A 47,897-nucleotide genomic window follows, 5' to 3' on the forward strand; every position below is an offset into this window, starting at 1 on the left:
GTTGGGGGTGATAAGGTCGACCAGCGCCAGCAGTTCGCTTGAGAGCGGACGGGCTGGGGCGGGGTTGAGCACCACCCGGGTACCTTGGGCGCGAGCCAGCCGTGCAGCCTCATGGACGCTCTCGAGCGGCACTTCCAACTGCAACAGCAGGGTGTGGGCGGCGGCGATCATCGCTTCATGGTTTTTCACCACGGCAGGGGTGATGGCACCGTTGGCTTCGGCGGAGATACCTATGCTGTTCTCCCCCTCATCGCTCACATAGATGATGGCAATACCGGTCGGGAGCTTGGGATCGAGCTCGACGGCGCTGACGTCAATGCCATCTTTGGCAAAGCCGCTCTTCATCTGGTGGCCGATGGCGTCATCACCGATGCGGGCGATAAAGGAGACGGGGGCGCCGAGGCGGGCGGCAGCGACTGCCTGATTGGCCCCCTTGCCACCCGGGACTACCTGATAGCTGTGACCGGTCAGGGTTTCACCCGGGCGAGGAAAGTGGGGAACGCGCAGCACATGGTCTGCATTGACACTGCCCAGAACGACGAGACGATTCATGTTGACTACTCCTGATGCATCTTGGCTTGAACACGATGACTGAGTGAGTTCAAGCCGGGAGGCACCTGAACGAGAGGGAAAAGGGGAGGCGAACCTCCCCTCGAGAACTTACTTGCTGACCACTTGCAGCGGTACCGGAATGGATTTCTCGACCGGCTGACCCTTGAGCACCTTGTCGGCAGTCTCGACGCCGATGGCACCGATCAGGGCTGGTTGCTGGGCCACGGTGGCGGCCAGTTTACCCTTGGCAACGGCGGCTTTGCCATCGTCAGTGCCGTCGAAGCCGACGATCATTACCTCTTTACCTGCAGCTTGCACCGCGCGGATGGCACCCAGCGCCATCTCGTCGTTCTGGGCAAAGACTGCTTGAACGGTCGGGTGGGCGGCCAGCAGGTTTTCCATGACGTTCAGACCCTTGGTGCGGTCAAAGTCGGCAGGCTGGGAAGCCAGTACCTGCAGCTTGTTGGCCGCCACGGCCAGGGCAAAACCTTCGCCACGGTCGCGGGCGGCGGAGGTACCGGCAATCCCTTCCAGCTGGATCACCTTGGCACCGGTACCCAGTTTCTCGGTGATAAAGTCACCGGCCAGCTTGCCGCCCGCCACGTTGTCGGAGGCGATATGGGCCTTGACCTCACCCTGCGCAGCGCCGCGATCCAGAGTCAGTACTGGAATGCTGGCGCGGTTGGCCAGACGAATGGCGTTGCCCACCGCTTCGGAGTCGGTGGGGTTGATCAGGATGGCGCCGACCTTGCGTACGGTGAGATCTTCCATGTTGGAGAGCTCTTTGGCCGGGTCATTCTGGGAATCCAGTACCACCAGCTCGTAGCCAAGCTCTTTGGCTTTGGCTTCGGCCCCCTCTTTCATGGTGACGAAGAAGGGGTTGTTGAGGGTGGAGACCACCATGGCCAGGGTTTGATCGGCGGCCTGGGCGGTGCCCAGCACGGACATGATGGCGGCAGCGAGCAGGGTATTGAGCTTTTTCATCATTTCATTCCTTGTGTGTGGCTTGTCTTATCAACGATTGCTTTTGTTATCGATCATCACGGCAAGCAAGATCACGCTGGCCTTGGCGATCATCTGGTAATAGGAGGATACGTCGAGCAGGTTGAGGGCGTTATTCAGGAAGCCAATGATCAAGGCACCGATCAGGGTACCCATGATGCGGCCCTTGCCGCCCATCAGGCTGGTACCACCCAGCACCACGGCGGCGATGGCATCCAGCTCGTAACCCATGCCCGCCGTCGGCTGGGCAGAGGAGAGGCGAGAGGTAACGATAAGCCCTGCCAGTGCCGAGAGCGCGCCGCACAGACCATACACCGCCAGCTTCACCCGATCCACATTGATACCGGAGAGGCGGGTAGCCGATTCGTTGCCACCCAGCGCGTAGATGTAGCGACCGAGACGGGTGTGGTTGAGCATGAACCAGGCGAGCAGGAAGACGATGGCCATCAGCCAGATGGGTACCGGCAGACCGAACAGGTAACCGGTACCGAGCCAGGCGAAGTGATCGGCGCCGTCACTGAAACCGGTGGAGATGGGACGACCCTCGGTATAGACCATGGTGATGCCGCGCAGGGCGGTCATGGTGACCAGGGTGGCGATAAATGCCTGTACCTTGCCCTTGGCAATGATGAGGCCGCTGACGCCGCCCAGCAGGGAACCGGCACCCAGAGTGAGGGGCACCACCAGCCAGATCGGCAGCTCCATGGCGACCATGGTGGCGGCCAGCGCGCCGCACAGGGCCAGCACAGAGCCGACCGACAGATCGATACCGGCGGTAAGGATAACCAGCGTCATACCGACCGCCATGATGGCGTTGACCGAGGTCTGGCGCAGGATGTTGAGCAGGTTGTCGGCGGTGAAGAAGTTGGGGCTCAGAAAGGAGACCACACCAATCAGGACCAGCAGCGCGACCAGGGATTTGTTCTCGATCCACCACGCCTTGCTCATGACGCCACGGCGGGAAAGGGTTTGGGTTGTCATTGGGATGCCTCTTGCTCTGCTTGCCACTGTTTACCGACTGCCGCCGCCATCAGCTTCTCCTGATTGGCATCGCGGGTGTTGAACTCTGCGCTGATGCGCCCTTCGTGCATCACCATGATGCGATCACTCATGCCGAGCACTTCCGGCATCTCGGAGGAGACCAGAATGATGCTCATCCCCTCCTTCTTGAACTGGTTGATCAGCTGATAAATTTCCTTTTTCGCCCCCACGTCAACGCCTCGGGTCGGCTCGTCGAGGATCAGTACCTTGGGCCGGGTCAGCAGTCCCTTGGCGATGGCCACCTTCTGCTGGTTGCCGCCAGAGAGCAGCTTTATCAGCTGATCCTGACTCGGGGTCTTGATGTTGAACAGACGCACATAGTCGCTCACCGCCTGCCGTTCGGCCTTGCCGTCAATCTTGCCGTTGCTGATGAACTCGTCGAGGGCGCACAGACTCATGTTTTCGCGCACCGACAGCTCCAATACCAGGCCATCGCCTTTGCGATCCTCGGAGATATAGGCAATGCCTGCGGCCAACCCGTCGGCCGGGCTTTTGGGCACCAGAGCATGACCGTCCACTGCCACTTCACCGGCGCTGATGGGGCTGGCGCCGTAGATCAGCTTCATCAGCTCGGTACGGCCGGAGCCCATCAGGCCGCTAAAGCCCAGAATTTCCCCCTGACGCAGGGAGAAACTCACCCCGCGCACGCCGGGACCGGCCAGATCTTTCACCTGCAGGCTGACGGGGCCAAGCTCGCGCTCAAGACGCGGATACTGCTCTTCCAGTCGGCGGCCCACCATCATCTCGATGATCTTGTCTTCATCCAGATCGCTCACTGCCTTCTCGCCAATCCACTTGCCATCGCGCAGCACGGTGACCCGATCGCAGATCTCGAAGATCTCCTTGAGGCGGTGGGAGATATAGACGATGCCGCAACCTTGCTCACGCAGCTCGCGGATAACCTTGAACAGCTGCTCGGTCTCGGTATCGGTCAACGCATCGGTGGGTTCGTCCATGATGATGACGCTGGCATCGAACGACAGCGCCTTGGCAATCTCCACCATCTGCTGTTCGCCGATGGAGAGATCCCCGAGTCGGGTATCCGGCCCGTGCTTGACGCCAAGTCGCGCCAGCAGGCCGCTTGCCCGTTCGCGCAGCTGTTTGTGGTCGATGCTGCCAAAACGGGTACGGGGTTCGCGACCGAGGAAGATGTTGGCGGCAATCGACAACTCCGGCAGCAGGTTCAGCTCCTGGTGGATGATGCTGATCCCCTGATCCTGAGAGTCGCGGGGGCCCTTGAAGTGGACCGGTTGGCCTCGGTAGCTAACGCTGCCCGCATCGGCCTGATAGATACCGGTCAGCACCTTCATCAGGGTGGATTTGCCGGCGCCATTTTCACCGAGCAGGGCCATCACCTGGCCCGGATAGACCCGCAGACCCGCTTCGTCGAGGGCGCGCACACCGGGGAAGGTCTTGACGATCCCGGTCAGCTCCAGAATGGGTGAGAGGGGGGAGGTTGTGCTCATTTGCAGCTTCCTTGAAGAGGCCTTCTTTGAAGAATGTCAGAACGCCACACCGGCGCAGAGGATCAGGTTGGCGTAGGGAGTCACCTCGCCGCTGCGCACGATCGCCTTGCTCTGGCGGGTGCGGGTTTTGAACTCCTCGTGCAGGCAGTATTCGATGGCGATGGACTTGCCCTGGGCGGCGGCGTGGGCCTCAAGCTGATCGACCAGTGCCTGATGGGCGGCGGGGCTGATCTGCTTGATCTCGCTTGCCATGATCGCTTTCTCCACCACCAGATCGGTGAGCAGGGCGGTCAGCACGGTTTCGAGGCTGGGGGTGCCCGCCATCAACGCCAGATCGATCCGCTCCGGCCCTGCCGCAATGGGCAAGCCTGCATCGCAGACGGTGATCTCGTCGGTGTGACCCATCTGTGCCACCAGAGCACTCAGGGGAGCATTGAGCAGTACGCCTCGTTTCATACAGCACCTCATCAGGCTTTCGCCATCGCAGTTTCTTATCAGGCAACCGGTTACGCAACCGGTTGCGTTATGGCGCAAAGATAGGCTTTTTAGGATGGAAGGGCCACGGCAAAACCACGGAAATGTGAAAACGATCTCAAAGGTGGAGGAGGAAAGAGAAAGAAGGGTGCCAGCAGAGCCTCGGCACCCTTTCTATTGATTTTTTACTTAGTTGGAGAGGGCTTTGTTGACCGCCGGACGGGTCAGCATTCGGCGATAATGATCGGCCACTTTGGGGAATTCACTGATCTCGACGCCATCGCTTTTCAGCCAGCCCGCGACCACGAACAGATAGATGTCCGCCACGCTGAATTGCTCGCCGAGCACCCAGGGGCCAGCCAGATAGTGCTGCTCAATCTGGGCAAAGCCATCGCGCATATTGCTGGCGACTTTTTGCTGCATGGCGGCGATGGCCTGCTCGTCATCGGCCCAGCGGCTGCCACGGCGACCGTGGGCGTGGGAGACATGCACGGTGGAGGCGAGGAAGCTGTTGACCTCCTGCATGCGGGCCAGCAGGAACGGGTTGTCCAGCGGCGCCAGCTTGGCATCGGGGAAGCGCTGCGCTACATAGAGCAGCAGGGCCGGGGTCTCGGTAAGGGTGCCCTGCTCGGTGACAAGGGCTGGCACTCGCCCTTTGGGGTTGATGGTGAGGTATTCGGGCGAACGCTGCTCACCGGCAGCCAGATTGAGCTGGCGGGCAGTAAACGGGGCGCCGGTTTCCAGCAGTGCGATTTGGACCGCCACGGCGCAGGAGCCGGGGGCGAAGAAGAGGGTCAGATCGGACATGAATACTCCTGATTGGCTCAGGCCACCCGCGATATCGGCGAAAGATTGCTTCGCGGAGCACTACGGGCAGTCATGAAAAAAGAGAGGGGGCAACGCTGCCCCCTCAACCAATCTACACCCCTAAGGGGTGATGAAAAAGCGCAGAATTAATCTGCTTTGGTTATCTTGCTGTTTTCCATATCATAAACCCCTTGGCCAAGTATGAACCCGAAGGGCTGAATTTAATAGCGTCGCTCACGCTAGAATGGCAGTAGGTACGAAAATATTAAGGCTAATAGCGAACTATTTTTGAGTTTCTGACTTGTATCAAAAAAATATAGAAACATGTAATTCTTACTAACTTTTTTTCTTGTCTTTTGATATCTTACCAACTTGGTGGCCAACTTAAATTCATCTGTATGTTTTTTAATTTCAGCATGCCTGATTTTAATTTGAAGTTGCTATGGTTTAACGTATTAAAGTGATTGTGATTACAAGTAACAAGGCGAGAAGTATAAATTTAAATTTTAGTGGAGTTTTTATGTCTAAAGAGGTTGATCTGCAGTTTTTAATGAAAAGTAAAGCATATGATATTGAACATTCTTTAGGAATGTATGCAATTGATTATTGCACTCTACCAGCAGAAGCAATTTATGATATAGATCGTCTTACACCGCACATGCAAGTAATAAAAAACTGTCATATCTATTTAATAGGGCTTACTCCAGTAATAAAGCTAATAGATGCAAAACAAGAAAATAAGCTGTTAACTCTAAACTTTATTATTGGTAATGAAACTGAAGATCTTAAAATTGATCTTCCAGAAGGATTTAATCTCATATTAGATGAAGATAAATTTTTCGTTGAAAATCCCAATGGGGAAAGGTCTTGGCCAACAGATATATGGCTTCAAGAAAAACTTGCATATGGAACTGATTTAGTTAAGTTTGAGGTGAAGTATATTGGTCAATCATATGGAAAAAAAGGAGAAAGAAATGCGATTGATCGTCTTATGAAACATGAGACGTTACAGAAAATCGCATTAAAGGGGATCCCTGCAGGCTATCGCTTGTCATTATTGTTATTGGCGATACAACCCAACAATCAGTTGTTTACTATGATGAATCCATTTGCTAAAAATAAAGAAGATAGTGCATCGAGATTTAATGCTGGACTGGAAAAGTTATTTGGTACTACGGAACAAGAACGTATTTCATTGTATGAGGCATCTTTAATAAGATATTTTTACCCTGAGTTCAATAAAGAATTTAAAGATAGCTTTCCATCTACTAATTTAAAGATTCTGCAAGACTGTTACAATAAGGATTTTAGTGGGGTTGTTGCTGAAATATGCATCGATGAACTTCCTTTTATATTGTTTTCACAAAATGTAGGGCCTAAACATCATCATATTGCAATGCACGATCTTCATAAAGATGATGCTAGACGAATGTTCTTCGGGTTGTAATAATGCTGGGTTTTATATTTACTTCTACGTTAAAGATGTTGAGTACAGTTCTGCTATGAAATTAGTGCTGTAAAGTGATCTTAGCGAGGCGTAATCAGATGTTGGTGATTTCGATAGCACTCAATGCTCATCCTTCATAAATATATATATTTACCGTATCTTCACAATTGTGAACAAGCGGAGTAACCAATAATTTACCACTACCATTCTTTCAAATTTTCTATGAAACAGGCGGATTGAGAGGTTCTACAGGGATTTTGGTGTTGAGAAACGGAAGAAGATAAGGGGACAAATTTTGCCCCCTTAAATTATTGAACCTATCAGGGTCAATTAACCACCGACTTAACCCGCCTTGGCCACCATGGCTTTTAGCTGCAGGAAGTACTGCTCGTAGAGGCGGGAGGCATCCCCTACATCGGACTGAAACTCGCCCTTGCGCTTGATCTCGTCGCTCGGGAAGACCATGGGGTTGTTGCGAAACGCCGGGGTGAGCAGGGGAATGGCATCCTTGACCGGGGTGGGGTAGCCAATCGCCTCGGCCACCTTGGCTGCCACATCGGGGCGCATCAGGAAGTTGATCAGAGCGTGGGCCTCTTTCACATGCTTGGCCTTGGCCGGGATGGCGAGATTGTCCATCCAGAGCACGGCGCCTTCTACGGGGTAGGTCATCTGGATGGAGGGGTATTCGCGCTGGGCGCCGTAGGCCGAGCCGTTCCACAGCATGCCGATATTGACCTCACCGGCGATAAAGGGGTCGGCCGGGTTGTCGGAGTTGAACGCCTTGACGTTGGGCATCAGCTTTTTCAGGTATTCGAACGCTTCGGCAATTTGCGCCTTGTCCCGGGTGTTGGGGCTGTAGCCCAGCTGCACCAGCGCGATATGGAACACCTCGCGGGCATCGTCCATCAGCAGCAGGCTCTCTTTCCACTCTGGCGCCCAGAGCTGCTTCCAGCTAGTAACCGGTTGCTCGATGATGTCGGTGTTGGTGCCGATCCCGGTTGCACCCCAGATATAGGGGATGGAGTAGCGGTTGTCCGGGTCGTACTCGTGGTTGAGCAGGGTGGGGTCGAGGTGCTTGAAGTTGGGTAGCTGGGCGCGATCCAGCGGCTGCAGCATCCCCTCTTTGGCCATTTTCGAGATGAAGTAGGTGCTGGGCACCACCACGTCATAGCCGTCGCCATGGGTTTTCAGCTTGGCGTAGAGGGTCTCGTTGGATTCGTAGGTGGAGTAGATCACCTTGATGCCGGTCTCTTGCTGGAACTGTTCCAGCAGGCCGTCCGGCACATATTCCGACCAGTTGTAGAAGTAGACCACCTTGTCGTCGGCCGCGTGAGCGCTCTGGCTCAGCAGCGGGGTGGTGAGGGTGAGGGCGGCTGCCAGCAGGGCGCCGGCCTTGTGTTGGATTGTCATCAACAACTCCTTGGGGTTATGGGGCCTTGCGGCCCACCGTGACAGAGTTCGCCAAAGGTGGCGGGGACGAAACGGGCAGGGTCAACCTTGCCGTTTACGCAGTAACAGTTGCGCCAGCAGCACCATCCCGAGGGAGGCGACCAGCATCAGGGTGGCCAGGGCGTTGACCTCGGGGGAGACCCCCACCTTGACCATGGAGTAGATCTTGAGCGGCAGAATCTCATAGGCCGGGCCGGTAACAAAGGAGCTCACCACCACGTCGTCCAGCGACAGGGTAAAGGAGAGCAGCCAGCCCGCCATCACCGCCGGCAGCGCCAGCGGCAGTATGATGCGGCGCAGGATGATCCACTCGCCAGCCCCCAGATCCCGCGCGGCTTCCAGCATCCGCACATCAAAACCGCACAGCCGCGAGTAGACAGTGATCACCACGAACGGCAGGCAGAAGGTAATGTGGGCGATCAGCAGCGACCAGAAGCCCAGCGCAATGCCGGTGACCACAAACAGGGTCAGGAGCGAAATAGCCATCACGATATCGGGGGACATCATTACCACGAACAGCATGCCGCTCACGTACTGCTTGCCGCGAAAGCGGTAGCGAAATAGTGCCACGGCGGTGAGGGTGCCGATCAGGGTGGCTGCGGTGGCGGTGAGGGCGGCGATGGTCAGGGAGTGTTGGGCCGCCTGCATCAGGCTGGCGCTGGCAAACAGCTTCTCATACCAGCCCAGGGTAAAGCCGCGCCAGTCGATGCCATATTTCGACAGGTTGAAGGAGTTGGCGATCAACACCCCGATGGGCACATAGAGATAGCCAAACACCAGCAGCAAGAACAGAGCCTTCAGTGCGCGCATCATGCCAGCTCCCCCTTCTTGCTCAATAGCTTGCCTGCCCGCCAGTAGCAGTAGACCAAGAGCGCCATCAGCACCGTCAGCATCACGCTGATGGCGGCGCCAAAGGGCCAGTCACGGCTGTTGAGGAACTGGGTCTTGATCAGGTTGCCGATCAGCAGGTGCTTGGCGCCCCCCAGCAAGTCGGAGACATAGAACATCCCCATGGCGGGCAGAAACACCAGCAGACAACCGGCGATGATGCCGGGCAGGGTGAGGGGCAAAATGATCCGCACCAGCCGCTGCCAGCCGTTGGCGCCAAGATCTCGCGCCGCCTCCAGCAAACGGCCATCCAGCTTCTCGATGCTGGAGTAGAGCGGTAGCACCATAAAGGGGAGCAGCACATAGACCAACCCGATGATGACGGCCACCTCGGTATACATCATCTGCAGCGGTCGCTCGATGATCCCCAGATCCAGCAGCCAGCCGTTGATCAGCCCCCGGGTGCCGAGCAGCACTTTTAGCGCATAGGTACGGATCAGGGAGTTGGTCCAAAACGGCACCACCACCAGAAACAGCAGCAGCGGGCGAATGCGCGTTGGCAGATGGGCCAGCAGCCAGGCAAAGGGGTAGCCCACCAGCAGGCAGATGGCGGTGGCGAGCAGCGCCAGCCAGAGGGAGTGGAGCAGCACCTCGAAATAGAGGGGGTCCAGCAGGCGGCCATAGTTGCTCAGGGTAAAGAGCGGCGCGATAAGCTCGGACTCGTCACGGGTCAGGAAGCTGACGCCGATGATCATCAGGTTGGGCAGGAAGACAAACAGCGTCAGCCAGCCGAGGATCAGCGCGATGGCCCCGTTGCGAAAGCCGTTGTGGGCAAAGCTGTGTGGTACCCGCAGATTAGTGAGGCTCATAGGGCAGCACCACCTCCCAGCTGTCGACCCAGTGGATCGCCACCTCCTGACCCAGGCGATAGTCAAAGTCGGGGTCATCCTCGTCGAAGAACTCGGAGATAAGCAGCTGTTTGCCACTTTCGAGCTCGATCACCGAATCCAGCGTCGCCCCCTTGTAGTTGCGCTCGCGGATATTGCCCCGCAGCGCGCCACTTTGATCGTCATCCTGATCGAGAATGCGCAGATCTTCCGGGCGCAGCAGCACCAGCACCTTGTCGTCTGGCTGGAACGGCAAGGCGGTATGGAGCAGGCATTCGCGCCCCTCTACCTCGGCCTGCCAGATACCGGGCTCGCGCTGGCTGATCAGCTTGCCGTCCATCACGTTGATCTCGCCGATAAAGCGGGCCACGAACAGATTGGCTGGCGATTCGTAGATATCGCGCGGGGTGCCGCGCTGGATGATCTTGCCGCCCTCCATCACCAGGATGCGATCAGACATGGTGAGCGCCTCTTCCTGATCATGGGTAACGAAGACAAAGGTGATGCCAAGGCGACGTTGCAGCGCCTTGAGCTCGCTCTGCATCTGCTTGCGCAGCTTGTAGTCGAGCGCCGAGAGGGATTCGTCGAGCAGCAGCAGGCGGGGCTTGTTGACCACGGCGCGGGCGATGGCGACCCGTTGCTGCTGACCGCCAGAGAGCTGATCCGGGCGGCGGTTGGCCAGCTCGGTGAGCTGCACCATGGCGAGAGTCTCCTCGACCCGCTGGCGGATCTCGCTGGCCGGTACTTTCTGCATCTCGAGGCCAAAGGCGACGTTTTCAAACACCGTCATATGGGGGAAGAGCGCATAGCTCTGGAACACGGTGTTGATGTGCCTGTGTTCGGCGGGGATATGGGTGATCTCGTCACCGGCCAGATGGATGGTGCCACCGTCGACCGATTCTAGCCCGGCCAGCAGGCGCAGCAGGGTGGTCTTGCCACAGCCGGAGGGGCCCAGCAGGGTAAGAAATTCACCGTCATAGATTTCAAGGTCAAGGTCACTCAGGATCACCTTGCCATCGTATTTTTTGCTGATCTTGTTCAGCGCGACAATTACCTGTGGATTGTTCATCATCCGCCAGTCTCACCCCAGCCAGTGGCCATCGTGTTGAAAGAGGGCCGCATTCTATGCAGCCGACACATGAAATTAAAGGCTTTTTGGCCCGAATTAGCCGCAAGTGCGCAGGAAAAACGGCTACGAATAGCAGACCAAATCGCTATAATGTGCCACCTGATTTGGTCGTTTTCGATATTGGATAGTCAATTGAGTAATAAAATGCGTATTGGCGGCTCCCTTGAGCAGTCTCTGAACCAGGGCTACCGCCTTGATCTGAAAGGGGTCATCCAGGAGGGATGGCAACAGACCCGCCGTACCGGATTTGGCCTGCTGCTGGCGATTGTCGGGGTGACGGCGATCTGGATCCTGCTCAGCAATGTGCTGCTGTTGCCCTACCTAGGGGATGACAGCCAGATGAATGTGGCCATGGTGCTGAGCCTGCTGATGACGGTGGTGATGGCCCCCATGACCAGCTCCCTCGATATGCTGGGGTTGCAGCAGTCGGTCGGGGTGCGCGCTAGAGCCAACCAGGTGTTCGACTTCTTCCGCCACTTTGTGCGTCTTGGCATGTTGAGCCTGCTTGGCAGTCTGCTCACCAGCCTGTTTGGCCCGCTATTCGATCTGCTGGGCTTGCCCGCCGTGCTCTCTTTCATCCCCTCGGCCCTGATCGGCATGGGGCTGCTCTTTACCGTCCCGCTGGTGCTGGAGCGTGGCCTGACGCCGCCCCAGGCCATTCTGGTCTCTCTCAAACTCTTTGCTCGCGGCTGGCCCAGCATTGTGCTGTTCCACGGCGTGATGACTGCGCTCTTCTTCCTGGCTCTGATCCCCATGGGGTTGGGGCTTATCTGGGTGGCACCGCTCTATTTCAACTGCAAGGGGATCCTCTATCGGGATCTCTGCGGGGTGGGGGTAGAGGTTAACGAGGTGACAGAAGGCCCCAACCATTTCAATGCATGATGCAAAAGGACGTTGAATGACCCGTCGATATGGAGTGACCAAGGTTTTGCGCCAGAGTCTGCTAGCCGCGCTCTTGCTGCCAGGGCTGGCGCTGGCTGAGCCGGTGCTGGATCTGCAATACAGCACCTTCTACAGCCAGATGAAGACCTTTGCCAAAGGGGAGTTTGGTCACGCCAGACTGGGGTTTTATCTGACCGATCCGCAAAATGGTCAGCGCTGCGGCCTCACCTTTGCCCGGGTTGCAACCGACAGCAAGGAGGTTGCGGGCGAGGTAACAATCGATAGCGAACTGCGCCTGCCTTTTGATGAGGATCTCAACCTCGACAAGGGGATCGTGACTGTTGGCCTTAAAGAAGAGCACGCCACTTGCGATATGACGGTGCAGGTGATGGCAGATGCGCCGAAAGGGCCCGAGCTGCCGGTGGCGGAGCTGGCGGCCCGTCAGCTGCAGATGCAGTCGCTGCTCGACAAGATGGCGGGCATGGTCGGCAAGCACTTCCTGCCGAAGATGGAAGGTGTACGCATTACCCTGGTGCAGCAGAGCGGAACAGCTTATCTGATTGATGGTGCCCGTCAGGAGGCGCTGCCCTGGCAGGAAGGCCACCTGCTGCTGAGCAATGAGCAACTGGCCGCGTTCGCTGCCGGGCAACTGCGCCTGCAGGGTGACGTGCTGCGACTGACCCCCTGGTTGCACAAAGGGTGAGGCCGGTGGCGGTGTCACCGCAGTGACAGGCCAATCCAGAATGCAAAAAAGGAGCGATGATCGCTCCTTTTTTATTGCGTGGCGTTTGCCCTGTGGGCGCGGCTTAGCGCACTTCAATCACATCCAGCATGTCCATCTCGTCGATATCCAGCAGCGGCGCCTTTGGCATCTCGGGCGGATCAAACGCCTTGTCGCCGCCATCGATGATGCCGGAGTCGCGGTTGATGCTCTTGAAGTCAAACAGCTTGTGGTCGAGCAGGTGGCTCGGGATCACGTCCTGAATGGCGGTGAACATGGTTTCGATACGACCGGGGAAGCGGCGGTCCCAATCTTGCATCATCTGCTTGATGGCCTGACGCTGCAGGTTCTCCTGCGAGCCGCACAGGTTGCACGGAATGATGGGGAAGGCTTTGACGTCGGCGTAGCGGATCAGATCCTTCTCTTTGCAGTAGGCCAGCGGGCGGATCACCACGTTCTTGCCATCGTCGCTCACTAGCTTGGGCGGCATGGACTTGAGCTTGCCACCGTAGAACATGTTGAGGAACAGGGTCTCGAGGATGTCGTCGCGGTGGTGGCCAAGGGCAATCTTGGTGCAACCCAGCTCCTGGGCGGTGCGGTAGAGAATACCGCGGCGCAGCCGTGAGCAGAGGGAGCAGGTGGTTTTGCCTTCCGGTACCTTCTCCTTGACGATGGAGTAGGTATCTTCCTCGACGATCTTGTACTCGATACCGAGGGAATCCAGATACTCGGGCAGCACATGCTCGGGGAAGCCGGGCTGCTTCTGATCCAGGTTGACGGCAACCAGATCGAAATGGATGGGGGCGCTGGCTTTGAGGCTCATCAGTATGTCGAGCATACCGAAGCTGTCCTTGCCGCCGGAGAGGCAGACCATGACCTTGTCGCCCTCTTCAATCATGTTGAAGTCGGCAATGGCCTGACCCACGTTGCGCCGCAGGCGCTTCTGCAGTTTGTTAAAACTGTATTTTTCTTTGGCGTTCAGCTCTTCTAGCATGCTCGTAAAACCCGGGACACAAATAAGCGCGTTATTATAGCCATGTCCCGGGGGAGGGCAAGGTGCCAGGCACCTTATGATTGATTGCGACGACTGTCGACCGGGCAGCTGTAGTCCGCCGGTTTGAGGATCAGGATGTCGCAGGAGAGGCGGTCAATCACATGTTCGGCGGTATTGCCGAGCAAAGCTGCAGAAAGCCCGGTACGGCCGACGCAGCCCATGATCATCAAGGTTGCCTTGAGCTCTTCGGCCATATCCGGCAACACCTCTTCCGGTAGCCCCTCTGCTACCCGGGTCCAGAGATGACCGATCCCGAACTTGTCGGCATGGCTGAGCAGCAGGCTTTCGTGGTGTTTGCGGATCGCTTCGTTGTAGGCGTTGGGATCAAACTCCGGCAGCTCTATGGCCACGTTGACCGGGGTGCCCGGGTAGGTGTTGACCAGATAGAGGTTGGAGCCCAGTAGTTCGGCGATGTCGCTTCCCTCCTGGGTGATCCGTTCGTTGAGCAGTTTCTGATCCGGATCGTCGCTTGAGCAGTTAATGGCGGCGATGATGTTGCCGCCCCGTTGCCAGTGCCCCTCCTTGACCAGCAGCACCGGACAGGGGCATTTGCGCAGCAGGTGCCAGTCGGTGGGGGTAAAGATGAAGGTTTGCAGGAAGCTGTGATGGTGAGTGGCTTTGACCACCAGATCGTGGCGCTGCTCCAGCACTTCCTGAATGACACACTCGAAGGGACGATTGTGCCAGACTACTTTCACTTCGCATTCGATCCCCTGTGCCCGATAGGGGGTCAGGATCTCGTCCAGCCACTCACGTCGCTGTGAAATGACGCCGTCGCGCATCTCTTGCCGCTCGTCCACCGAGAGCATGGCAGTCATTTCATACGAAAAGTCATAGATGGTGAGCAGCAGGGTCAGATGGGCGTTTTCGTCCAGCTCGGCGACTTTGACTGCCCGTTCGAGGGCGATTTGACGCTCCTCTTCTGGATTGATAACCACCAGAATATTCTGATATTTGACCATCTTCTCCTCCTTGGAAAAGTCCAATGACAGCAGAATCTTAGCCATTACAGCTTAGCGCAGGAGGAGGGTATGAGGAACGTACCGGATCACATTCCAGAGGAAAGGATCCGGCAGGGAAAGCAGGAGAAAAGCGAGAGGGTAAGCGGAAAATCAGCCGCAGGGCGGGCGAGTTGCACCGGCCATCATGCCCAGCGCGACCTGATCCAGCACGGTAATGTATTTGCCTTTGACGCTGATGAGACCGGACTTCTGGAAGCGGCCGAGCAGACGACTGATGGTCTCGACGGTCAGACCCAGATAGTTGCCAATGTCACCACGGGTCATGGAGAGACGGAACTCCTTGGCAGAGAAGCCGCGTTCGGAGAAGCGTACCGACAGATTGTGCAGGAAGGCGGCGAGGCGCTCTTCGGCATTTTTCTTGGAGAGCAGTAGGATCATCTCCTGATCGCCCATGATTTCGCTGCTCATCAGACGCATGATCTGCTGGCGCAGTTTGGGCATCTTGCCGGAGAGATCATCCAGCACTTCAAACGGGATCTCGCACACCATAGCCGTTTCCAGCGCCTGGGCGAAGGAGGGGTGGGCCTGCTTGTTGATGGCATCAAAACCGACCAGATCGCCAGCGAGGTGGAACGCAGTGATCTGCTCATCCCCTTGCTCGGTGATGGTGTAAGACTTGATGGTCCCGGAACGGATGGCATAGAGCGATTTGAACTCATCGCCAGCCTTGAACAGCTCTTCACCCTTCTGGATCGGCTTCTTGCGCTCGATGATGCTGTCAAGCTGATCAAGCTCGTTGTCGTTCAGAGTGAAGGGAATACAGAGCTGACTGATGCTGCAATCCTGGCAATGAATTGCACAGCCACCGCTCTGGATACGTCTGCCAGGTTTCTTTTCCGGGATCATAGGCTCATACGAATAATTGATTTATATCAAACAAGTTTACCATCAACTCATCCGTTTTGGATAGGGTTTCAAAAGGAAGCAATGCCAATCCAGAAGGTATGCACCCCGAACAAAATGAGCAGCAGGGCACCGCCAAGGCGCAAACTGCGCAGGGTGAGCCAGTATCTCAGGCGATCGGCAAGCCCCCCCAACGCAAACAGGGTGGGCAGGGTGCCGAGACCAAAAAAGAGCATGATGAGCGCACCGCCACTGGCCGAACCCGCCGCCGCGCTCCAGGTCAGCATGGAGTAGACCAGCCCGCAAGGCAGCCAGCCCCACACCATGCCAAAGGGCAATGCCTGCAGCGGTGAGGTGAAGGGGAGAAACTTGCCCGCCAGCGGTTTGATTCGGGGCCAAAGTCTGGCGCCGAGCCGCTCCAGCAGCAAGATCCCTTGCCACCAGCCCGCCAGATAGAGACCAAGCGCAATCATCAATAACGCTGCCACGAGACGCAAGCTGGCAATAGCGTGTTTGCCTGCGCCCAGCTCGCTGGTGGTGGCGAGCAGGCCGCCCACCAGTGCACCTGCAATCACATAGCTCAGGATCCGGCCGAGGTTGTAGTTGAGCAGATAGGCGAGTCGCCCCCAAAAATGCTGTTTGTTGGCGGGGATCGCCATGGAGAGCGCGGCAGAGACACCCCCGCACATGCCGATGCAGTGGGCGGAGCCTGCCAGTCCGACCAGCAGGGCGCCGGCCAGATCAAGGTTGTGGGTCATGGTCAGCAGGCTTTACGGGTTTGTGGGCAGGTTGCTCTTCGTCAAACAGGATGTTGGAACCCTGCCGGTCGAGATCTTCAAACTGCTCGGAGCGAATGGCCCAGAAGAAGACGACCCCGGCGATGATCACAAACAGGATAGCGATGGGGATCAGGACAAAAATTATATTCATGAGAGGTACCTTGGCGTTCATCCTTGGCAAGCGTCCCCTATGGTAACCCTGTTCTGGCAGGGGGCCAGCCGCTATCAGTGAGAAATGTGGCCTGCATCGGAGGCAGGCCACATTTTCAGCTATTTTCCGCCACCAGCCTCATCGGTTGAGGCGCATGGAGTTGGTTACCACGATGAGTGAACTGAGCGACATGCCCGCCGCCGCCAGATAGGGGGGCAGCCAGCCGCAGGCTGCCAGCGGCAGCACCAGCAGGTTGTAACCGATGGACCAGGCGAAGTTCTCGATGATGATCTTGCGGGTACGCATTGCCAGCACTCTTGCCTCGAGCAGTCGGCTCAGGTCATCGGCCAGCAGGATGGCATCGGCGCTGTTTTTCGCCAGATCGGTGCCACCAGCCATGGCAAACGAGGCGTGAGCGCCAGCCAGTACCGGCGCGTCGTTGATGCCATCGCCCACCATGATGCTGATATCCCCTTGGGCTTCCCGGGCCTTGAGGTAGGCCAGCTTGCCATCGGGTGAGACCCCCTTGACCAGCTCATCCACCCCCAGTTCCCGGGCAATCTCGTCTGCTTGCAGAGAGCTGTCGCCAGTCAGCACGGTAGTTTGCAGACCTGCCGCCTTGAATGCCGCGATCAGCGCCCTGGCATCGGGGCGCAGGGTATCTTCCAGATTGAAGCGGGCCAAGACCTGCTGCTCGTCGGCCAGATAGATAGCCAGACCGCGGCCGCGTTCTTGCGCCGGATCCAGCCCAAGCCAGCGGGCACTGCCGATGCGGTAGCGTACACCCTCCACCAGCGCCGTGATGCCGTGACCGATGACCGGGGTGATCTCGCGGGCGGATGGCAGCACACTGATATTGTCGGCTGGTAGCCGGAAGGCGCGGGCTATTGGGTGCTCGGATTGCGCTTCCATGGCCCGGGCGATGGCGAGGCAGTGCGCCTCGTCCACGTCTGCCAAGGTGGTGGTGCCGGTCAGGCTGATTTCCCCTGTGGTCAGGGTGCCAGTCTTGTCCATCACGATCCGGTTGGCCTTGGTCAGCACGTCAAGCACATGACCGCGGCGCAGCAGAATGCCGTTACGGGTCAGATTGGCGGTGGCCGAGGTCAGCGCAGTCGGAGTCGCCAGCGACAGGGCACAGGGGCAGGTGGCAACCAGCACGGCGAGGGTGACCCAGAACGCCTGATCCGGTTGATGGAAGTGCCAGAAGGTCCAGACCGCAGCGGCAATGATCAGCAGCACCAGAATAAAGTGGCGCGACAGTTGATCCGCCATCTGGGCGATGGCTGGTTTGTCATCGAGGGCGTGATCCTGCAGCCGCATGATCTGGGCGATCCGCGACTCTTCGATGCGGTGGGTCACCCGGATCTGTAGCGGCGCATCCGTGTTGATGGTGCCTGCATAGACCTGCTCACCGCGCTGTTTAAGCAGGGGCAGCTGTTCACCGGTCAGCATGGATTCGTTGAGGCTGGCTTGCCCTTCGACAATGATGCCGTCCGCTGGCAAGGTTGCTCCGGCCAGCACCCGTACCCGATCGCCGACCTGCAAGGTCTTGGCCGCTACCTCATGCTCTCCTTCATCATCGATGCGGGTCGCCATAATGGGCACCAGCCGCGCCAGATTGGAGCTCGATTCCGACGCCTTGCGCCGGGCCCGCAACTCGAGAAAGCGCCCCAGCAGCAGGAAGAAGACGAACATGGTGATGGAGTCGTAATAGACCTCACCGGTATTGAACACGGTGGCCCACATGGAGGCGATAAAAGCCCCGATCAGCGCCAGCGACACCGACACATCCATCGACAGGTGACCCTGTCTCAGGCTGCGCCAGGCACCCACGTAAAAGGGCTGGGCCGAGTAGATCATGATGGGGGTGGAGAGCAGCAGGCTTATCCACTTGAAGTAGACCATGAACTCATCTTCAACGCTGATGAAGAGATCCATGTAGAGGGCCACGGCGCACATCATCACCTGCATCGAGCCCAGCCCCGCCAGTGCCAGCCGGAACATATAGCTGCGCACCTCTTTGGCGTAGAGCGCCTCCTGTTGATGGGTCTGGAACGGGTAGGCGCGATAACCGATCTGGGCGAAGCCCTTGAGAATGTCACTCAGGGAGAGCTGGTCCGGATCCCACTTGATGCGGGCCCGGTGGGTGGTGGTGTTGACGTTGATGTAGCGCAGTCCCGTCAGTGTCATCAGGTGGCGTTCGATAAGCCAGGCACAGGCGGCGCAGGTCAAGCCCTCAACCGTCAGCTGGATTTCGCGAAGGGTACCGCTGTCGGTGACAAAATCCTGTTGCACTTCTGCCAGATCGTAGTGGGTGAGGGCGGCCAGCTCCTCGGGCACCAGATCCCCCTTGGTGCCGGGTGCGGTGCGGTGATCGTAGTAACTGGCGAGGCCGCACTCCATGATGGTTTCCGCCACCGCCTGACAACCGGGGCAGCACATGGGGCGAACAATCCCCTTTATCTCGAGGGAATAACCACTATTAGCGGGTACCGGCTCGCCACAGTGAAAACAGGGGGTCATGATTGATGTCCCCCTGAATGCAGAATGCAAGCAGCAGGGGCGCTGGCGAACACCGGCTCGCCACAGTGAGAACAGCCGGTCATGGCTTAGCGTCCTTTCGGGTCGAGTTCGACAGGGGCTAGGGTGGGCAGCTGGACGGTCTCTTGCAATCGCCACTGGTGATCGAAGGCATCGACCCGAATGTGCCACTTGCCGACCAGCGGCTTGTCGAAATGGAGGCGATAGGTGCCGCTCGCATCGGCGGTGATCATGTGTTCGCTGTCCTGACCGGCCAAGGTCGGGTGAAACAATGAAAGATAGAGAGCTTGCCCGGCAGGAATGTCACCGCTGATGGGTTTGAGAGTCAGCTCGTTGCCGTCAACCTCCAGCCCAAAGCGGATATTGAGTGCTTCGGAGCGGTCAAACTTGCTCAAGTCCTGATTGATCTCTTTCCCTTGTTTGTAATAGTCCTCGGCCACCAGATTGACCCCATCCTTGCTGGCGATGATGGCGGTGGCGATGCTGCCAACAACGGCGGCAGTGGGGAGGGCGATGATAAACCAGGGCCAGAATTGGCGATACCACGGTTTGGATAGAGGTTGGGTCATGATTGCTACTGCCATGAAACGAATGATTAACGTGGAAGATGGTTTTTACGCAACACAAGATAACAAAAAGCCTCGAGGAGTCGAGGCTTTTTGCTGTGTAATCACGTGTTTATCACATGTTACAACGTTACGGGCGAACCTTATTTGGCAGACTGTTGATGAGACAGGCTGTAAACGTAGGAGGCCAGCAGGTGAACCTTGTCCTCACCCAGAATGTCTTTCCAGGCTGGCATCACGCCGTGACGACCGTGGGTGATGGTTTGTACCACCACTTCGCGAGAGCCACCGTAGAGCCAGGTGTTGTTGGTCAGATCTGGCGCACCGACGGCAACACCGCCCTTGGCATCGGCCCCGTGGCAGGCAGCGCAGATGGCGAAGCGTGCTTCACCTTTCTTCGCTTCGACCAGGTCGACCTTGCGACCGGAGAGGCTCAGCACATAGGAGGCCACTTCCTGAACGCCATCTTTGCCGAGGATTTCACCCCAGGCAGCCATGATCCCCTGACGACCGCCCATGATGGTGGTCTTGATTTGATCAGGCTGGCCGCCCCATTGCCATTCGCTGTCGGTCAGGTTCGGGAAACCGCGACCACCGCGGGCGTCAGAGCCGTGGCACTGGGAGCAGTTCTGCAGGAACAGACGCTGACCCACTTTCAGGGCTTCCGGATCCTTGGCGATCTCGGTGATGGCACGATAGGTTTTGCCATCCGCTTCATAGGTGAGTTCACGGAACTTGGCGCCGTAGATCTCGTCAGCCTTGGCGACCTCACGGTCATACTCCACCGAGCGACCTTCAGCCTTGGCCGATTCGGTTGCAGCCTTGGACTCGGCCAGCGAGCGCACGTCCTGGTTGGAACTTTGCCAGCCCAGCAGGCCTTTGAAGTTGCCAAGCCCCGGGAAGGCGACCAGATAGACCAGACCGGTGACGATGAAGAAGAGGAACATGTAAGTCCACCACTTCGGCAGCGGGTTGTTGATCTCCTCGATGCCATCGAAGGAGTGACCCATCGATTTGCCTTCTTCAACACCCATCTTGTCCTTGCGGCACCACATCAGCAGCAAGAAGCAGCCGAGGATGGTTCCCAGACTGATGACAGTCACAAAAATGCTAAACAGAGTGCTCATTATTGTTTCGCTCCTGCGTTCTTTTTATCAGCACCGGGTTGCTCATCATCGGCAAAAACCAGATTGGCAGCCTCGTCGAAAGAGGTCTTGCGGCGTTTGCTGTAGGCCCAGACGATGATGCCAATCATGATGGCCATCAACAGCAGGGTATACAGACCGCGAAATGTGCCGTAGTCCATCTTCGCCTCCTTATTTCAGGGCATGACCCAGTGATTGCAGATAGGCCACCAGCGCATCCAGCTCGGTTTTGCCCTTCACGGCTTCGCCAGCACCCTGAATATCGGCGTCGGTATAGGGCACACCGAAGTGATCGCGGAACAGCGCCAGCTTCTTGGCCGTCATCTCGCCGGTCAGCACATTGGTATCAAGCCAGGGGTAGGCGGGCATGTTGGATTCCGGTACCACATCGCGCGGGTTGATCAGGTGAACCTTGTGCCACTCGTCGGAGTAGCGGCCACCAACACGGGCCAGATCCGGACCAGTTCGCTTGGAGCCCCACAGGAAGGGGTGCTCCCAGACGCTCTCGCCAGCGACCGAGTAGTGGCCGTAACGCTCGGTTTCGGCACGGAACGGACGGATCATCTGGCTGTGGCAGTTGGTGCAGCCTTCGCGAATGAAGATGTCGCGTCCTTCCATCTGCAGAGCGGTGTAGGGCTTGAGGCCCTCCACCGGCTCGGTGGTTTGCTTTTGGAAGAACAGCGGAGTGATTTCAACCAGGCCCCCCAGACTGATGGCGAAGATGATGCCGACCACCAGCATGGGAACGCTTTTTTCAAATATTTCGTGACGGTTATTGTTGCTCATGGGTTGACCTCTTCAATCATGCTGGCTGGGCGACAGGTTCCAGAGAACCTTTGGGCGCAGTGATGGTGCGATAGGCGTTGTAAGCCATCAGCAACATGCCGGTGACGAAGAAGCAGCCACCCAGGAAGCGCACGAAATAGAAGGGATAGGATGCCTGCAGCGCTTCAACGAAGCTGTAGGTCAGGGTGCCGTCTTCGTTGACTGCACGCCACATCAGGCCCTGCATGACGCCGGAAATCCACATGGCGACGATGTAGAGCACGGTGCCCACGGTCGCCAGCCAGAAGTGAACGTTGATCAGCTTGACGCTGTACATCCGGCCCTGGCCGAACAGGTTCGGGATCAGGTGATAGACTGCACCGATGGAGACCATGGCAACCCAGCCCAGCGCACCGGAGTGCACGTGACCAACGGTCCAGTCGGTGTAGTGGGAGAGGGCGTTAACGGTTTTGATCGCCATCATCGGGCCTTCGAAGGTCGACATGCCGTAGAAAGAGAGGGAGACGATCAGGAAGCGCAGGATGGGGTCATAACGCAGTTTGTGCCAGGCACCGGAGAGGGTCATGATGCCGTTGATCATGCCGCCCCAGGAGGGTACGAACAGGATCAGGGACATCACCATGCCCAGTGACTGGGCCCAGTCAGGCAGTGCGGTGTAGTGCAGGTGATGCGGACCTGCCCAGATATAGAGGGAGATCAACGCCCAGAAGTGCACGATGGAGAGGCGATAGGAGTAAACCGGACGACCGGCCTGCTTGGGCACGAAGTAGTACATCATCCCGAGGAAGCCAGCGGTCAGCAGGAAGCCTACCGCGTTGTGGCCATACCACCACTGCACCATGGCGTCCATGGCACCAGAGTACATGGAGTAGGACTTCATGCCGGAGAGCGGCACTTCCATGTTGTTGACGATGTGCAGCACCGCAACGGTGATGATGAAGGCGCCGAAGAACCAGTTCGCCACATAGATGTGGGAGGTGGTGCGCTTCATCAGGGTGCCGAAGAAGACGATGGCATAGGCGACCCATACCACAGTGATGGCGATATCAATCGGCCACTCCAGCTCGGCATACTCTTTGGCGGAGGTGTAACCCAGCGGCAGAGAGATGGCGGCAGAGAGGATGATTGCTTGCCAGCCCCAGAAGACGAAGGTTGCCAGCGGGCCACCAAACAGTCTGGTTTGACAGGTGCGCTGCACCACGTAGAAGGAGGTGGCCATCAGTGCACTGACGCCGAAGGCGAAGATCACTGCGTTGGTATGGAGGGGCCGCAGACGACTGTAAGTCAGCCACGGGGTCTCGAAGTTGAGGGCAGGCCAGATCAACTGGGCTGCGATCAGTACGCCAACCGACATGCCGACAATTCCCCAGACAATCGTCATGACGGTAAACTGGCGAACAACGGTGTAGTTGTACTCAGGATGGTTAGTTGTATGGCTCATCGTTATATTCCGCTTCCGATGCTGCTGTTGTTTGGTTTTGTATCCGGAGGACCGGACTGGCTTCATCAGCCACCGCCGACCAGTTGTTAACATCTGTTAACGAAAGGAAAAGCAAAAGATGGCTAAATGAAAACTGCATGGGAATGATACTGAAGTGACAGGTAAAATAACAGTATAAACAGTGATATATTTGGCTCCGTCCGGTCTCGATATGGCAGTTTTTTACCTTGTTCGAGATCACAAAAAACTATTTTAATTGCATCTTAATCGGGCTGTTTTTGATGAAAGAGAGACTTACCGCACGTAAAGTTTTGCACCTCGTACTGGTATTGGCGCTGTTATTGGCGCTGATGGCCTATCGCACCTGGTTTTCGGCCGATAACAGCGTCTCTGCTGACCAGAAAAAAGATCAAATTTGTGATCTTTCCCACACCCCTTGCAGCGCGCTGATTGGTGACAAGCCACTGACGGTCGCCATCAAGGAATTACCGCTGCGCGCTGAACATGACTTTGCCATCGCTATTACCGGCGGCGATCCGGCCATCAAACCGGTGAAAGCGACACTCGAAGGCAAAGATATGTTTATGGGCACCATTCCGGTGAGTTTTGAGCAAATAGACGGACAGTGGCAGGGGGTAACCCAGGTGGGGAGCTGTACATCACCCGTCATGATCTGGTTGTTAAATATCGAGTGGAGTAATGGTCAACGCCAGCAATTGGCGCTTTCCGTTGCCCGGGAATAACGGCGCAAGAGGTGGGGAGTGGAAAAAATATTTGAAATTTCCCGGCCAGGCGTTACCTTCCCCAAACCATCAGGGAGTGAAGTTCATTTAATCATGATTGAAAAACAACCGTTTTATCGCACCCTCAACCAGCAGGCCAAGGCGCTGCTGGAGGGGGAAACCGATCTTATTGCCAATCTTGCCAACCTCTCCGCGCTGCTGAATCAGGAGCTGGAGGAGATCAACTGGGTCGGTTTTTATCTGTTGCAGGGTGAGACTCTGGTATTGGGGCCATTTCAGGGCAAACCGGCCTGCGTGCGGATCCCGGTCGGCCGCGGAGTGTGTGGTACGGCAGTGGCAGAGGGGAAAACCCAGCTCATTGACGATGTCCACCAGTTCGATGGTCACATCGCTTGTGATGGCGCGAGCAACTCGGAAATCGTGATCCCGGTGCGCCGTGGTGGCGAGATCATCGGGGTACTCGATATCGACAGTCCGATTTTTAACCGTTTCGACCAGCAAGACCGGATTGGCCTCGAAGAAACGGTGCAAATTTTGGAAAGCATGCTCTAAGTCATTGCTAGATGGTTCGCAAAAGGCCCCAAGCTCTCTATAATGGGGCCTTTGTTGTGCTCGGGACGTGCCCGTGCGTTTATATGAAAGCCAAGGTTATACATGGAAAACACTGAGAAGCTGAAGAACAGTAAAGAGATCGTTGCCTACCTGGTCGAGAAATTCCCGGCCTGCTTCGTTGCTGAAGGAGAGGCCAAGCCGCTCAAGATTGGCATCTTCCAGGATTTGGCCGAGCGTCTTGCTGACGATGCCAGAGTCTCCAAGACCATGCTGCGTTCCGCACTGCGTCAATACACCTCCAGCTGGCGCTACCTGCACGGTCTCAAAGCTGGCCAGGCTCGCGTTGATCTGGATGGCAACCCGGGCGAGCTGCTGACCGAAGAGCACATCGAGCACGCCAAGCAAGCTCTGAAAGAGAGCAAAGAGCGCGTATTCGCCAGCCGTCGTACCAATACCAAAGAGAAGGATGAGAAGGCCAAGAAGCCCCGTCGTCCTGCTGTGCGCAAAACCGAGAAAGCTGATGTAGCTGCCAAGCCGAAAGCTGCCGCCAAGGCACCGGTCGCTGACGCTCCGCTGGTTAAAGTGGATGCCGCTACGCTAAAAGTGGGCCAGGATGTGCGCGTCGTTATGGGTAAATTCCCGGTTCCGGCAACCATCAAGGAAGTAACCAAGGACGATGTACAGGTCCAACTGCAGACCGGCATGATGGTGCGGGTCAAATCAGAGCACTTGGTTCTCTAAGGAGACAAATGTTGAAGCATGGCGTAATTCGTTTTTCCCTCGTTGCCTGTAGCCTGGCGCTTGCCGGGCTTGCACAGGCCATCGAGCCGGTGCTCAAGGAGAGTGATTTGCCTGTGTTGGCTCAAGAGAGCCAACATGCTACGGCCAGCAAGCGAATTACCAATCTGTTTACCCGCTCGCACTACAAACAGTTCAAGCTGGACGATGCCTTTTCCTCCGTGATTTTCGATAAATATCTGGAGAATCTGGACTACAGCCGCAACCTGTTTTTGGCCTCTGATATCAGCCGTTTTGAAAAGTACCGTAACGGTTTTGACACCGACCTCGAAAGAGGCCGTCTGGCTCCCGCCTACGAGATGTTCAACCTGAGTCAGCAGCGGCGTTATGAGCGGTTCGAATACGCCCTCAAACTGCTTGATACTCCTTTCGATTTTACCCAGACCGACAACTATGTGTTTGATCGGGAAGGGGCGGCTTGGCCCAAAGATGAAGCAGAGCTCAACGAGCTGTGGCGTCAGCGGGTCAAGTTCGATGCTCTGAGCCTCAAGCTCAGCGGCAAGGAGTGGCCCGAGATCAAGGAGCTGCTTGGCAAGCGTTACAACAACGCCATCAAGCGGATGTCCCAGACCGAGAGCGAGGATGTCTTCCAGCTCTTCATGAACTCCTTCGCTCGTGCCATCGAACCGCACACCAGTTACCTCTCACCGCGCAGTGCCGATCGTTTCAACACCGAGATGAACCTCTCGCTGGAGGGGATTGGTGCCGTGTTGCAGGCGGAAGATGACTTTACCGTCATCCGTTCTCTGGTGCCTGGTGGCCCGGCTGCCAAATCCAACCACCTCAAACCCGATGACAAGATCACCGGGGTGGGGCAGGAAGATGGCAAGATTGTCGATGTGATCGGCTGGCGTCTTGATGACGTGGTCGAGCTCATCAAGGGGCCCAAGGGGAGCAAGGTCAAGCTGGAGATCCAGCGCGGCAAGGGCGCAACTGCCAAGACCGAGCAGATCGAGCTGACCCGCGACAAGGTGCGCCTTGAAGACCGGGCTGCCAAGTCCAAGGTGATTAACGCCGAAGGCAAGAAGATTGGTGTCATCGAGATCCCGAGTTTTTACGTCAATCTGCACGACGACGTGATCAAGGAGCTCTCCAGCCTGAACAAGAAGAAGATCGATGGCTTGATCATCGATCTGCGCGGTAACGGCGGCGGCGCCCTGACCGAAGCTTCCGCCCTGAGCGGTCTCTTCTTTGCCAGCGGTCCCGTGGTGCAAATTCGTGATCACATGGGCCGTATCACGGTCAATGGCGATGACGATGGCAACGTCTACTACGGTGGGCCCATGTCGGTGATGATCGACCGCTACAGTGCCTCGGCCTCCGAGATCTTCGCTGCCGCCATGCAGGATTATGGCCGCGCGTTGATTCTGGGTGAAAACTCGTTCGGCAAGGGGACGGTGCAGCAGCATCGCAGTCTCGCTAAGGTCTATGACTTCTACGAGCAGCCGCTCGGTCACGTGCAGTACACCATCGCCAAGTTCTACCGGATCGACGGTGGCAGCACCCAGAACAAGGGCGTTGCGCCGGATATCAGCTTCCCGACACCGGTTGCTCCGGAAGAGACGGGCGAAAGCCGTGAGTTCAATGCGTTGCCGTGGGACAAGATTGCCTCCGCCAACTACGAGAAACTCGGCAACTTCGCCAGCGTACTGCCCAAGTTGCAGGCGGCGCACGATGCCCGGATCGCCAAGGATCCCGAGTTTGCCTATGTGATGCAGGACATCGCCGACTACAAGGAGGAGAAAGACAAGAAGTCGGTCTCCCTCAACGAGGCGGAGCGTGTTGCAGAGCAGGCGAAACAGGATGAGAAAGCGCTCAAACGTACCAACGAGCGTCTGGCACGTCTTGGCAAGCCGGCGGTGAAGAGTCTGGATGAACTGCCCGCTGATTTTGAAGCGCCCGATGAGTATCTCATCGAAGCGGCCAATATCACTGCAGATCTGGCCAAGGTCAGCAAACGCAGCTGACAAAGCGACCTCCAATGCACAAGGGCGACTGCGGTCGCCCTTTCTTTTTGTCTGGCGTATCTGACGTAATGCAAATTGTTTGACCCCGCCAGTTGGTTGTGACAGCCTCTTTCTCGCCTTTAACAAGCGTGGAAGCAGACAATAATGACCGATCACTCCCAGGCCATGACGGCCAAATATCGCCAGGATTATCAGGCGCCGCTCTACTGGATCGACACCATCGACCTCGATTTCCAACTGCAGGAGCCGCTGACCCAGGTCACCGCCATCACCCGCATTCGTCGCAACGGTGAGCACAATGCGCCGCTCGTCCTCGATGGTGAACAGCTGACTCTCAAGAGCGTTGCCATCGATGGCATTCCCTGTGACCACTACGAGCAAGGCGAGAGCAGTCTGACCCTGTTCAACCTGCCGGCCGAATGTGTGCTGACCATTGTCACCCTGCTGGATCCGGCTGCCAACACCGCGCTGGAAGGGCTTTACAAGTCTGGCGATGCCTACTGCACCCAGTGTGAAGCGGAGGGCTTTCGCCGCATCACCTATTATCTGGACCGCCCCGACATTCTGGCGCGTTATAGCACCCGCATTACCGCCGACAAAGCCCAGTTCCCCTTCCTGCTCTCCAACGGCAACAAGGTCGATAGCGGTGATCTGGATGGTGGCCGTCACTTCGTGCAGTGGCAGGATCCTTTCCCCAAACCCAGCTACCTGTTTGCGCTGGTGGCCGGTGATTTCGATGTGGAGCGCAGCCACTACACCACCAAAAGCGGCCGCAAGGTGGCCCTCGAGATCTTCGTCGACAAGGGCAACCTCGATCGCGCCGGTTTTGCCATGGAGAGTCTCATCAACTCCATGCGCTGGGACGAACAGCGTTTTGGCCTCGAGTATGATCTCGACATCTACATGATCGTTGCGGTGGACTTCTTCAATATGGGCGCCATGGAGAACAAGGGGCTCAACATCTTCAACTCCAAGTTCGTGCTGGCCAATCCGGCCACCGCCACTGACAGCGACTACCACGGTATCGAACGGGTGATCGGCCACGAATATTTCCACAACTGGACCGGCAACCGCGTCACCTGTCGTGACTGGTTCCAGCTCAGCCTGAAAGAGGGGCTGACAGTGTTCCGGGATCAGGAGTTCTCCTCCGATCTGGGTTCCCGTGGCGTCAACCGCATCAACAACGTGCGTACCATGCGCGGCCCGCAGTTTGCCGAAGATGCCGGCCCCATGGCACACCCGATCCGCCCGGATGTGGTGATCGAGATGAACAACTTCTACACACTGACCGTCTACGAGAAGGGCTCGGAAGTGATCCGCATGATGCACACCCTGCTGGGGGAAGATGCCTTCCAGGCCGGTATGCGTCTCTACTTCGAGCGTCACGACGGCTCGGCCGCTACTTGCGATGATTTCGTGCAGGCGATGGAGGATGCTTCCGGTGTGGATCTCGGTCGTTTCCGTCGCTGGTACAGCCAGTCCGGCACCCCCGAGCTGACCGTGTCCGACGAGTACGATGCCGCGAGCGGTATCTATCGCCTCCATGTGAGCCAGCACACCCCGCCGACTCAGGATCAACCGCAGAAGCTGCCGCTGCACATTCCCCTCGATATCGAGCTCTATGACGAGCAGTGTGCCGTCATTGCGCTGCAATATCAGGGCAAGGCCATCGGCAACGTGCTCGATGTGCTGGAAGCGGAGCAGACCTTCGAATTCGATCAAGTGCCCGTCAAACCGGTTCCTTCTCTGCTTCGGGACTTCTCTGCGCCGGTCAAGCTGCACTATGACTACAGCGACGAAGCGCTCGCCTTCCTGATGCGCTTTGCCCGCAACGAGTTTGCCCGCTGGGATGCGGCCCAGATGCTGATCAATAAAGCGGTCATCGATGGGGTGGCGCGGGTCCAGCACGGGCAGGGGGTTGAGCTCTCCCAAACCCTGCTGGCCGCCTTCGTCGCCATTCTGGACGACAGCGATCTCGATTTGGCCCTCAAGGCGGAGATCCTGGCGCTGCCCGGTGAGGCGACCCTGGCCGAGCTGTTCGAGGTGGCCGATATCGATGCCATCCATCAGGTACGCGACGCGATCCACACCCGTCTTGCCGAGGCCTTTGGTGCGCGCTTGGCGGCAACCTATCAGAGTCTGCGTCTGAATGGTTATCAGGTGGTGCATGCCGACATGGCCAAGCGGGCCCTCAAAGGGGTAGTGCTCGGCTATCTGGCTGCGCTGGATGCGGAGCATGCTGATGCGCTGGTGCGCGAGCAGTATGCAACTGCCGACAACATGACCGACACCCTGGCGGCGTTGCAGGTGGCCAACGGCTATCTGTTGCCATGCCGTGCCGCGCTGCTGGCCGATTTTGAAGGCAAGTGGGCCAAGGATGGACTGGTGCTGGACAACTGGCTGCGACTGATTGGCAGCAAACCGGCTGCCGATGTGCTTAGCGAAGTGAAACAGGCGATGAATCACCCCACTTTCAGCATTCGCAATCCGAACCGGCTGCGGGCGCTGATCGGCAGCTTCGCCATGAGCAATCAGGTGCAGTTCCATGCGGTGGATGGCAGCGGTTACCGCTTCCTGACCGATCTGCTGATCGAGCTCAACGAGGTCAATCCGCAGGTGGCCTCCCGCCTTATCACTCCGCTTATCCAGTTCAAGCGACTGGATGAGGCGCGCAAGGCCCTGATCCGCGCCGAGCTGACCCGTCTTGCCAACCTTGAGGGGCTGGCACGGGATCTGTTCGAGAAGGTCAGCAAGGCGCTGCAGCAGTAAGTGTCGACGGGGCAGGGGCGTTAACGCACCTGCCTCTATTGTGTGATTTGTCGTGTGATTTGTCGTGTGATTTGTCGTGTGATTTGTCGTGTGATCAGGAGCAAGCGTGAAGCAGTTTACTTTTCGGCTCTCATTGAGCAGTGACGAGGTGATGCTGATGTATCAGGGCCATGCCAGACGGCTGGTGGTGCGCAGCGAACAGGGATTGACCCTGGAACTTGGCATAGAAAAAATACGCCCCTTTGTCGCCATCAATGGTGTGCATGGCTATTTTCGGCTGAAAACCCAGGACGATTACCGCTTTATCAGTCTCGAACGCATAAATTAACAAAAATAGAACAGATTACCGACTGTTTATCTGCTTTGCGTCACTATCCATCCGGTAAACTGGCACAAAGGTAGTGGGAATTTCTGTATTTTTGGTTATTTGCAAAATTTCTCACAGTTTAAGCCGTGATCTGCACCTTGTTTTTAACATCTCGTTAGCACCTTTCCTCGCCTTCCCTTAGCCAAGCCATTACACTTCGCAACAACTCTGCACCAGCGGGTAACCAGGGTGGTTGCCTCTGCGTCGGTGGTTAATGTCGTCCGATAAGGAATATAAAAATGGCATTGAAAGACGCCCCTACCTCAGTTCTGCTCGAAAACGTTCTCAGTCTGATCCATCAGAAGTTGCCCAAAAACAGTGCCTCTCTGGTCGAGCGCTTCGTTGCCAAGTTCTACGGCAACATGGCGAGCTCCGATCTGCACGATCGCAATGACAGCGATCTCTACGGTGCGGCCCTGAGCCTGTGGAATGCCCTCAATCAGCGCAGCGGTACCGATCCCTACATCCGGGTCTACAATCCCGAGCTGACCCGTCACGGCTGGCAATCGCCCCATACCATCGTCGAGGTGATCCTGCAGGACTCCCCCTTCCTGGTGGACTCCATCCGGATGGCGCTCAAGCGACTCAATATCACCGCCCACATGATGCTGCACCAACCGCTGCACCTCATTCGTGGTGCGGATGGCAAGATTGATGCCATTCTGGAGCTCGACAACACCGACGGGCAGACCTCGGTTGAAACGGCATTCCTTATCGAGATCGATCACCTCACCAGCGAGGAGCAGATGGCCGCGCTGGCTACTGAGCTCAACTCGGTGGCCGGTGAAGTGGCGCTGGCAGTCGGCGACTGGCAGCCGATGCTGGCCAAGCTCAATGAGATCATCGACGAACTGCCCAAGCGCAAGAACCCGGTCAGCAAGGAGGAGGTGGCCTCCTGCGTTGCTTTCCTTAAATGGGTGGCTGCCCACAACTTCACCCTGATGGGGTATCGCCGTTACGACGTCAAGGCGGTGGAGGGGGATCACGAGATCCTGCCGCAGGCGAGCTCCAGCCTGGGGTTGATGAAAAACTCCATCAAGGAGGTGGGTCAGCGCCTTGGCAACATGCCAGCCAGCGCCCGTCATGCCGCCCTGAGTTCTGACCTGCTGATCCTCACCAAATCCAACAGCAAGTCCCGGGTGCACCGTCCGGCTTATGTGGATTACATCGGCATCAAGCGCTTTGACGAGCATGGCAAGGTGATCGGGGAAGATCGCTTCATCGGCCTCTACGCCTCTTCCATCTACAACACCAGCGCGACCCAGATCCCGCTCATCAGCCATCGTCTCGAACGCATCATGGCTGCCTCCGGTCACGAGAAGGGCTCCCACGCCTACAAGGCGCTGCTCAACGTATTGGAAACCTATCCTCGCGATGAGCTGATCCAGGCCCGCGAAGAGGAACTGCTGGCCACCGGTCTTGGGGTGTTGGAGATGCAGGAGCGTGACATGTTGCGGCTGTTCGTGCGCCGCGATGTCTATGGTCGCTTCTTTTCCTGCATGGTCTATGTCACCAAGGAGCGCTACAACACGGCGCTGCGGATCAAGACCCAGCAAATATTGCAGAAGTATTTTGGCAGCAACGAAGAGGTGGAGTTCAACGTCTACTTCACCGAAGGCGTGCTGGCGCGGACCCACTACATAGTGCGGGTCAACAACAACAACGTGGATGTGGATGTGAACGAAGTACAGAACAACCTGATTGAAGCGGCCCGCAGCTGGGACGATCGACTCGACTCCGTGCTGCTTTCCCATTATGGCGAGGCCCGTGGCAACGAGCTGCGCCGCCGTTTCAGCACCGCCTTCCCCCGTGCTTATAAGGAAGATGTGCTGCCTGGCTCTGCCGTGGCCGACATCATGGCGCTCGATAACCTGAGCGAAGCCGAGCCGCTGGGCATGCTGTTCTACCGCGCGCAGGAGGAGGAGAACGATCGTCGGGTACGGCTTAAGCTGTTCCACCGCACCGAGCCCATCCACCTCTCCGACGTGCTGCCGATGCTGGAGAACATGGGACTGCGGGTGATCGGCGAGACTCCGTATCAGGTTCGCACTCCGGCTGGCGATCTGTTCTGGATCCTCGACTTCTCCATGCTGCTGCACGGCGAGCAGCCCTTTGATCTGGCCCAGAGTCAGCAGCGCTTCCAGCAGGCGTTTGCCGCCATCTGGAACAAGCAGCTGGAAGATGATGGCTTCAACCGGCTGGTATTGGGGGCGGGTCTCACCGGGCGCCAGGTGTCGGTGCTGCGAGCCTATGCCAAATACATGCGCCAGACCGGCGTTTCCTTCAGCCAGTCCTATATCGAAGAGACCCTGACCCGCTACCCCGACATCGCCCAGCTGCTGTTTACCCTGTTTGAGCAACGCCTCGACCCAGCCGGCAAGCAGGACGCCCAGGTACAGGCCAAGCTGCACGAAGAGCTTGCCGCCAAGCTGGATCAGGTGGCCAACCTGGATGACGATCGCATCATTCGCCGCTATGTGGAGATGATCGACGCCACCCTGCGCACCAACTACTACCAGCTGGACAAGGCGGGCAACATCAAGCCCTATATCTCCTTCAAGCTGGCGCCGTCCAGCATCACCGACATGCCGCTGCCGCTGCCCAAGTTCGAGATCTTTGTCTACTCGCCACGAGTGGAGGGGGTACACCTGCGCTGGGGCAAGGTCGCCCGTGGCGGCCTGCGCTGGTCCGATCGCAAAGAGGACTTCCGCACCGAAGTGCTGGGTCTGGTGAAAGCCCAGCAGGTCAAGAACACCGTCATTGTGCCGGTGGGGGCAAAAGGCGGCTTCTACTGCAAACAGATGCCGGTGGGGGCGCCCCGTGCCGTCATCCAGGAGGAGGGCAAGGCCTGTTATCGCCTGTTTATCCGCGGCCTGCTCGATGTGACTGACAACATCATCGGCGGCGAGGTGATCCCGCCCAAATCCGTGGTGCGCCACGATGAGGATGATTACTACCTGGTGGTTGCTGCCGACAAGGGGACTGCCACCTTCTCGGATATTGCCAACGAGATCAGCCTCGAATACGGCCACTGGCTCGGCGATGCGTTCGCCTCCGGCGGCTCGGTCGGTTACGACCACAAGAAGATGGGCATCACCGCCCGCGGTGCCTGGGAGTCGGTCAAACGGCATTTTCGTGAAATTGGCGTCAACTGCCAGACCACCGACTTCACTTGCGTGGGGATTGGGGACATGGCCGGCGACGTGTTCGGCAATGGCATGCTGCTCTCCGAGCACACCCGGCTGGTGGGCGCCTTCAACCACATGCACATCTTCGTTGACCCCGCTCCGGATGCGGCCAAGAGCTTTGTCGAGCGCCAGCGGCTGTTCGATCTGCCGGGCTCCAGCTGGGATGACTACAACCGCGAGCTGATATCACAAGGGGGCGGTATCTTCCTGCGCTCGGCCAAGTCCATCAAGCTGAGCCCCGAGATGCAGACCCTGCTCGGCACTGACAAGGCCAGCATGGCGCCGAACGAGCTGATCAAGGCACTGCTTTGCCTGAATGTCGACCTGCTGTGGAACGGCGGTATCGGCACCTACGTGAAGAGCGCTCGCGAGAGCGATGGGGAAGTGGGCGATCGCAGCAACGACGCACTGCGGGTCAATGGGCGCGATCTGCGAGCCCGTATTGTGGGTGAGGGAGGCAACCTCGGCTTTACCCAGCTTGGCCGGGTGGAGTACGCCAGTCAGGGCGGTCGCATCAACACCGATTTTACCGACAACGTCGGCGGGGTGGACTGCTCCGACAACGAGGTGAACATCAAGATCCTGCTCAACCAATTGGTGGCGGCAGGGGATCTGACCCTCAAGCAACGCAACCAGATGCTCTACGAGATGACCGACGATGTGGCGCAGATTGTGATCACCAACGCCTATCGCCAGTCCCAGTCCATCTCGGTCACCAGCTTCCGCGGCTCTGAACAACTGAAAGAGCAGCAGCGCTTTATTCAGGGGCTGGAGCGGGAAGGCAAGCTCGACCGTGCGTTGGAGTTCCTGCCATCCGATGAGGAGCTTTCCGAGCGGATGGCGGCAGGGCAGGGACTGACCCGCCCCGAACTGGCGGTGCTGGTGGCTTACGGCAAGATGGTGCTGAAAGAGCAGCTGAACTGCCCGGAAGTGACCGACGAGCCCTTCCTCGCCAACATGCTGGTCACCAGCTTCCCGGCCAAGGTGCAGCAGCAGTTTGGTGCCCAGCTGGCCGATCACCCGCTACGCGGCGAGATCATCGCTACCCGGGTGGCCAACATGTTGGTCAATGACATGGGGCTCAACTTCGCCAGCCGGATGAAGGACGAGACCGGTGCCTCGGTCGCCGAAGTGGCCTGCTGCTTTGCCATGGCCCGCGAAGTGTTTGGCATGAACCAGCTGTGGCGCGATATCGAAGGGTGCGACAACCTGGTTGATGCCCAGACTCAGCTCGAACTGATGTTCTACAGCCGCCGCATTGTGCGCCGAGCCACCCGCTGGTTCCTGCGTGCTCGCAATCGCAGCTGGAGTATCAGCGAGAACATCGCCTTCTTCCGTCCGGCGTTCGAGACCTTAGGGAAGCACCTCTACGAGGTGATGGATGAGAGCGAAGTGGCCGAGCATCGTCAGGCTGTTGCCAAGTGGATGGAGAAACAGGTGCCGGAGGCCATTGCCCGTCAGGTCGCCCATATGAGCAGCCTCTTCTCCAGCCTGGATCTGGCGCAGATTGCCGCGGAGCACAAGACCGATATCCTGCGCGCCGCCAATGTCTACTATCGCCTTGGTGCCAAACTGGATCTGCACTGGTTCCTCGACCAGATCAACCATCAGCCGGTCGGCAACCACTGGCAGGCGATGGCGCGAGCCTCCTTCCGCGAAGATCTTGACTGGCAGCAACGCAGTCTCACTTCTGTGGTACTGGAAGGGTGCAAAGAGCAGGGAGAATGCGCTACCATACTGGCCGACTGGATTTCGGAGCATGAGCAACTCTTGTCCCGTTGGACCCATATGTTGGCCGACTTCAAGACCACCAGTACCCACGAGTTCGCCAAGTTCTCGGTGGCCTTGCGAGAGTTGAACCTGCTCCAGTTGAATTGTCGGGCACTTTAATTGCCAGATTAAGGCATGACACCGACATTACACCCAAAGCCCCGGCCAGTTGCCGGGGCTTTCTTTAAGGAGCAAAGATGTTGTACCCCATCGCCAGGCATTTCCTGTTCAAACTCAATCCGGAACAGGCTCACGATCTCTCCATGAAATATTTGCCCCGCCTTCTCGGTACGCCACTCGATTGTTTCTTCCGCCAGAATTTGCCGAAACGCCCCGTCACTGTCATGGGGCTTTCTTTTGCCAATCCAGTGGGATTGGCGGCCGGTCTGGATAAAGATGGTGAGTGCATTGACGCGCTGGGCGCCATGGGATTTGGCTTTATCGAGGTCGGTACCGTCACCCCCAGACCCCAAAGCGGCAATGACAAGCCCCGCCTGTTCCGGGTTATTCCGGCAGAGGGGATCATCAACCGGATGGGATTCAACAACAAGGGGGTGGATCATCTGGTGGCCAAGGTAAAAGAGGCCAAATATCAGGGAGTCATCGGCATTAATATCGGCAAAAACAAAGACACTCCCATCGAACAGGGCAAGGATGATTACCTGATCTGCATGGACAAGGTTTATGATCATGCCGGTTATATTGCCGTCAATATCTCTTCCCCCAACACCCCGGGGTTGCGTTCGCTGCAATATGGCGAGGCGCTGGATGAATTGCTGGCAGCCCTCAAGGTACGTCAGCAAGAGCTGGCCGCCCAATATAAAAAGTATGTGCCGCTGGCGGTTAAAATTGCCCCGGATTTAAGCCTTGAAGAAATAGATCAGGTGGCCGCGTCGCTGGTGCGTAATGGTATTGATGGGGTTATCGCCACCAATACCACCCTCGAGCGCGAGATGATTTATGACATGCCCCACGCCGTTGAAGCGGGTGGCCTGAGTGGTCGTCCGCTGCAGCACAAGAGTACCGAGGTGATCCGTCATCTGGCCAAGGCGCTCAATGGTGCTCTGCCAATTATCGGGGTGGGTGGTATTGATAGTGCCATGGCCGCCCGTGAAAAATTGGCCGCCGGTGCCAGTCTGGTACAAATTTATAGCGGCTTTATTTATAAAGGGCCGGGGTTGGTCAAAGAGATTGTGACCAATATTTAAGAAATAGATGGCGGAGCCCTTTATTTGACGTTGCTGATTTCCTGCATATGGAATAAAGTCAACTGGTAATTATCAAGTAAGGGCTCCAACATGTTTATCCAACCGACCGATAGCTGGCAATGGCACTATGATGCCCAGAGTGACCGTCTGATGTTGGACCTGTCTGATAACATGTTATTTGCGACCGAGTATAAAGGGCGGCAATTGGTGCCCAGCTCGTTTACGACCCAACCTTTTTGTGTCGATGATGCCGCCCTCTATTATCAGTTGATGGATAAAGCAGCCGAACTTGAGTGGAGTATCCCGCATCAGGTTCAGTTGGTGCTTAATGCCATCGCGGTCAGTCGTTTTTATAAACCCCTGATGCCGCAAAGCTGGTTTTTTAGTGAACAGCATCCGCAAGTGATCCCGCAAAACGGTGAGCTGGTCCTGATGAATACACCCCATGGCAACGGCGAATTTATGGTCATTGAGGCAGGGGATCAGGCTAGCGTCTGTTTGAACCTCACTGCCGATCTGGTATTGACCACCAGTAAAACCTTGCCGCGTTTCGGGGTGATCAAGGTGATGAATAACCGGATGAAACAGCGTATTACCGTGACCGAGCAATATCGTCAGGTCAGTTGATATATTTTCATCAATCTTTTTATCTCTGTGATTACACCGCTGCCTGTTTTTACTGTGGTAACCTCCATAGTGCTTCGTTTCTGATACTTCATTTATCCGCGAACATCTTGCCCATTCTCATTGATCTTCATGGTTGTGATCCAGCCTCTCTTGAGGCTTGTTACAGTCACTTGCACCTTGTGTTCTGACCCACGCAGTGTCTTGGTCTTCCGTGCTGCAAGCATGGTGCCTTCCTCTTGTTTCGTTCTGCTTGCGTAGTGCCTCCACCTCACTATCAACACATCACTCACTCAAGCGATTTTCTTCATACGACATTTTATTCTTGAAACGAGAGCTATTCTCACTTACATTTTGTTATAACATAACAAAATGGGGTTGCTATGAAGCCTCATATTCATCCGGATTATCGTTTGGTGCTGTTCCATGACACGGCAGCAGATGCCTTTTTCCTGGTCGGTTCAACCATCAAGAGCGATCGCCGCTACACGTGGCAAGACGGGAAGGAGTATCCCTATGTATCGCTCGATGTTTCCAGTCAGTCGCACTCGTTCTATACCGGCAAGCAGAAGCTGGTATCGAGTGAGGGGAGTGTGGCCCGTTTCAACAAGCGCTTTGGCGCATTTTCAAGCAAGAAGGAGTCCTGAATGCAGGTCGTCTGTTCACTCAAATCCGCACGGGCGCGCCACCCCGATTGTCAGTTGGTGCGCCGTCGGGGCAAATTGTTCGTGATTTGCAAAAGCAACCCCCGTTTCAAGGCCCGTATGAAGTGATCCGCTAAATGATGTCCGGCCCCATGATCTCGCCATCGGGTAGTCATGGGGCCTTTTACCTTTTCGCCACCTATCAATCTGTTTCCATCCTGCTGTTTGCGCCGACTTTTGCATGCTCCAGCCCGCCTGATGAGGTATAATGCGGCACTATTTTTATGGGTTCCCCGTGAGCGTGATGAAAGAATTTTTTGCAACCTGCCCCAAGGGGCTGGAAAACCTGTTGGCCGACGAGCTGACCACCTTGGGCGCAGAGCAGGTCCGTGAGACCGTGGCTGGCGTCCACTTCAAAGGCGAACTGGCGATTGGCTACAAGGCCTGCCTGTGGAGCCGTTTTGCCTCCCGTATAGTGCTGGTGCTCTCCGAATTCCAGATGAACGACGATCTGGATCTCTATCTGGGCGCCCACACCATCCCCTGGGAAGAGCACTTCTCCGGTACCGCCACCATTGCGGTGGACTTTACCGGTACCAACCCCGCCATTCGCAATACCCAATATGGCGCGCTGAAGATCAAGGATGCCATCGTCGACCGCTTCACCAAGCGCGGTCACGTGCGTCCGGACGTGGACAAGAAGTCGCCGGATATCCGCATCATGGCGCACCTGGGCAAAGGCAAGGCCAATATCACGCTGGACTTGTCAGGCCCGGCGCTGCACCAGCGTTTCTATCGTCAGGGCACCGGTGAGGCGCCCCTCAAAGAGAACTTGGCCTGCGCCATGATTGCCCGTAGCGGCTGGGCCGGTGAGCCCATGATGGACCCCATGTGCGGTTCCGGTACCTTGCTGATTGAAGCGGCCTTTATCGCCGCCGACATGGCGCCGGCGCTGCGCCGCGAGCGCTTCGGTTTCGATCGCTGGCTGCAGCACGATAGCGAGCTGTGGCAGAGTCTGATGATGGAAGCGCAAGTGCGTGCCAAACGTGGCATGCAGCGTTGTGAAGTAAAACTGTTTGGTTGCGATGCCGACCAGCGTGTGCTGCTCAAAGCCCGTGATAACGCCAAAGCGGCCGGTGTGGCCCACCTCATCACCTTCAAGCAAGCCGATGTCACCAAGCTGGAAAACCCACTGTCGATGCCTGCCCCTGTTGAAGGGGAAGAAGGTCAAGGGGAGGCCCGCCAGGTCGGTATGCTGATTTCCAACCCGCCCTATGGTGAGCGTCTTGGCGAATTTCCGGCGCTGCTGGAAGTGCACCAGGCGCTGGGCGATGCTCTGCGTCGCAGCTTCCAGGGCTGGAGAGTATCCATTCTTTCTGCCTCACCGGAGCTCTTGAGCTGTCTGCGCCTGCGCGCCGATAAGCAATATCGCCTGTTCAACGGCGCCCTCGAGTGTCAGCTGCGCAATTATCAAATCGCACTGGACTCCGTGGCTTCCCAAAAAGAGGTGGCACAGGACTTTGCCAACCGTCTGCGCAAGAATCTGAAAACCCTCGAGAAGTGGGCCAACAAAGAGGGCATCGATTGCTATCGCATCTACGATGCCGACTTGCCGGAATACAACGCTGCCATCGACCGCTATCAGGACTATCTGGTGGTGCAGGAGTATGCCGCGCCCAAGGACATCCCCGCCCAGAAGACTCGTCAGCGTCTGCTCGACATGGTGCAGGCCGCCATCAAGGTGACCGGCATGGACGGCGAGAAGGTGATCCTGAAGGTGCGTGAGCGTCAGGAGGGCAAACAGCAATATCAGAAGCTCTCCGAAGAGCAGCACCGGATGGAAGTGCAGGAGTACGGCGCCCGTCTGTGGGTCAACCTCTACGACTATCTGGATACCGGCCTGTTCCTTGACCATCGTCAGACTCGCCGCATGCTGGGTCAGATGGCCAAGGGTAAGCGCTTCCTGAACCTGTTTGCCTATACCGGTAGTGCCACCGTGCACGCAGGTCTTGGCGGTGCCAGCGAGACCACCACAGTGGACATGTCCCACACCTACCTGAACTGGGCGCAGGACAACATGCGTCTCAACTCGCTGGTGGGCCGTCAGCACAAGTTTGTCCAGGCAGATTGCCTGAAGTGGTTGTCTGAAGCCGATGAGCAGTACGACCTCATCTTCATCGATCCGCCCACCTTCTCCAACTCCAAGCGGATGGACGAGAGCTTCGACGTACAGCGTGATCACCTGCTGCTGATGCAGCATCTAAAACGTCTGCTGGCGGCGGACGGCACTCTGGTCTTCTCCAACAACAAGCGTCACTTCAAGATGGATCTGGCCGGTCTCGAGGCCACTGGTCTCAAGGCCCAGAACATCACCCAGAAGACGCGACCGAAGGATTTCGAGCGCAACCAGCACATCCACAACTGCTGGATCATCACCCATGCGCCGGAGCAAGGCGAGGCGTGATGCTGACCCTGTTTCATACCGACGGTTGCCACCTGTGCGAGCAGGCCTGGGCGCTGGTGGAGGAGGCAGGTCTTGCCGTCGCCACCTGCCAGTGCGACATCATGGATGATGAGCAGTGGCTTGCCGCCTATCGGGTGCGCATTCCGGTACTGCGTGACGAAGCAGGCCGCGAGCTCGGTTGGCCCTTCACACTGGCCGAGCTCAAAAGCTGGGCCGCCCGTCAGGGGTGAGAGTGATTTGACGATAAAACGGGGGCAGACCCAGTCTGCTGCCCGTTTTTTTCATATGAAATAAGGAACACACATGGCTCTTTTAACATTGCACGGCGCATGTCTGTCGTTCAGTGATTTCCCGCTGCTCGACAATGCCGAATTGACCATCGAGCGGGGCGAGCGCCTCTGTCTGGTTGGCCGCAACGGGGCGGGCAAGTCCACTCTGATGAAGGTCATTGCCAGCGAATTGCCGCTGGACGACGGGCGTCTGGTGCTGCAACAAGATTTGAAAGTGACCCGCCTTGAGCAGGATCCGCCTGCTTCCAGCGAGCTGACGGTGTTTGACTATGCCGCCGAAGGGCTGGCGGGGGTGGGGGAACTGCTCAAGCAGTACCACCACATCTCCATGGAGCTGGCGAGCGATCCGTCAGACGCCAACATTCGCAAGATGAGCGAGTTGCAAGAGCAGCTCGATTATCAGAACGGCTGGCAGTTCGAGACCCGTATCAGTCAGGTGTTGACCCTGTTGGGGCTGGATCCTGACGTGACCCTTGACAGCCTCTCCGGCGGCTGGCTGCGCAAAGTGGCGCTGGCCCGTGCGCTGGCCTGCGATCCCGACTTGTTGCTGCTCGATGAGCCGACCAACCACCTGGATATCGAAGCCATCAACTGGCTGGAAGATTTCCTCAAGGATTTTCGCGGCGCTATCGTCTTTATCTCTCACGATCGGGAGTTCATCCACAAGCTGGCGACCCGGATCATCGATCTCGATCGCGGCGCCATCACCTCCTGGCCGGGTAACTACGACGAGTATCTGCAGGGGAAAGAGGAGTGGCTGCGGGTCGAAGAGCTGAAAAATGCAGAGTTCGACCGCAAACTGGCCCAGGAAGAGGTGTGGGTGCGTCAGGGTATCAAGGCTCGCCGTACCCGTAACGAAGGTCGGGTGCGCGCCCTTGAGGCGATGCGGATGGAGCGTTCCCAGCGCCGCGAGCTGCAGGGCAAGGCCAAGCTGCAACTGGACGAGGTCAATCGCTCCGGCAAGCTGGTGTTCGAGACCGAAGGGCTGGGGCTGGATTTTGGCGATCGCACCTTGTTCAAGGGGCTCGATCTGCAAGTGCTGCGTGGCGACAAGATTGCGCTGGTCGGCCCCAATGGCTGCGGCAAATCGACCCTGATCAAGCTGTTGCTGGGGCAGCTTGAGCCGACCCGTGGCACCGTCAAGGGGGGCACCAATCTGGAGGTGGCCTACTTCGATCAGTACCGCGAGCAGCTCGATCCCGAGCAGACCGTGGTGGACAACGTGGGGGAGGGTAAGCAGGAGGTGATGGTGCGTGGCCGCTCCCGTCATATCCTCGGTTACCTGCAGGACTTCCTGTTCGAGCCCAAGCGGGCCCGTACGCCGGTCAAGGCGCTCTCCGGTGGCGAGAAGAACCGGCTGCTGCTGGCCAAGCTGTTCCTCAAGCCGAGCAACCTGCTGATCCTCGATGAACCGACCAACGACCTCGACGTCGAGACTCTGGAGCTGCTGGAAGAGCTGCTTTCCGACTACCCCGGCACCCTGCTGCTGGTCAGTCACGATCGTCGCTTCATCGACAACACAGTGACCGGCTGCTGGCTGTTTGAAGGGGATGGCCGCATCAGCGATTACGTGGGTGGTTACGCCGACATGATGTCGACCCGCGAACAGCAGAACGCTCAACAACAGGCTAAGAGTGCAGCGGTCAAGGCCCCGGAGCCGGTCGTTGCCGCCGCGCCAGAAGCGCCGAAGAAGAGCAAGAAGCTCTCCTACAAGCTGCAGCTTGAACTGGAAGGGTTGCCTGCTCGTCTTGAGCAGCTGGAAGCCGAGCTGGATGCGCTGCAAAGCGAGATCAACCAGCCAGGGTTCTTCTCGCTGCCGGCAGATAAAACCCAGCCGAAACTCGATGCCCTCAATGCCGCTGAAGCCGCGCTGGAGCAGGCATTTGCTCGCTGGGAAGAGCTGGAAGGACTCAAAAATCAGGAGTAAGTTCCCTGTAATTAAAACTTAATCCAGTTCAGTGCCTTGTGTCACATAGCCCGGTTAGGGTGGAAGTTTTTGTTTGACCCAGTGCGCTCGCAGGAGTAAAGATGAAAGCGACCAATGTAGAATTGGTCGCTTTTTTTGTTCCACGAAGAGGGTCGTAGATGATGAAGAGACAGAAGCGGGACCGTCTGGAAAGAGCTCGTGCTCGTGGTTATCAGGCTGGCGTGGTCGGCAAACAGAAAGAAGCGTGTCCGTATCAATGCCTGGATGCCCGAGGGCATTGGCTTGGTGGTTGGCGTGACGCCATGGAAGGGCGGGGCTCAGGCCTCTTCATGAAGTAGCAGGTACTTCATCACTCATTACAAAAGGAAAGGGGCCGTTGTGGCCCCTTTGCGTTAATGCTGTTTTACCACCAATCAGAGAGATCAGAATGCGGTGGTATCTTTGAACAGGCCCACTTTCAGGTCGGTGGCGCTGTAGATCGGACGGCCGTCAACTTCGACCACACCATCAGCAATCCCCATCACCAGCTTGCGGTTGATGACGCGCTTGAAGGTGATCTTGTAGGTCACTTTCTTGGCAGTCGGCAGGATCTGGCCGGTGAATTTCACTTCACCTACGCCCAGAGCACGACCCTTGCCGGGGCCACCTTTCCAGCCAAGGAAGAAGCCAACCAGCTGCCACATGGCGTCCAGACCGAGACAGCCAGGCATCACAGGATCACCTGGGAAGTGGCAATCGAAGAACCAGAGATCCGGAGTAATGTCGAGCTCAGCCAGGATCTCGCCCTTGCCGTGTTCGCCGCCGTTGTCATTGATCTTGACGATGCGGTCCATCATCAACATGTTGGGGGCAGGCAACTGACTGTTACCCTCACCAAACAGTTCGCCACGGCTGCAAGCCAGCAGCTCTTCACGGGTAAAAGAGTTCTTGCCCTGTTCGCACAGGGAAAGGCGGGCTTCCATGGTGGTATTGTCTACGGTCACGCGGTATTTCCTTCAAATGGGTCAAAGCCGGGCCAATTTAGCTTACAGTTGTTCGCTAAACAACTCCGATCACTTCATCAGCGGCCAAACAGGCGCCCCAGCAGGGATTGTAGCAGTCCGACTTTGGCAGTGGAGCCGTTCAACTCGTCCAACCGCTCCTGAATACGGCCAAACAGGGTATCGGGCATATCAGGCTCACCGGCGACACAGCCTGTGAGCAACTCGATGGCCTCTTCCACATGATCCACCGGGTGGATGTGGAACTGTCCTGCTTCAACCGCTGCAATCACCTCGTCAGAGAGGTTCAGCTGCTGGATGTTGGTGCCCGGCAAAATGATCCCTTGCTTGCCGGTGATGCCGTGGATTTTGCACACCCGGAAGAAGCCTTCAATCTTCTCGTTGACGCCACCAACGGCCTGCACATTGCCAAACTGATCGACCGCACCGGTCACTGCGAAGTGCTGATAGATAGGCTGGCGGGCGAGGGCAGAGAGCAGGGCACACAAGCCGGTCAGGGATGCACTGTCGCCATCAATTTCGTGGTAAGACTGCTCGAACACCAGATTCGCCGACAGGGGGGAGGGGTTCTCTGCACCAAATTTGTTGGAGAGATAGCCGTGGATAATCATCATCGCCTTGGCGTGGATATGACCGGCCAGCTCCGCTTTGCGCTCGATATCCGCCACATCGCCATCACCAAGGTGTACGGTAGCGGTGAGGCGCACCGGTTCACCGAAGTCATAGGGGTGACCGGAGACCTGAATGACCGACAGGCCGTTGATCTGGCCAATCTCTTCGCCATCGGTTTGCAGCAGGATCTGGCCGTCGATAACACCCTGATCGGACTGCTCAACCAGATAGTTGAGGCGGTAATCCTGCTCTTCCAGTGCGCCGCGAATATGCTCGTCGGTGACCACATCAGATTCCAGCTCCCGGGCCAGACTGTCAGCCATCCGCATGATGGCGGAGAGTTGCACTTCGGAGAGCGATAGCCACTCCTGATGGTCACAGAGGCGGCTGGCATGACGACAAAGGGCGGCAAGGGCGGCTGGCGTGAAGTCCAGTAGGCTCCAGCGCTGACGCAGCCAGGCCAGGTACTGCAGAAATTCCTGCAGATCCTCTTCAATATTCACCTCTGATACCAGATCAGCGCGCAGGAAGATGCGCTCGGACATATCCCGATCCAGCATCTGGAACTCGGCCACGTCCAGTCGGTCACCCACCAGGATCAGCTTGAGCTTGATGGGGGTCGCTTCAGGCGCGAAGAAGGGGGTCAGAGTTTTCCCTTCCTGATAGGCGTTCCAGTCCAGCTCACCTTTTTGCATGGCATTTTTCAGTTTGAACCAGAGATGCGGCTGATCCAGCAGCTCATCCAGTTGCAAAATGAGGTAACCGCCGTTGGCTTCGCGCAGCAAGCCAGGCTCCAGCAGGTGCTGGTTAGCATAGACAGAGCCTTGCTCGGTCTGGTAGTTGATGGAGCCAAACAGGGTATCCCAGTTGAGATCACGGCCATAAATTACCGGCGCTTCCTGCGCTTCGTGGTGGATCAGCAGGTTGATCAGAATGGGGTGCTGGAATTCCAGACCCAATGCCACGTGAGCCGCCAGATCGGAGAGGAAATCATCGATTTTCGGATCATTGTTCTGCTTACGCATGATGCGGGTCACGATGCGTTCGGCATCGAGATGGTGGCTCAACAGCTTGAGCAGCTCGCCAACCATTTCGCAAAACTCAACGCCGGTGCCCGGTTGCAGGCGCAGCCAGATAGGTTTGTAGGGGTTGTTCAGATTCTCGGTGTAGCAGAGATCAAACAGGTCACCATCCTTGCCATTGGAGTCGGCAATCAGCGTCTGGCAAACGCCTTCGTAATCTGCGCCGGGGAACCCGTTGAGCAGCATGACCGGACAGTCACCATCAAAACTGGCAAGACGTTTGATGCCGGAAATGGCTCTGGGTTGCAGCGCAGCAAAGGGGATAGGTTCAAGCTCGCTAAGCTTGGGGAACTGTTCAATCGCAAAAGCGGGTTTTAATTGTTCTGATGTTAATTCAGCCACTTAAGACATCCGGTCGAAGATAGGATCAATTGTTGCCATTATACACAGTTCAATTAGTGGTGACAGGAAACAAGATATCTAATTTAACATAATATACATTATGCGCAGTGATGGTGACAGGAGGACGGAATGAAGAGAACTGAACAATGGAGCCGCTTTGATGCGGTTGACTGCTTGGCCACCGAGGCCGATATGGTTGCCTATCTGCAAGCAGCTCTTGAAGATGGCGAATCCGGCGCTGCTGACTGCGGCGTTTGATGATGTGGAGCGCGCTCGCGCCAAACTGCGTGGCCAGCCGCGCTACACGCTGGAAGAACTGTTGGCTCAGTGTGCTCCCAATGCTGGTACATTTGATGAGCTTGATAGGATGTTGAATTCAGGGTCAGAGATTTGATCTTTTATTCTCGTATGCCGTTCAACTTGTCCATGGGAATGTATTGTGCGATAAAAATGAGGCCTCTCATGAGGCTGCGCTAATCAACTATAGAGGATCCTTGAATGGCAAAGAAGCCTGCACCTAAGTACCGTGACGCAGAAACAGGACAGTATGTTCCAAAGAAATATGCAGATAAGCACCCCAGTACAACGGTGAAAGAAACTGATAAACCGAAGAAAAAGTAAATGAGAGCTACGTGTAATTAATGCCGATAATCCCATTTATCGGCATCATTGTGAGAGATAACAAGGCTTTCTTCAACCGGTTCTGCGGCACAATATCCAGCGCATGACGATAAACCGTCACGAATGCCAGTCTCGGCCAGCTTAAGAAGATCCTCACCCAAGTCAGCAAGACCTGCTATCCGGTTCCCGTGCTGTTTGGCAATGTAGAGGTCGGCCAACTTGGCCAACTGATCCGCCAAAGCCCCCTCGCCCACAACATCTACTCGCTCAACCAGGAAGTCAGGCGGTGCCTTTTCCTGGTTGAAGTAGTCATCCCAATGATCAGACATACCCCCTCCCCTTAGTCGATATTCTGAAACCACAAATGTCCCATTTTGAGACAAGAGTTCACTATTAAATCAATACGTTGTGCGGAATCCCCCTCACTTATTGAGCGTTATGTTTGATTTTCACCGTTCTAACTATCGTCATTACCGTGAATATTCTTGGAAATCTCTGTCCCCTACTTGAAAGGTCTCTCTCTGGAAATATTGATACTCCTTCTTGTAAAACAGCCATAAAAATGCCGACTATCGCGATAGACTCCCCTCCCCTTAAATCGTCACGGCTTATTCAGCTTGAAGAGTATTCGCCATTTCATTTTGGAAGTTGGGTCAATTCATATTCAAGGCACGTTTGGCGATGGCCAATGTGGATGACTGGCAGGTCAAGTAGAGGTTGCTGTTAAACTGCTGCAATATGCGTTTGAGCTCATTCATATCGTCGTGATGGAGGGTTAAGGACCAGAGTGCTCGGGGCTGGCCGTGATGGAGGCCATTGGTATAGATAATGGTGCAATCTTCGATACGCAACTCTTTGCAGTGGGCCTCCATCTGCAGGCCCACATCCGGAAACCAGATATGCAGCGTGCCTGAAGAGATAATGGTGAACTGGGCTATGAGCGACCCTTTGCCAACGATCCTGAAGGTCTTTTCCACCACTGCCACTTGCATACCTGCTCCTTGGTATCTCATTAATATTGATATCAATATCACCAATGATGACTGGATATGCAAGTGTGATAACAAGGCGCTGTTCAACCGAATATGACTGCTTCCGGCATGTTACTTAGCTTTCGGCATCGGGTGTTCTCGTTGTTTCAGCAAGCAATTTCGTTTTTTGCTTCTCTGCTACGGGATAAATATGTATGCCGCAGATGGCAAGGTGCCTGTTCTGAATCATCCATGTGAGCCAAAAATATTTCCTGAACCGATTGTCATCCAGAGAAGTACAACATTGCCGAGCCAACTTCTATGACACTCCAAACAAGCCATTCTGTTTTCTAAGAGCAGTCAATACAAATCAGGGTCATGTCACGTTGTTCATTAGCTTTTGTGAACGTTATCTCTCACTTGTTGATTCAATCGGTCCAGCGGTTTTTGCTGGGCGCTCTCATGTCGTTCACTGTTGCTGGTGTGCAGGTATTTCGAAGTGGTGTCGATGCTGTCATGCCCGGCATCGGCCTGTACATGGGAGAGCGGCCGCCCATGCAGGTTGATGTCATGGGTTATCCCGGTGTGGCGGATCGCATGGGGAGATAGTTGCCGCATTTCGGCCGCATCCTGGACAAATCCAGCCTGCTCTGCCAATTCTGCGCCTTTACCGATGATCACCATGATCAAATCCCGTAACTGGCGAATGCCGAGGTTGGCGTTGATCTCCCCCTGCTCGCGGCCGTGGGCTGCCGCTTTATGACGAACGAACAGTGGCGTCTGTTCATCCGGTGTCGGCAAGGGAGAGAGACCGAGGAAACGGCGGTAGCGCTCGAGTGCCGCCAGCAGCGCTTGGGATACCGCTACGGTACGCCGTTTGCCCCCCTTGCTTTGCGGAATAAAGTAGCCCCAGACGCCGGTTTTACGATCCCGCCTGAACTGCC

At 56.8% G+C, this 47,897-nt stretch carries 47 protein-coding genes; 21 read left to right on the forward strand and 26 right to left on the reverse strand.

Annotated features, from left to right (window positions below):
• The 6 genes from AB5Z09_RS14505 to AB5Z09_RS14530 form a co-directional block, all read right to left on the reverse strand.
• The coding region (locus AB5Z09_RS14505) for a PfkB family carbohydrate kinase (RefSeq protein WP_368195555.1) at window positions 1-552 on the reverse strand (552 nt) is incomplete at its 3' end.
• Window positions 553-660: 108 nt separating this feature from the next.
• Entirely contained in the window at window positions 661-1,536 is an 876-nt protein-coding gene (gene rbsB / locus AB5Z09_RS14510) for a ribose ABC transporter substrate-binding protein RbsB (RefSeq protein ID WP_005360585.1), read from the reverse strand.
• Window positions 1,537-1,566: 30 nt separating this feature from the next.
• Window positions 1,567-2,535 carry a ribose ABC transporter permease gene (rbsC, locus tag AB5Z09_RS14515; protein ID WP_368195556.1) on the reverse strand — a complete coding sequence of 323 codons (969 nt, stop codon included), beginning with the start codon at window positions 2,533-2,535 and terminating at the stop codon, window positions 1,567-1,569.
• On the reverse strand, window positions 2,532-4,061 hold the full coding sequence (gene rbsA, locus AB5Z09_RS14520) for a ribose ABC transporter ATP-binding protein RbsA (protein ID WP_005336668.1): 1,530 nt from the start codon (window positions 4,059-4,061) through the stop codon (window positions 2,532-2,534). Before rbsA ends, rbsC begins: the two co-directional genes overlap by 4 nt.
• A 36-nt stretch (window positions 4,062-4,097) precedes the next feature.
• Window positions 4,098-4,517 carry a D-ribose pyranase gene (gene rbsD, locus AB5Z09_RS14525; protein ID WP_368195557.1) on the reverse strand — a complete coding sequence of 140 codons (420 nt, stop codon included), beginning with the start codon at window positions 4,515-4,517 and terminating at the stop codon, window positions 4,098-4,100.
• Between the two features lie 207 nt (window positions 4,518-4,724).
• Window positions 4,725-5,342 (reverse strand): glutathione S-transferase family protein, encoded by a 618-nt coding sequence (locus tag AB5Z09_RS14530; protein WP_368195558.1) that lies wholly within the window; start codon window positions 5,340-5,342, stop codon window positions 4,725-4,727.
• 520 nt (window positions 5,343-5,862) lie between these two features.
• Here AB5Z09_RS14530 and AB5Z09_RS14535 point away from each other — a divergent pair.
• Complete coding sequence (locus AB5Z09_RS14535) at window positions 5,863-6,789, forward strand: hypothetical protein (protein WP_368195559.1); 927 nt, start codon at window positions 5,863-5,865, stop codon at window positions 6,787-6,789.
• Window positions 6,790-7,131: 342 nt separating this feature from the next.
• Here the strand turns inward: AB5Z09_RS14535 and AB5Z09_RS14540 are convergent, their stop codons facing one another.
• The 4 genes from AB5Z09_RS14540 to potA all read right to left on the reverse strand — a co-directional run bounded on the left by AB5Z09_RS14540 (window position 7,132) and on the right by potA (window position 11,025).
• On the reverse strand, window positions 7,132-8,199 hold the full coding sequence (locus AB5Z09_RS14540; protein WP_368195560.1) for an extracellular solute-binding protein: 1,068 nt from the start codon (window positions 8,197-8,199) through the stop codon (window positions 7,132-7,134).
• Window positions 8,200-8,280: 81 nt separating this feature from the next.
• Window positions 8,281-9,051 carry a spermidine/putrescine ABC transporter permease PotC gene (potC, locus tag AB5Z09_RS14545; protein ID WP_005336644.1) on the reverse strand — a complete coding sequence of 257 codons (771 nt, stop codon included), beginning with the start codon at window positions 9,049-9,051 and terminating at the stop codon, window positions 8,281-8,283.
• Window positions 9,048-9,935: a spermidine/putrescine ABC transporter permease PotB gene (potB, locus tag AB5Z09_RS14550; RefSeq protein WP_236292764.1), complete on the reverse strand. Its 888-nt coding sequence runs from the start codon at window positions 9,933-9,935 to the stop codon at window positions 9,048-9,050. The genes potC and potB overlap by 4 nt, the downstream gene beginning before the upstream one ends.
• Window positions 9,922-11,025: a spermidine/putrescine ABC transporter ATP-binding protein PotA gene (gene potA / locus AB5Z09_RS14555; protein ID WP_042083132.1), complete on the reverse strand. Its 1,104-nt coding sequence runs from the start codon at window positions 11,023-11,025 to the stop codon at window positions 9,922-9,924. The genes potB and potA overlap by 14 nt, the downstream gene beginning before the upstream one ends.
• Window positions 11,026-11,226: 201 nt before the next feature.
• Here potA and AB5Z09_RS14560 point away from each other — a divergent pair, with 201 nt between their 5' ends.
• Both AB5Z09_RS14560 and AB5Z09_RS14565 read left to right on the forward strand, forming a co-directional pair.
• Complete coding sequence (locus tag AB5Z09_RS14560) at window positions 11,227-11,964, forward strand: hypothetical protein (protein WP_005351939.1); 738 nt, start codon at window positions 11,227-11,229, stop codon at window positions 11,962-11,964.
• Window positions 11,965-11,980: 16 nt separating this feature from the next.
• Window positions 11,981-12,667: a DUF2987 domain-containing protein gene (locus AB5Z09_RS14565; protein WP_368195561.1), complete on the forward strand. Its 687-nt coding sequence runs from the start codon at window positions 11,981-11,983 to the stop codon at window positions 12,665-12,667.
• A gap of 103 nt (window positions 12,668-12,770) precedes the next feature.
• On the opposite strand, the gene ttcA is transcribed toward AB5Z09_RS14565, so the two are convergent.
• The 11 genes from ttcA to ccoN all read right to left on the reverse strand — a co-directional run bounded on the left by ttcA (window position 12,771) and on the right by ccoN (window position 23,013).
• Window positions 12,771-13,679, reverse strand: coding sequence for a tRNA 2-thiocytidine(32) synthetase TtcA (ttcA, locus tag AB5Z09_RS14570; protein WP_005336634.1), 909 nt, complete (start codon window positions 13,677-13,679; stop codon window positions 12,771-12,773).
• A 74-nt stretch (window positions 13,680-13,753) separates the two neighbouring features.
• On the reverse strand, window positions 13,754-14,701 hold the full coding sequence (uspE, locus tag AB5Z09_RS14575; protein ID WP_005345417.1) for a universal stress protein UspE: 948 nt from the start codon (window positions 14,699-14,701) through the stop codon (window positions 13,754-13,756).
• Between the two features lie 150 nt (window positions 14,702-14,851).
• Entirely contained in the window at window positions 14,852-15,607 is a 756-nt protein-coding gene (locus AB5Z09_RS14580; protein ID WP_005351934.1) for an FNR family transcription factor, read from the reverse strand.
• Between the two features lie 68 nt (window positions 15,608-15,675).
• On the reverse strand, window positions 15,676-16,362 hold the full coding sequence (locus AB5Z09_RS14585; RefSeq protein ID WP_368195562.1) for a sulfite exporter TauE/SafE family protein: 687 nt from the start codon (window positions 16,360-16,362) through the stop codon (window positions 15,676-15,678).
• Window positions 16,346-16,534, reverse strand: coding sequence for a cbb3-type cytochrome oxidase assembly protein CcoS (ccoS, locus tag AB5Z09_RS14590; protein ID WP_005336630.1), 189 nt, complete (start codon window positions 16,532-16,534; stop codon window positions 16,346-16,348). The genes AB5Z09_RS14585 and ccoS overlap by 17 nt, the downstream gene beginning before the upstream one ends.
• A gap of 138 nt (window positions 16,535-16,672) precedes the next feature.
• Window positions 16,673-19,057, reverse strand: a complete 2,385-nt coding sequence (locus AB5Z09_RS14595) for a heavy metal translocating P-type ATPase (RefSeq protein ID WP_368195563.1) — start codon at window positions 19,055-19,057, stop codon at window positions 16,673-16,675.
• 86 nt (window positions 19,058-19,143) lie between these two features.
• On the reverse strand, window positions 19,144-19,644 hold the full coding sequence (locus AB5Z09_RS14600; protein ID WP_005345427.1) for a FixH family protein: 501 nt from the start codon (window positions 19,642-19,644) through the stop codon (window positions 19,144-19,146).
• Window positions 19,645-19,784: 140 nt separating this feature from the next.
• Window positions 19,785-20,768, reverse strand: a complete 984-nt coding sequence (gene ccoP / locus AB5Z09_RS14605) for a cytochrome-c oxidase, cbb3-type subunit III (protein WP_368195564.1) — start codon at window positions 20,766-20,768, stop codon at window positions 19,785-19,787.
• Entirely contained in the window at window positions 20,768-20,947 is a 180-nt protein-coding gene (locus AB5Z09_RS14610; protein ID WP_005336620.1) for a CcoQ/FixQ family Cbb3-type cytochrome c oxidase assembly chaperone, read from the reverse strand. Before AB5Z09_RS14610 ends, ccoP begins: the two co-directional genes overlap by 1 nt.
• A gap of 10 nt (window positions 20,948-20,957) precedes the next feature.
• Entirely contained in the window at window positions 20,958-21,572 is a 615-nt protein-coding gene (ccoO, locus tag AB5Z09_RS14615; protein ID WP_005336618.1) for a cytochrome-c oxidase, cbb3-type subunit II, read from the reverse strand.
• Between the two features lie 16 nt (window positions 21,573-21,588).
• Window positions 21,589-23,013, reverse strand: a complete 1,425-nt coding sequence (gene ccoN, locus AB5Z09_RS14620; RefSeq protein ID WP_005336616.1) for a cytochrome-c oxidase, cbb3-type subunit I — start codon at window positions 23,011-23,013, stop codon at window positions 21,589-21,591.
• A 281-nt stretch (window positions 23,014-23,294) separates the two neighbouring features.
• Between ccoN and AB5Z09_RS14625 the strand changes: the two genes are divergently transcribed.
• The 15 genes from AB5Z09_RS14625 to rmf all read left to right on the forward strand — a co-directional run bounded on the left by AB5Z09_RS14625 (window position 23,295) and on the right by rmf (window position 42,662).
• Entirely contained in the window at window positions 23,295-23,756 is a 462-nt protein-coding gene (locus AB5Z09_RS14625) for a hypothetical protein (protein ID WP_267529354.1), read from the forward strand.
• Between the two features lie 93 nt (window positions 23,757-23,849).
• Window positions 23,850-24,308, forward strand: a complete 459-nt coding sequence (locus AB5Z09_RS14630; RefSeq protein WP_088868948.1) for a GAF domain-containing protein — start codon at window positions 23,850-23,852, stop codon at window positions 24,306-24,308.
• Window positions 24,309-24,410: 102 nt separating this feature from the next.
• Entirely contained in the window at window positions 24,411-25,049 is a 639-nt protein-coding gene (gene proQ, locus AB5Z09_RS14635; protein WP_005351923.1) for an RNA chaperone ProQ, read from the forward strand.
• 8 nt (window positions 25,050-25,057) lie between these two features.
• The gene (prc, locus tag AB5Z09_RS14640) at window positions 25,058-27,073 is read left to right on the forward strand and encodes a carboxy terminal-processing peptidase (RefSeq protein WP_005351922.1); all 2,016 of its coding nucleotides are present in this window, start codon (window positions 25,058-25,060) and stop codon (window positions 27,071-27,073) included.
• Between the two features lie 144 nt (window positions 27,074-27,217).
• Window positions 27,218-29,842 carry an aminopeptidase N gene (gene pepN, locus AB5Z09_RS14645; protein WP_368195565.1) on the forward strand — a complete coding sequence of 875 codons (2,625 nt, stop codon included), beginning with the start codon at window positions 27,218-27,220 and terminating at the stop codon, window positions 29,840-29,842.
• Between the two features lie 106 nt (window positions 29,843-29,948).
• Window positions 29,949-30,170: a DUF2835 domain-containing protein gene (locus AB5Z09_RS14650; protein WP_033136823.1), complete on the forward strand. Its 222-nt coding sequence runs from the start codon at window positions 29,949-29,951 to the stop codon at window positions 30,168-30,170.
• Between the two features lie 278 nt (window positions 30,171-30,448).
• Window positions 30,449-35,287 carry an NAD-glutamate dehydrogenase gene (locus AB5Z09_RS14655; RefSeq protein WP_368195566.1) on the forward strand — a complete coding sequence of 1,613 codons (4,839 nt, stop codon included), beginning with the start codon at window positions 30,449-30,451 and terminating at the stop codon, window positions 35,285-35,287.
• Window positions 35,288-35,364: 77 nt separating this feature from the next.
• Window positions 35,365-36,375: a quinone-dependent dihydroorotate dehydrogenase gene (pyrD, locus tag AB5Z09_RS14660; RefSeq protein ID WP_368195567.1), complete on the forward strand. Its 1,011-nt coding sequence runs from the start codon at window positions 35,365-35,367 to the stop codon at window positions 36,373-36,375.
• 90 nt (window positions 36,376-36,465) lie between these two features.
• Entirely contained in the window at window positions 36,466-37,002 is a 537-nt protein-coding gene (locus AB5Z09_RS14665; protein WP_267516739.1) for a cell division protein ZapC, read from the forward strand.
• Between the two features lie 380 nt (window positions 37,003-37,382).
• Complete coding sequence (locus AB5Z09_RS14670) at window positions 37,383-37,646, forward strand: type B 50S ribosomal protein L31 (RefSeq protein ID WP_368195568.1); 264 nt, start codon at window positions 37,383-37,385, stop codon at window positions 37,644-37,646.
• Entirely contained in the window at window positions 37,647-37,772 is a 126-nt protein-coding gene (gene ykgO, locus AB5Z09_RS14675; protein ID WP_005336596.1) for a type B 50S ribosomal protein L36, read from the forward strand.
• A 139-nt stretch (window positions 37,773-37,911) separates the two neighbouring features.
• On the forward strand, window positions 37,912-40,107 hold the full coding sequence (gene rlmKL, locus AB5Z09_RS14680) for a bifunctional 23S rRNA (guanine(2069)-N(7))-methyltransferase RlmK/23S rRNA (guanine(2445)-N(2))-methyltransferase RlmL (protein ID WP_203119168.1): 2,196 nt from the start codon (window positions 37,912-37,914) through the stop codon (window positions 40,105-40,107).
• Window positions 40,107-40,337 carry a glutaredoxin family protein gene (locus tag AB5Z09_RS14685; protein WP_139443761.1) on the forward strand — a complete coding sequence of 77 codons (231 nt, stop codon included), beginning with the start codon at window positions 40,107-40,109 and terminating at the stop codon, window positions 40,335-40,337. The genes rlmKL and AB5Z09_RS14685 overlap by 1 nt, the downstream gene beginning before the upstream one ends.
• Before the next feature lie 73 nt (window positions 40,338-40,410).
• Window positions 40,411-42,324 carry an ABC transporter ATP-binding protein gene (locus AB5Z09_RS14690; protein WP_203119169.1) on the forward strand — a complete coding sequence of 638 codons (1,914 nt, stop codon included), beginning with the start codon at window positions 40,411-40,413 and terminating at the stop codon, window positions 42,322-42,324.
• 161 nt (window positions 42,325-42,485) lie between these two features.
• Window positions 42,486-42,662, forward strand: a complete 177-nt coding sequence (gene rmf, locus AB5Z09_RS14695; protein ID WP_010674759.1) for a ribosome modulation factor — start codon at window positions 42,486-42,488, stop codon at window positions 42,660-42,662.
• Window positions 42,663-42,746: 84 nt separating this feature from the next.
• On the opposite strand, the gene fabA is transcribed toward rmf, so the two are convergent.
• Together fabA and AB5Z09_RS14705 are read right to left on the reverse strand one after the other, a co-directional pair.
• Window positions 42,747-43,286 (reverse strand): 3-hydroxyacyl-[acyl-carrier-protein] dehydratase FabA, encoded by a 540-nt coding sequence (fabA, locus tag AB5Z09_RS14700; RefSeq protein ID WP_196783564.1) that lies wholly within the window; start codon window positions 43,284-43,286, stop codon window positions 42,747-42,749.
• A 98-nt stretch (window positions 43,287-43,384) separates the two neighbouring features.
• Window positions 43,385-45,361: a Lon protease family protein gene (locus AB5Z09_RS14705; protein ID WP_005336580.1), complete on the reverse strand. Its 1,977-nt coding sequence runs from the start codon at window positions 45,359-45,361 to the stop codon at window positions 43,385-43,387.
• A 129-nt stretch (window positions 45,362-45,490) separates the two neighbouring features.
• Between AB5Z09_RS14705 and AB5Z09_RS14710 the strand changes: the two genes are divergently transcribed.
• The 3 genes from AB5Z09_RS14710 to AB5Z09_RS14720 all read left to right on the forward strand — a co-directional run bounded on the left by AB5Z09_RS14710 (window position 45,491) and on the right by AB5Z09_RS14720 (window position 45,982).
• Window positions 45,491-45,619 (forward strand): hypothetical protein, encoded by a 129-nt coding sequence (locus AB5Z09_RS14710; RefSeq protein WP_258224299.1) that lies wholly within the window; start codon window positions 45,491-45,493, stop codon window positions 45,617-45,619.
• Window positions 45,585-45,755: a hypothetical protein gene (locus AB5Z09_RS14715; RefSeq protein ID WP_368195569.1), complete on the forward strand. Its 171-nt coding sequence runs from the start codon at window positions 45,585-45,587 to the stop codon at window positions 45,753-45,755. The genes AB5Z09_RS14710 and AB5Z09_RS14715 overlap by 35 nt, the downstream gene beginning before the upstream one ends.
• A gap of 104 nt (window positions 45,756-45,859) precedes the next feature.
• Entirely contained in the window at window positions 45,860-45,982 is a 123-nt protein-coding gene (locus tag AB5Z09_RS14720) for a multidrug transporter (RefSeq protein WP_108540654.1), read from the forward strand.
• 17 nt (window positions 45,983-45,999) lie between these two features.
• Here the strand turns inward: AB5Z09_RS14720 and AB5Z09_RS14725 are convergent, their stop codons facing one another.
• The 3 genes from AB5Z09_RS14725 to AB5Z09_RS14735 all read right to left on the reverse strand — a co-directional run.
• Window positions 46,000-46,311 carry a hypothetical protein gene (locus AB5Z09_RS14725; RefSeq protein ID WP_368195571.1) on the reverse strand — a complete coding sequence of 104 codons (312 nt, stop codon included), beginning with the start codon at window positions 46,309-46,311 and terminating at the stop codon, window positions 46,000-46,002.
• Between the two features lie 324 nt (window positions 46,312-46,635).
• Entirely contained in the window at window positions 46,636-46,974 is a 339-nt protein-coding gene (locus AB5Z09_RS14730) for a hypothetical protein (protein WP_368195572.1), read from the reverse strand.
• Between the two features lie 372 nt (window positions 46,975-47,346).
• Window positions 47,347-47,897, reverse strand: a 551-nt coding sequence (locus AB5Z09_RS14735) for a tyrosine-type recombinase/integrase (RefSeq protein ID WP_368195573.1), incomplete at its 5' end; no start/stop codon positions are given.

Source organism: Aeromonas sp. R2-2 (assembly GCF_040908355.1).
GTDB lineage: Bacteria > Pseudomonadota > Gammaproteobacteria > Enterobacterales > Aeromonadaceae > Aeromonas > Aeromonas veronii.

Bases quoted from the DNA above. Each gene is read 5' to 3' on its own strand.
- rbsB (WP_005360585.1), bottom strand. From the start codon at position 1,536: ATGAAAAAGCTCAATACCCTGCTCGCTGCCGCCATCATGTCCGTGCTG.
- rbsC (WP_368195556.1), bottom strand. From the start codon at position 2,535: ATGACAACCCAAACCCTTTCCCGCCGTGGCGTCATGAGCAAGGCGTGG.
- rbsA (WP_005336668.1), bottom strand. From the start codon at position 4,061: ATGAGCACAACCTCCCCCCTCTCACCCATTCTGGAGCTGACCGGGATC.
- rbsD (WP_368195557.1), bottom strand. From the start codon at position 4,517: ATGAAACGAGGCGTACTGCTCAATGCTCCCCTGAGTGCTCTGGTGGCA.
- AB5Z09_RS14530 (WP_368195558.1), bottom strand. From the start codon at position 5,342: ATGTCCGATCTGACCCTCTTCTTCGCCCCCGGCTCCTGCGCCGTGGCG.
- AB5Z09_RS14535 (WP_368195559.1), top strand. From the start codon at position 5,863: ATGTCTAAAGAGGTTGATCTGCAGTTTTTAATGAAAAGTAAAGCATAT.
- AB5Z09_RS14540 (WP_368195560.1), bottom strand. From the start codon at position 8,199: ATGACAATCCAACACAAGGCCGGCGCCCTGCTGGCAGCCGCCCTCACC.
- potC (WP_005336644.1), bottom strand. From the start codon at position 9,051: ATGATGCGCGCACTGAAGGCTCTGTTCTTGCTGCTGGTGTTTGGCTAT.
- potB (WP_236292764.1), bottom strand. From the start codon at position 9,935: ATGAGCCTCACTAATCTGCGGGTACCACACAGCTTTGCCCACAACGGC.
- potA (WP_042083132.1), bottom strand. From the start codon at position 11,025: ATGATGAACAATCCACAGGTAATTGTCGCGCTGAACAAGATCAGCAAA.
- AB5Z09_RS14560 (WP_005351939.1), top strand. From the start codon at position 11,227: ATGCGTATTGGCGGCTCCCTTGAGCAGTCTCTGAACCAGGGCTACCGC.
- AB5Z09_RS14565 (WP_368195561.1), top strand. From the start codon at position 11,981: ATGACCCGTCGATATGGAGTGACCAAGGTTTTGCGCCAGAGTCTGCTA.
- ttcA (WP_005336634.1), bottom strand. From the start codon at position 13,679: ATGCTAGAAGAGCTGAACGCCAAAGAAAAATACAGTTTTAACAAACTG.
- uspE (WP_005345417.1), bottom strand. From the start codon at position 14,701: ATGGTCAAATATCAGAATATTCTGGTGGTTATCAATCCAGAAGAGGAG.
- AB5Z09_RS14580 (WP_005351934.1), bottom strand. From the start codon at position 15,607: ATGATCCCGGAAAAGAAACCTGGCAGACGTATCCAGAGCGGTGGCTGT.
- AB5Z09_RS14585 (WP_368195562.1), bottom strand. From the start codon at position 16,362: ATGACCCACAACCTTGATCTGGCCGGCGCCCTGCTGGTCGGACTGGCA.
- ccoS (WP_005336630.1), bottom strand. From the start codon at position 16,534: ATGAATATAATTTTTGTCCTGATCCCCATCGCTATCCTGTTTGTGATC.
- AB5Z09_RS14595 (WP_368195563.1), bottom strand. From the start codon at position 19,057: ATGACCCCCTGTTTTCACTGTGGCGAGCCGGTACCCGCTAATAGTGGT.
- AB5Z09_RS14600 (WP_005345427.1), bottom strand. From the start codon at position 19,644: ATGACCCAACCTCTATCCAAACCGTGGTATCGCCAATTCTGGCCCTGG.
- ccoP (WP_368195564.1), bottom strand. From the start codon at position 20,768: ATGAGCACTCTGTTTAGCATTTTTGTGACTGTCATCAGTCTGGGAACC.
- AB5Z09_RS14610 (WP_005336620.1), bottom strand. From the start codon at position 20,947: ATGGACTACGGCACATTTCGCGGTCTGTATACCCTGCTGTTGATGGCC.
- ccoO (WP_005336618.1), bottom strand. From the start codon at position 21,572: ATGAGCAACAATAACCGTCACGAAATATTTGAAAAAAGCGTTCCCATG.
- ccoN (WP_005336616.1), bottom strand. From the start codon at position 23,013: ATGAGCCATACAACTAACCATCCTGAGTACAACTACACCGTTGTTCGC.
- AB5Z09_RS14625 (WP_267529354.1), top strand. From the start codon at position 23,295: ATGAAAGAGAGACTTACCGCACGTAAAGTTTTGCACCTCGTACTGGTA.
- AB5Z09_RS14630 (WP_088868948.1), top strand. From the start codon at position 23,850: ATGATTGAAAAACAACCGTTTTATCGCACCCTCAACCAGCAGGCCAAG.
- proQ (WP_005351923.1), top strand. From the start codon at position 24,411: ATGGAAAACACTGAGAAGCTGAAGAACAGTAAAGAGATCGTTGCCTAC.
- prc (WP_005351922.1), top strand. From the start codon at position 25,058: ATGTTGAAGCATGGCGTAATTCGTTTTTCCCTCGTTGCCTGTAGCCTG.
- pepN (WP_368195565.1), top strand. From the start codon at position 27,218: ATGACCGATCACTCCCAGGCCATGACGGCCAAATATCGCCAGGATTAT.
- AB5Z09_RS14655 (WP_368195566.1), top strand. From the start codon at position 30,449: ATGGCATTGAAAGACGCCCCTACCTCAGTTCTGCTCGAAAACGTTCTC.
- pyrD (WP_368195567.1), top strand. From the start codon at position 35,365: ATGTTGTACCCCATCGCCAGGCATTTCCTGTTCAAACTCAATCCGGAA.
- AB5Z09_RS14665 (WP_267516739.1), top strand. From the start codon at position 36,466: ATGTTTATCCAACCGACCGATAGCTGGCAATGGCACTATGATGCCCAG.
- AB5Z09_RS14670 (WP_368195568.1), top strand. From the start codon at position 37,383: ATGAAGCCTCATATTCATCCGGATTATCGTTTGGTGCTGTTCCATGAC.
- ykgO (WP_005336596.1), top strand. From the start codon at position 37,647: ATGCAGGTCGTCTGTTCACTCAAATCCGCACGGGCGCGCCACCCCGAT.
- rlmKL (WP_203119168.1), top strand. From the start codon at position 37,912: ATGCGGCACTATTTTTATGGGTTCCCCGTGAGCGTGATGAAAGAATTT.
- AB5Z09_RS14685 (WP_139443761.1), top strand. From the start codon at position 40,107: ATGCTGACCCTGTTTCATACCGACGGTTGCCACCTGTGCGAGCAGGCC.
- AB5Z09_RS14690 (WP_203119169.1), top strand. From the start codon at position 40,411: ATGGCTCTTTTAACATTGCACGGCGCATGTCTGTCGTTCAGTGATTTC.
- rmf (WP_010674759.1), top strand. From the start codon at position 42,486: ATGAAGAGACAGAAGCGGGACCGTCTGGAAAGAGCTCGTGCTCGTGGT.
- fabA (WP_196783564.1), bottom strand. From the start codon at position 43,286: ATGGAAGCCCGCCTTTCCCTGTGCGAACAGGGCAAGAACTCTTTTACC.
- AB5Z09_RS14710 (WP_258224299.1), top strand. From the start codon at position 45,491: ATGAAGAGAACTGAACAATGGAGCCGCTTTGATGCGGTTGACTGCTTG.
- AB5Z09_RS14715 (WP_368195569.1), top strand. From the start codon at position 45,585: ATGGCGAATCCGGCGCTGCTGACTGCGGCGTTTGATGATGTGGAGCGC.
- AB5Z09_RS14720 (WP_108540654.1), top strand. From the start codon at position 45,860: ATGGCAAAGAAGCCTGCACCTAAGTACCGTGACGCAGAAACAGGACAG.
- AB5Z09_RS14725 (WP_368195571.1), bottom strand. From the start codon at position 46,311: ATGTCTGATCATTGGGATGACTACTTCAACCAGGAAAAGGCACCGCCT.
- AB5Z09_RS14730 (WP_368195572.1), bottom strand. From the start codon at position 46,974: ATGCAAGTGGCAGTGGTGGAAAAGACCTTCAGGATCGTTGGCAAAGGG.